Genomic DNA, 54,003 nt, shown 5'->3' on the forward strand with positions numbered 1-54,003 from the left:
TTGCATTGCAGGTTAATCTTTAATGGGAAGGTTCCTCCTTCTGTGTATAAGAGAACCCTGTCGCTACGCTCCGGAACCTCTTATACACAGAAGGAGGGGGACTCATATGCAGTCAAGAAATTGCACTTCTATCTTGAATGTATAGTAATAATCATGTCTTCTGTTGGCGTTTTTGCACAGCATGGGGTAGGTTCCATAACCATTCAGCCAAAGGTCGGCATTAATGTTGCCAACCTTACAAAAAGCGACGGGGATGGCATAGACAACAGGATAGGTTTTGTCATAGGTGCAGAGGCAGAATATCAGATAGAGGAGCAAATCAGCATTTCAGCAGGACTTATCTATTCTCAGCAAGGACAGAAGGAGAGCGGAATATTGGGAGACAAGTTTGTCGACGGCACATTGAAGCTTGACTACATCAACATCCCAATCCTTGCCAACATCTATGTTGTCAAGGGATTAGCCCTTAAATGCGGCATCCAGCCGGGATTCAAGGTTAACAGTAAGGCGAAGGCTAAGACTGTCGGAGCTTCTGCCGAGTTTGATTTACCTGGTGCAAAGTCTGTTGATTTCTCCATTCCTGTCGGTGTGTCCTACGAGTATGCCAATGTCCAGCTTGACGCACGCTACAACTGGGGGCTGACAAAGGTGTCAACAATTGTCGATTCAAAGAACAGTGTGTTCCAAATCACACTGGGCTACAAGTTCAAGATGTAAAATGTCTGTAAAACCAGTCTCACCAAATTCCTTGTTATGAAAAAGTTGGTGTCTTCTCTTGTGCTTGCAATGGCTTCTGTCGGTGCTTCCGCCCAGCATGAAGTCGGGTCTGTATCCCTTATGCCAAAGGGAGGACTTAATATTTCCACTCTTACAAATGGTGATGATACGGAAATGCGGTACGGAATTGTTGCTGGTGCAGAAGTCGAGTATATGTTGGACAAGCAGTTTGGTATCTCTGCCGGACTTCTTTACTCTCAGCAGGGAGTGAGAGTTAAGTATAAAGAACTGCCGAAGAGTGCTGCCACATTTTCTCTTAATTACATTAATATTCCTATCCTTGCCAACATCTATGTTGCCAAGGGACTTGCGCTGAAAGTTGGCGTACAGCCGGGATTTAATGTAGCAAGCAGTGCGAGAGCTTCGCTTTTCAGTTTGGACAAAGGTGATGATGTCCAGGGGACAAAGTCCTTGGACTTGTCAGTTCCTGTCGGCATTTCCTATGTGAGTGAATACGACATACTGCTTGACGTGCGCTATAATTGGGGACTGACAAAGGTTAACAGTTTTCTTGACAACAGCATGAACAGTGTGTTCCAATTCACTGTCGGCTATAAGCTGAAGCTGTAAACACGGTTGACATATCCATGAATAAGGCATGCTTCCTTGCAATCTGTTGCGAGGAAGCATGTTTTGTGTTTGCACCATTACTTGTGGCAGGGGATTTTTTCAGCAATGCTTGTTGGTGTGAACAAGGGCATAAAAAACATGTGTCCGCAACTTTTTGCCATTAAAGGGAAGGTTTTTCAAGAATATTTTGTAAATTTGCACTTTATAGCCGGCTGTGCACCATTAATCATGATGACCAAGCCATGCCGTGACATTACTATATAAGAAATACAGCCATGCCTATGAACATCAATGACTGCAAGATAATCTCTTTGCCAAAAGAAGAAGACCCAAGGGGAAGCCTTACGTACATTTATGAGAATGTGCAAGTGCCGTTCCCTATCAAGCGAGTGTTCTACATCTATGACGTCCCTGCCGGCAAAGACCGCGGAGCGCATGCCCACAAGGAGTGCTGGCAGTTCATCATTGCCGCCTCGGGTGCACTTGAGGTGTTCCTCTCTGACGGAAAGGAGGAGCAGGTCGTTACGCTTAACCGTCCGTACCAGGGGCTTCTCGTGCCGCCGGGGATATGGGCGCATGAGCGGGAGTTCACAACGGGTGCGCTGTGCCTTGTGCTTGCCAGCCACGATTATGACGAGGACGACTACATAAGGCAGTTTGATGCGTTTCTGAAATGGAGGGGACTGTGATGAAAGTGGTGCGCTACGCTGCATGCCATGCCAAGGAATGGGACGCTTTTGTGGAAACAGCGAAGAACGGGACGTTCCTTTTCCTGCGCGGATACATGGACTACCACAGCGACAGGTTCGTTGACCATTCGCTGATGCTCTATGACTCCAAGGAGCGACTTGCCGCTCTCCTTCCTGCCAACGAGGTGCGTGATGAGGGTGGGACAAAGGCTTTGCATTCCCATAAAGGTCTGACATACGGCGGTTTTGTCCTTGGCAGGAAATGCCATACGGCAGAGGTCGGCGATATGTTCCGTGCCGTTGCTGACTATCTTTGTGAGAATGGTTTCCGCCAATGGCATTACAAGCAGATGCCGGCTGTCTATCATCTCCTGCCTGCGGAGGAGGACAGCTATTGGCTTTGGCGCATGGGAGCAAGGACAGAGCACTGTGCAGTGATGACCGCTGTTGACCTCCACAGCAAGGAAAGGCATGTTTCCTCGCGCAAAAAGACTTATTGCAACAAGTTGAGGCGTGAGGGTTACAGTGTGGAAATAGGCGCACCGTTGGATGATTTCTGGCAGATTCTCACGGACAACCTGCGTGAAAGGTTTGACGCTGCCCCTGTACACACCTTTGAGGAGATGACTCTCTTGCAACAAAGACTCCCTGAAAACATAGTCTGCTGTACGGTAAAAGCCCCTGACGGTACGGTGGTGGGCGGCACGGTGCTGTTCATCACTTGTCAGACAGTCAAGACACAATACATCTCTGCCTCACCCGAAGGAAAGCGCACAAATGCGCTTGACTTCCTGATGCTCACACTCATGGAGCATTTCTCCAAGTTTCCGCAGTACAGATATTTCGAGTTCGGCACAAGCATGGCTGAAGACAACACTGCCATTAACGAAGGGCTTGTCATGCAGAAAGAAGGCTTTGGCGGCAGTTGTGTGGCATGCAGAAGCTATCTGCTGGAGATTCAATAACCAACAAACAATCAATGACATCAAACAGTTACAAGAGCATATTGAAGGCGATAAGCCTTTTCAGCGGTGTGCAGGGACTTAGCATCCTGCTTAACATCGGCAGGGCGAAGCTGGCTGCACTGCTTCTCGGTCCTGCAGGAATAGGACTTAACGCCATATACAACGAGACACGCGAGCTTATCCATTCCTCCACAAACCTTGGTATGGACACAAGCGGCACTCGAGAGATAGCCAAAGCCTTCGGCGAGAAAGACAAGGAGGGCGGTGAGGAACGGCTTCACGATGCGGTGATGCTTACGCGCTCATGGTCAATGATATTCGCCATTACCGGTTTTATGCTGACATTCCTTTTGGCAGAACCAATCTCTTGGCTGACATTCTCTGACGGCAGCCATGCCAACGGCTACCGCATAATCTCTTTTGCCGTAGCCTTTTCCACCCTCACCTGTGGCGAACTTGTGGTGCTGCGCGGGTTGCAGAAGCTCAAACTCATGGCAACGGTGGCAATAATGCATGTCGTTGTAGGAGTCCTGACGACAATCCCTGTCTATTATTTCTGGGGCATCGACGGTGTGGCGGCTGCCCTTGTGCTTATGACATTGTCCATGCTGATGGTGACAATGGTTTTCTCCTACCGCATAGAGAAACCGCGTTTCTGTTTCAAGAAGGCACATCTTGCCAAAGGAAAGACAATGCTCATCATCGGTCTGTCGTTCGTTCTTTCAGCCTTTATAGCATCAGGGTCGAAACTGACAGTGCAGTCGTACATCAACAGCCATGGCTCATTGGAGCTGGTTGGACTTTATAATTCCGGGGTAACCCTCACACTTACCTACGCCGGAGTAGTCTTTGCATCCCTCGATACAGACTTCTTTCCGCGCCTGTCAAGCATCTTCAATGACTTGGGGCAACGGCGTGTGACTGTCTGCAGGCAGATGGAAATGGGGCTGCTACTGATATTTCCCATTGTTGTATGCGCCATGTTCGCCATGCCGCTAATAGTCCCTCTGCTGTTCAGCAGCGAGTTCAATGCCATGATTCCCATGGCACAGATAGCGTCGATAGGACTTCTTTTCCGTGCGCTCTATATCCCGGCGGCACTGATACCGCTGGCTGCAGGAGAATCAAAGGTGTATCTGATTCTGCAAGGGCTTTCATATCTCTCGTTCATTCCGGCACTTATCATAGGCTATGAGTTAGGAGGAGTGACAGGGACAGGTGTGGGGCTGCTTGTCAGTCATAGTACAGACATCATTGTCAACCTCATCTTCGCAAAATGGAAATATAATGTGTCCATCGGCAAACGACTGGCTATGGTGCTCACTACGTTGACCACCTATACCGCTGTATGCTATGCTATTGCATACAGCCTGCATGGTATGGCATATATAACCATTGGCGCATTACTGTCTTTGGCAAGTGTGGCAATAAGCGGAATAATGGTTAAAAAGAAACTGAAGATAACAGAATAAAGCAGACAAACATGATTTCCTCCGAGAGAAAAAGGCAGTTAAAGAAGCGGATAAGGGATATCCTTCCATACGGAATTGTGGCAGAGAAGAAGCGCATACGCTTCATGGAGATGTACGACGAATGGAAAACGTCGGGCAAAGAGTTTTACTGGGACGAGGAGAGCCTCTTCCGTCAGATTGTTTCCGTGGAGGGCTTCGGTGCTACAGGGGCAAGTGCCGTTGTCGACCTCATAAGGGAATATGACGGACAGAGCGTGCTTGGAACAGTTGATCCTGAAGGAAGTCTTGCCGATCCGGAGGATGATGCCGGAGAGATTGATTTCCTGCGTCTTACCGGAGGACTGTTGCAATTGGAGCAGGCGTTTGATAATTCAAGGACACGCAGCTTCTATTGGAATGATGCAGCTGTCAAACAGTTTATAGGACTGATAAATTTCTCCACACTGTTCCAAAAGAATGAGACTCTGCGCCCATGCTTCTTCAAGTTCCTTGACGAGATACTGGCATTGCGAATCAAGGATGCCAAGGACTGTCCCATTAACCCTGTGATGGGGCGGTTCTATGACACGGCGGATATATATTTCCTTAAGAACATGTCTCTTGATGAGTACAGGCATCTGTGCCGCAGAATGCTTAACACCATATTCAACAGATTCCATAACGGCAAAGGTACATTTCTAATGCTCGACCAACTGTTTGCCGACTGCAACGGCAAGACAGAAGAGTTCAGACAGTATGTCCCTAACCTTAAGCAAGTCATAGTTTATCGTGACCCGCGCGATGTCTACAGCATTGCCCACCGTCTTGACCTGCAATGGATGCCTCATGGATGTGCCGAGGATTTCATAACATGGACAAAGATAATGTATGGCTCTTTCTCACCTGACTCGGAAGAATATCTCTCGCTGCGTTTCGAGAATCTTATCCTCGACTATGACCATGAGGTGGGGCGCATAGAACAGTATCTTGACCTTTCACCTGAATTGCATACGCGCAAACGGCAGTGCCTCAATCCAGATGTGTCTGTAAAGAGTGTGCGACAATGGACAAGAGAACCACAATTTGCTGACGATTTCCGCAAGATAAAGGAAGCCTTTCCGCACCTTTGCTACGAATGATGAATCCCGACAATTTGTCAATTTGACAACCTTTCAGCTTGTCAAAAAACAAGAAAATGAAACCAATCCTGCTCTCCATAATAATCCCTGTCTACAAGGTCGAGGACTATCTTGACCGCTGCGTGGAGTCTGTCATCGGGCAGTCGTTCAAGAACTGGGAGATGATCCTCGTCGATGACGGCTCTCCTGACAACTGTCCGGCAATGTGTGACAGATGGGTGGAGCGCGACAGCAGGATACGCGCCGTACACAAAACCAACGGCGGACTGTCCTCGGCGCGCAACCATGGCATAGGAATTGCGGAAGGTGACTATATGACATTCATTGACAGTGATGACGAACTGGCACCGGAAACGCTTGCACCTCTCGTAAAAATGCTTGCGGAACATCCTGAATATGACATCCTTGAATACTCCGTACACCAGGACTACATGCATCCTGACAGCGGTGGAAACCTTTATGTGTTAAAGGAAAAGACATACCTAACTTTCAAAGACTATTGGAGTTATGCCTATGGTTATGAGCACTGCTGGTCATGTAACAAGATTTTCAGGAAAGGTCTGCTTGACAGTGGCTCTTTTGCCGTAGGGCGTTACTACGAGGATGTGCTGCTTATGGGCAAACTTGCCGTCAGGAATCCTGTAATCCACACCACATCACAAGGACTTTATCTCTACCGTTACAACAGCAATGGCATATCAAAAGAATATAACGATCGTCTCCTGCAACTCCTTGAAGCACAACTTTCTGTCATCAACGCCCTTGCCATAGACCTCCGTGCACCCCGGTGGCACCGCCTTTACATGCGTCTCCTCAATGTGCAGATTGATGTATATAAAATCACAGGAGCCCTCCTTCTGCCCGACATGCATGTGGCTGTAAGGAACTATTTCGGCACGTCATCACTTGCCAAGTCCGTGCTGTTGCGCCTTTTCGGGCTACGTCTCACCTGCCTTCTCTTCGGTCTGAGGAAATGCAAATGACATCATTTCATAAGGCGGGTGTCCGGCTTGCGTTATTTTAGAGAGACAACCCATTGTCCGGTCTTGTCAGAACCAATACGGCTGACGATGCCTTCACTGCGCAGAGTGGCGATTTACTGGGACATTTACAAGGACATCGTCATCAATACTCTTTTGTCCGGCAGATTCTTTGCATTTGGCATTTTGCCTTGTGCAAAGCAACAATTCTTGGTAAAAGATTGGAAGATTGCATATTTTTTTGTACTTTTGCATAAAATAAGCTGCACCTCAGCAATTCAGAGCAAGCTCTATTGCATAAGTTAGGCTGCACCTCAACAATCCAGAGCAAGCTCTATTGCATTCGGTTGGCACTAACTTTGCATTCGGTTTGCATTATTTTTGCAACAGTTATAAAATAAACAAGGCGCCTTTCCGTTATTCTGTATAGGGAAAGTGCGCCCGCCTTTCCGTAAACTATTTTGCAGAAAAAAGAAAACACTATAATGAAACGAATCCTAATCATCGCTTTAATCAGCATCATTGCCATGACAAATGCCATGGCACAGTCGATGTCCGACTCGAAGATTATCGAGTTCGTACAGAAAGAACAGAAGAAGGGGACATCACAGGCACAGATTGTCACGAAACTGATGCAGAAGGGTGTCAGCGTGACCAAGCTGCAGCAGTTGCGCAAGAAATATTCCAAGATGCAAAACGGCAGTCTTGGTGCTGCCTCCACTCCCGGAGAGAACACGGACAACCGCAGCCGTACCGCCAACGGCATTTCACAGCGCGGCGGACAGAGCGCAGCGGGAAAGAGCACCCTTGGCAGTGATGAGTTCTATCCGGAGCTTAGCCGCCGCATGGATGGCGGGGATGATGATGAGTACAGCATGGATGACGGTGTGGATGCACTCAACGATTTCATGCCGGACTCTCTGACCATCCTCGAGAAAAAGCTGGAGAAGAAACTGAAAAGCAGGCGCAAGGTGTTCGGACGTGACATTTTCAACAACAAGGACTTGTCTTTCGAGCCGAACATGAACATCGCCACACCGCAGAACTATGTCCTCGGACCGGGCGATGCGGTGATTGTGGATGTCTACGGAGCGTCACAGAAATCAGAGACTTACACCGTCAGCCCTGACGGCGAGATAGTCATCGAGGGCTTCGGGCCTATACAGCTCAGCGGTCTTTCTGTGGCACAGGCCAATCGCAAGCTGCGCTCCACACTTGGTTCTCGTTATGCTTCGTCAAAGGTGAAGATGACCGTGGGACAGACAAAGACAATCATGGTCAACGTCATGGGTGAGGTGAAGACTCCTGGAACGTACACTCTCTCGGCCTTCGCAAGCGTCTTCCACGCCCTTTACATGGCTGGCGGAACCAATGAGCTTGGTACTCTGCGTGGGATAAAGGTGTACAGGAATGGCCGTTTGGTGTCGAATGTCGATATCTACGACTATATCCTCAACGGCAAACTGACTGGTAATGTGCGCCTTCACGACAATGATGTCATCGTTGTGGGTCCTTACGAATGCCTTGTGAACATCAGTGGCAAGGTCAAGCGCCCTATGTGGTACGAGATGAAATCTACCGAATCCATGAAGTCACTCTTGAAGTACGCCGGCGGATTCACCGGAGACGCCTACACAAAGAGTGTCCGCGACATCCGCAAGAATGGCAAGGAATATTCCGTATATAACGTGACGGAGTTCGATTTCGCATCCTTCAAGGTAGCCGATGAGGACTCTGTGACAGTCGATTCCATACTCCCAAGATACTCCAACATGGTCGAACTGAAAGGTGCGGCGTTCCGTCCGGGCAAGTATCAGCTGGGCGGCGAGATAACAAGTGTCCGCAGCCTTATCACCATTGCCGACGGACTGCGTGAGGATGCCTTCACACAGCATGCCGTGATGCACCGCATGAAAAAGGACCGTACTCTCGAAGTCATCCCTGTCGACATACAGGGCATCATGGACGGCACGGTGGCTGACATCCCGTTGTGCAACGAGGATGTGCTTTTTATCCCGTCACAGAAGGAACTGACAGGTGAGCGCAAGCTGAAGATCTATGGCGAGGTCTACTATCCGGGCACATACCAGTACGCTGACGGCATGACCGTCGAGGACTTCATCCTTCAGGCAGGAGGACTCAAGAACTCCGCATCCACCACCGTCAAGGTCAACCGCCGCATGGCAGACTCTTCCGCTTCTTCCACCGGAAACGTGCGTACGGAGTCCTACGAGATGCAGCTTGTCGACGGTTTTGTGCTCGACGGCAAGGAAGGTTTCAAGCTGCAGCCGTTTGATGAGGTCTATGTGACACGCAACGCGGCATACGTGGAGCAGATGAGCGTAAGCATCGAAGGCGAGGTTATGTCTGCCGGACACTACGGCATGACAAAGTCCAACACACGTGTCAGCGATGTCCTCAAACTCTGTGGCGGCACAACGGCACAGGCTGCGCCTAACGGTGCATACATCATGCGCAAGATGAACGAGGAGGAGAAGCGCATACGCCTCAAGAAACTTGATGAACAGCGTGCCTACCGCGCCTATGCCTCTGCCGGCGGACAGCAGCTTTCCGACGGTGGCAGCAAGTATCTTTTCGCCGACTCCCTCATTATTGAGCAGTATCTTCGTCAGGATGAGTACAAGGTGGCAGTGGATCTTCAGGCGTCTATCAACGAACCGGGAAGTGCCGGTGACATAATCCTCCGCGATGGTGACCGCATCATTGTGCAGGAGACAAACAATACGGTTCGCGTCACCGGTGCCGTGCCTTATGAGAACACCGTGCCTTTTGTCAAGGGCAAGAACATAAAGTACTACATGGCGCAGGGCGGTGCACGCGGTGCGAAGAACCGCCGCTGGGCGTACATCGTCTACCAGAACGGTTCCGCAAAGATGGTTCGCGACGGCGCAAAGGTGGAACCGGGCTGCGAGATAGTCCTCCCTGAGCGCAACACTCAGAGCAATGCGGCACAGAATGCCTCCATGTGGATAAGCATCGGCTCAACCATAGCCACCATGGGTGCTGTGATTGTCTCAGCATTTAAGTGATGACGGAACATGCCGGGGATGAGGCATGATGAATCCTCTGGCACATGAATGATCTTCTTAATCCGCATGAATCCGCATGAGAAAATGTCATGGCGATTTATGTAGATTAAGAAGATTTTCTTGTCAATGGTCAGGCATGCGGATTAAGAATGTTAATTCTCTTGTCTTTGTTTTTTATTGGTGTCGTACATCTGCATATTAACAATGTTTGATATAGATTTATCTTTGGAAATCAGGTTATACTAAGGCATGGATTAAGTCAGAGTCGGTGTTAGGATTAAAGTCTCTATCCTCGCATGCAGCACCAGAAATTCGCTGTAAAGTGTGGCGGAGCCACATTTTATGCGAAACATTTCATATGAACATTTGATTTCACAACAACTTATGGAGTTTTAGCGGATACCTATAATTTTCTCTTACACCATATACAACAAACCAGGCCACCGCTTGCATGGCAAACGGTGGCCTGGTTTTGTTGTTTGTCATTAGTGTCCAGATACTTACAATGGGTTCTTGCAAGAACGTTTCTGACCTTTTCTTATCACGATACCTTTGTAGGAGTTTGTGACGCGTCTGCCGTCGGTGGAGAAGGCTGCGGAGCTGTCAGTGCCGGAGATTCCGGCGGTTATGCCACCGATTGCGGTGCTGCCGGCAGGAATAAGTTCTATTTCCTGTCCCACGGTGGTAGGGATGTCGTAGAGCCATGTCTCAGGGAGGTTTGTCTGCGGAATCTTCGCTTCGTTGACAACGATAGGCTCAGGCATGTTGTACGGCTGCATCAGTGCGTTGCTGTTTCTGCCCTCGGCGATGGCGATGCCTGTGCCGTCAGCCATCTGTAGCGGTGTGTTGCTGCGCAGACGTAGGTTGCCGCCAATGGTGGACTTCACTTTCAGGCGTACGACCTTGCCGCCTTTCCACTGCATTTCGGTCACCTCGAATCCGCCGCGTGAGCGCAGACCCTTCACCTCGCCGTCAGCCCATGCCGTCGGGAGTGCCGGGAGGAGGTGCATGAATCCGGCATGAGACTGGAGGAGCATCTCAGCGATTCCTGCACAGCAGCCGAAGTTTCCGTCAATCTGGAACGGTGCATGTGCGTCAAACATGTTTGCGTAAGTTCCTCCGTCAGCATCGTTCATTGTGGCGTTAGGGTCCATGAGGCGCAGCTGGTTGCGGATGATTGAGAGGGCATGGTCGCCGTCAAGCATACGCGCCCACAGTCCCACTTTCCAGCCCATGGACCATCCGCGTGCCGCATCGCCGCGTCCGACGAGGGACTTGTGGACGCCCTGGAATATCTTGGTGTTTGTATATGGCGACACCTGATTGCCCGGATATGCGCCCCAGAGGTGGGAGAGGTGGCGGTGGCTGTTTGTCTCCCTGTCCCAATCCTCCTGCCATTCCTGCACCTGACCGTATTTTCCTATCTTGTAAGGCGTGAGCTTGGTCTTCAGTTCGTCGAGCTGTGCAGCGAAATCAGCGTCCGTGCCGAGTGTGCGTGCAGCCTCGGCAGTGTTCTTCAGGACATCATAGACCATCTGGTTATCCATCGCCACGCCACCGAAGAGAGCGCAGTTCTGCTCCTTGCCATTGTCGTCAGTGTACTTGGCGAGTCCCGGATGATTCTCAGGAGAGTTGGACGGGCATACGACCATGTAGCCTGTGTTCGGGTCTTTCACGAGGAAATCCTGGAAGAACTGTGCGCAGCCTTTCAGTACAGGATAGATTTCCGCAAGGTAAATCTTGTCTCCGGAGAACAGATATTTCTCCCAAAGGTGGGAAGCGAACCATGCGTTGCATGTCGGCCATACGCCCACGGAGTTGTTGTCCACTGCTCCTGTGGTGCGCCAAAGGTCAGTGTTGTGGTGCAGAGTCCATCCCCTTGCGCCATACATCTTGTCCGCAGTCTCCGCGCCTGTCACGGCAACATCCTTCACCATGTCGATGAACGGCTCGTGGCATTCCGCGAGATTTGCAACCTCGGCAGGCCAGTAGTTCATCTCCACATTGATGTTGGCAGTGTATTTGGAGTCCCATGCCGGGTACTGGCGTGCGTTAGGATTCCAGATTCCCTGAAGATTGGCTGGCTGCGTACCCGGCTGTGATGAGGAGATGAGCAGATAACGGCCGAACTGGAAATAGTTGCTGACAAGTCCCGGGTCGGATTCTGTGGAGCGGAATTCGCGGATGCGTGTCTCCGTGTCCTTTTTCTCCTGTGTGGCGTTGGAGCCAAGGTCAAGGCTCACACGGTTGAACATTGCTTGATATTTCGCAGTATGTCCTGCGAATGCAGCGTCGTAGGTCTTGTTTTTTGCAAGATAGTCCGTGATGTATGCGAGAGCCTTTGCCTCTGCGTCGGCACTGATGTCGTCGTAGTTCACAAAGTTTGTTGCGGAAGAGATGATTATGGTTGCCGCTGTCGCACCGCTGACCTCTATGGTCGGAGTGTTGTTCCTGCTTGCCACCAGTCCGCCCTGTATGACATTCTGAGTGCCGGAGGTGCTCAGTGTGCCGCCGTCGTTCAGAACCTTTATGAAGGTGAAGCAGTTAAGGCGGTTGTCAATGTTCTCTGTCTTCTCCCTGTCAGGCACGAGTGACGCCTCAATCATGCCGTCTGCGGTGATTCTGTTGATGCCTGTCTTCACCATGTTGGTCTTTATCGGTGCTGCAAAGCATACGTTGAAGTCCAGTTTTCCGGCTTCGGACGCTTCGAGACGCATCAGTGTCACGTTGTCCTCAAGTGAGGTGAATACGGTGCGTGTGTAGGTCACTCCGTCAATGACGTATGTCGTTGTCGCTGTGGCTGTTGAGAGGTCGAGTGAGCGGACGTAGCCCTGTACGTCGCGTGCGTTGTCAGTCTGTCCTGCCTCCTCATCGTCGTAGCGTTGCCCGGGGAAGCCGAGGAGCACGCATCCTGCCGCCTGATACTGTGCACCGTGTGAACCTTTGGACATCCAGTTAGGTATGGCGAGTTTCTGTGCCGAGGTGTAATCCTTGTTGAAGATGTACTGCTGCACCTGCTTCAGTACGGATTTCGCGTTCTCGTTGTGGTTGCGGTTAGGCGACTGTCCCCAGAATGTGTCCTCGTTAAGTTGCAGAGTGTCCTTTGCGACGCTGCCGCTCACCATCGCTCCAAGTCGTCCGTTGCCGAGTGGCAGAGCCTCCTCCCAATAGTTTGCAGGACGGTGGTACCAAAGGCGGTTCTTGCTTTCGAGTATTGGCGGTGGTACAGGGCGTGTGTCAGAGGTCACGAATGATGTCTTGATTTCAGCTTCGAGGACATTCCCGGCGAGGTCTTTTACGGATTTAGCCGGCAGGGTGAGAGTGTAGGAAGTGGTGAGGTCAAGTTCGGAATAAGGAAAAGAGACCTTGTTGGCGTTCACCGTAGGGGCTATTTCCTGTGAGGTCTTTGTCGCGTTGTTTGTGAGTATGGCAAGTGCACCGTCACTGACCTGCACCCCTTCGTTGAAGAGCATTATCACCTTTCCTGACGGCACGACCCCTGTTGCGCCGTCGGCAGGAGTGATGGATGTGAGTTTCGGAGCCTGAGTGTCATCGGCAAGGATGTTGACATATTTAAGATTGTAGTTGCTTGTCTTTGTCGCCGACTGTATGAGCAGGCGCACGATGAGGCTTTCCTTGTCGTCCGCTTGGAGTTCGTATGTGGCGTCATTGTATGTGTTCCAGTGTGCTCCCGATGTGTAGTCTTCGAGTACAGCCCATGACTTTCCACCGTCGACAGAGTAGACCACTCCGAATTTTGTAGCAGAGCTAGAGCCGTCGCCTATGGAGAAGTTCAGGCAGACATTGGTGAGTGCCGTTGTCGGCATGGAGATTTCAAAGTACTGGTCGTGCTTCGTGCCGTCGGTGTAGTCCGCCTTGGCGGTGAACTTGTTGGTGGAGGCAGTGTTCAGGCGCAGCAGATAGTTGGGGTTGTTGCCGCTGGAGGTCACTTCCCATTTGCCGTCAGAGGTGTGCAGAGTGACTTTGCAGTCCTCCGGCATCATGGCGCACTCGTTAGGCAGGAAATACGGCTGTGTCTGCGACCAGTACGTGTTGGGAAGTTTCGACCATCCGATGGTGTTCGGTGTGTAGGTTGCGGTTGAGCCTTTTTTCACGACATCATAGCCTGTGGAGAACATCCACTTTGCTACTGCCGTCCGGCTTGCTGCCGCGGTGGCTGCATGGAGTAGTGCAATCAGCAGCACTCCCATGTGCAGCATGGCTTTAGCTGTTTTGTTCATTGTTGTAGGTTTTTGGTTATTGAAAAAAATCTCTTCTGCAAAGTTCGCTATATTTGCCGTAAGAGATGTGCAGAATAAGTGCAAGTGTACAGCAAAAAATGCGCAAGAGGGTGAAAATCATCGCTATTTGTCGGTTATTTCACCGTTAACCATCTTTTATTTCAGGAAAATCAGTATCTTTGCATAAGAATAAGCAGAATTGATAAAAATGTTGATATGGCAGGAAAGAACATCTATAATAATGCCGTCGAGCAGATAAAGGCTGCTATACTTAAGAGCCAATATACAGCGGCTAAACAGGTTAATGCAATACAGTTGTCATTGTATTACGGTATTGGTCAATATGTGTCCTTGAATTCCCGCAAGGGATTTTGGGGGACGAACGCTATAGAATTTATAGCAGAACAACTTAAGAAAGAATTGCCGGGACTGAGAGGGTTCAGCGCAAGAAACATACGTAATATGCGTAAATTTTGGGAGGAATGGCATGATTTGCTATCCAATTCTGCAGATTCAATAATGAGAGTTCAAAGTGTTGGTAATGAAGCGGATATGAATTTGGCAGTTGCAACTGCCAAATTGAATGTTGGGAGTGACTGCAATTTGGCAGTTACGACTGCCAAATCCGAGGCGCTTGTTATCCCACAGTTTGATGACGTCCAGCAATCACGTTTTCTTGATGTTCCGTTCACTCATCATATTAAGATATTGGAAAAAGTGAAAGACAGAGAAGCACGGCTGTTCTATATCCGATGGACTGCGGATAATCTTGCTTCTGTAGATAAATTAGCAGAAGTCATTGCAAGTGATTTATATGGTAAAGGCAAAGGACAGCTGCCGAACAATTTTGACAACACTATAACGGATTCCCATTTAGCTCGTAAAGCTGTAATGATGTTCAAAGATGAGTATCTGCTGGATTTCATCAATGTTGAGGAAATCGGGGAGCGTGATAAAGAGGACATTGATGAACGTATTGTTGAAAAGGAAATTGTACATAATGTGAAGAATTTCATAATGACTTTTGGCAAGAATTTCACTTTTGTCGGTAATCAGTATCATCTTGAGAAATTTGGTGTTGACCAATATCCTGACCTTCTGTTCTTTAATCGTGAACTGAATTGCTTGGTATGTGTGGACCTGAAGAAAGGTAATTTCAAACCGGCTTATCTTGGGCAGCTGACAACCTACCTGCGCATGCTGGATGATACAGTGAGATTGCCACATGAGAATCCTGCCATAGGCATAATTCTTTGTAAGGGTTTCAATAAAGAATTTGTAGAATACATCATTCAAGACTACAATAAGCCGATGGGTGTCGCACGATATTCAACTACTGCTGATATGCCGGAAAAACTAAAGAATACATTGCCGGATATGGAGCAGTTGAGGAATCTGCTTATTCAAAGTAATGTTAAAGAGAATCATTCCGAATCCGATTAGTATGTTTTCTAAGAACAAAGCATAAAAACACTTATGTCACGACATCTGATACTCCATATCCTGTTCCTGCTCTGCTTTGTGCAGAGAAGCATTGCGCAGACATCCGAGACTGTTTATAACACAGATTCGGGTGTGTCCCATTGGATAGTTTCTGATATTCTTCAAGACAGCAAAGGATTCATCTGGTTCTCGACATGGAACGGGCTGAACCGTTTCGACGGTTATGAGTTCAGGCAGGTGAAATCCTATCCGGGGGACGGTGCTGACATACGTTCGGAAGTGATACGGCAAATGGCACTTGACGAGGCAGGAAACATCATTTGCATTACGGAGGACGGTGCGTTCAAGTTGGATGCCCGGACTTACAGACTGACATCTGATTTCGATTTGTCAAAGTGCGGAATCAAGCAGAACACGTGTACGGTTTCTTTTCGCGACAGGGAAGGGAATCTCTGGCATGTAGGACGCTATGGAGTGACGAAGACAAGCAGTGCGGAGCATCCGGCACAGCTTGTAGAGGGTACGGAGGGAGTGCAGGCAAGAGCGTTTCTTTTGGACAAAGGTTCCCGTCTGTGGCTTGCCACGAAGGAGGACGAGTGCATACGCCTTTATAACCGCGGTCGCAGGTTGGTGGGGTATCTTGGCAGAGACGGCAGATTTCACAGGGAGAGGACCTCATTCGGCTACCGTGCATACAGTATGATGCAGGCACGCAATGGGGACATCTGGATAGGATGCAAGCCGGGAGCATTGCTAAGGTTGAGGAGCAGACACGACGGCACGTATGAAATAAAGGAGTTTGGTAAGGAGGGGTTGCCATGCAATGTCATTTATCATATAGTAGACGACTCTGCCGGGCGTCTTTGGTTTGCTACATTCGGCGGCGGTGTGGCGTGTATTGAATATCCTGCCTTGGAAGAACCGTCATTTGTGACTTTCCCGATGAAGGGCATTGCGGACGGGAAGGTGAAGGTAAGGCGCATATACCCTACGCGTTCGGGGAACATTGTCTGTGCCACGACCAACGGATTGGTCTTGGGCATTGTTGATAGAAAAGACCTGCGGAAGACTGTTTTCCGCAGATTGGTGCGTAATGGGAAGGATGAGGGAAGTCTTGCGGGCAATGCTCTGATGGATGTTGTCGGGGATAAGGCAGGGCGTATATTCATTGCTACGGAAAACAATGGCATAGATGTGACGGACGAAAAGACATTGTTCTCTGAGAAACCTTCATTCCGGCATTACAACACAGCCAATTCCTCACTGACCTCCGATGCTTGCCATGCATTGGCATTGAAGGATGACGGCAGGCTTCTGATAGTATCCACAGACAGAGTGATGGACTTCTCGCCTGAAAAGGATGAGACAGTGACTTATTCAAGCACTTTCTGGAATGACGAGAGCCATTTCTCCGAGGAGCGTCCTCTGCAACTTTCTCCTGACTCATGGCTCTTCGGGCAGGAACAGGGGGCGTATATCGCTACACGGCGCAGCATGGATGTTCCGGGCTATGTCCCACCGCTGCTGTTTACGGAACTGGCGGTCAATGGGAAACGTTCGCGCCTTGATGTGTGCAACACCGATACTATAATAATAGATACGGATGAAAGAAATTTCTCCTTGTCATTCGCTACGCTGGATTACACTGACAATTCCGAGATACTTTACCGCACAAGGCTTGACAGCGCACCGTGGAGCCATGCCTCAAAGGACCGTTCACTGGCATTCTATGACCTGCAGCCGAGAGAGCACATCTTGGAAGTGCAGTCCACAGACCGTTACGGACGCTGGGTGAAGAACACACGCCGGCTTCTGATAGTGGTGAAACCTCACTGGTATGAAACTCTTTGGGCACGGTTTTTTGGATGGCTTACAGTCATGGCTATGATTACGGGAGCGGTGTATACAGTGTTCCATGTCCGTGAGCTCCACCGTCAGCGTCGTGAACTTTTGGAGAAGTATATGGCCCTCCTTGACAAGTCAGCCGGCAGTGACGGAAACACTTCAGTCAAGGAGATAGGGGAAGAACTTCCTTCCGGTATTCCTGCTGCGGACAGGAAATTCCTTGACCGTGTGAAGGAATATATAGAGGAGAACATCTCCAACAGTGATGCCAACATCGATGACATGGCATCCTTCGCCGCCACAAGCCGCAGCAATCTTAACCGCAAGCTACGCTCCCTTGTGGGCATTACTGCCGCGCAGCTCCTTATAGATGCAAGGATGCAGAGAGCCGCACAACTCCTTGGAGGGGTTGACGGAGGAGAGAAACTCAGTGTTTCCGAGGTGGCTTACCGCTGCGGATATTCCGATTCGCGGTATTTTGCTCGCTGTTTCAAGCAGAAATATGGTGTCACTCCTTCCGGCTTTTCTGCCGAGAGTGAAAAGGAATGAAAGAGTTCTTTCCTGCCAATGTTTACGGTCTATAACAACGATTACTATAACATCTGTTATTGAAATTACAGGAAACAGAAACAAAAATGCCATAACCATTTGGCAATATGAAGAAAAAAATGTATCTTTGCCATATTATTGTGGAATCATGAGCCTGATGTCATACAGATTAAAGCCATGTTTCCACAATATTAATGAGAACAAGGCGTTAATATAGCATAAAGGAGTGGAAGCGCGAGCTGCATATATCATGTATGGCAACAGGATATATTTAAGAACATAATAAAAGCGGAGGCAATATGGCAAAGCACAAATATCCTATAGGAATACAGGCATTTGATAAGATACGTTCTGACAATTTCTTGTATATAGACAAGACCGAGTTGATTTACAATTTGGCTCATGGCAATTCTCAGTACGTATTCCTCGGCCGTCCCCGGAGGTTCGGCAAGTCGCTCCTTGCCAGTACCATGCACTGCTACTTTGAGGGCAGGAAGGATTTGTTCAAGGGGCTTGCCATAGAGAATCTTGAAAAGGAGTGGAAGAATCACCCTGTCCTGCATTTCGATATGAGCAAAGCAAAGCACCTCAATGAGCAGGAACTGGAATATTACCTCTGTCTTCAGGTGGAAGAATATGAGAGGAAGTATTGCTGTGAGGACAATGTCATTGGAAGCGGCAACCGTTTTGCCAGACTGATGAAGCACACTTACGAGCAGACGGGCAGCCAGGTGGTAGTCATCATAGACGAGTATGACGCTCCGCTCCTTGATGTAGCCCATGAGGGCGACCGCCTGAAGAATCTGCGCCATATCATGCGTAATTTCTACAGCCCGTTGAAGGCCAGCGACCCATATCTGCGCTTTGTCTTCTTCACCGGCATCACGAAATTCTCTCAACTGAGCATATTCTCCGAACTGAACAACATCACCAATGTCTCAATGTGGGACAAGTATGCAGGGATATGCGGAATAACAAAGGAAGAATTGCTTACTGCAATGAGTGAAGACATAGACATGTTTGCAGAGCATAACAGTCTCACCTGCGAAGAGGCTGTCAAAGAACTGACGGAGAATTATGACGGCTATCATTTCTCTCCGAAATCCCCGGACATCTTCAACCCATACAGTCTGCTCAACTGCTTCGAGCGTACGGAGACAGGCAGCTATTGGTTTGCGTCAGGCACACCAACATATCTCATTGAGATGATGCGCAAATACAAAACACTGCCATCAGAAATTGGCGGAATATGCAAGGCCACCGCCGACAATTTCGATGTACCGGTGGAAACTATGCGCTCAATCATGCCACTGCTTTACCAAAGTGGATACATGACGATAAAGGGCTATTCGCCATTATCTAAGATATATACGCTGAGTATACCAAACAAGGAGGTTCGCACTGGGCTTATGAAAGCCTTGATACCCAATTATATAAATGCCGAACTGCCGACAACCGTAATCGGAGAATTGGCGGAAATGTTCTTGGAAGGGAATATAGAGGGTGCTCTTTGCCTATTGCAGAAATTCTTCAAGACCGTTCCTTACTGCAACGACATCGACCATGAGGGACAATTATCGTGCGAACCGAGCGCAGAGCCAAGCCTGCTTGAGCTATGCCGAGGTGAAGCCGATAATGGGCGAAGCCAATGGCAGCAGATGCTTTATGTCGTGTTCTCCCTCTTCGGAGCCTACGGCGATGTTGAGGTTCATACCAGTGACGGACGTGTGGATCTTGTCATGGTGCTGTGGGGCAAGCTGTACCTTATCGAGACAAAACTTGACAAATCTGCTGACGAAGCCATGCATCAGATAGACCTGAAGGACTATGCAGAACGCTTCTCCCTCCTCAACCTGCCGACAGTGAAGATAGGGATAAACTTCAGCACCAAGGAACGTGGCATAACAGACTGGAAGGTGGAGGACAATTGAATACAAATAATAGATTAATAGAACCAGCAATATGATACAAAAATATACTGACACAGATATGATGCAAGATACGGCATTGAACCGGCTCGCAGATAATATTGCTGCACTTGTGTCTATAGAGAAAGCACATCTGGCAAAAAACATAAACACCTCATTGGTAAAAACATATTGGAATGTTGGCAAATATATAGTTGAATTTGAACAACAAGGTAATGCCAAGGCACAATATGGGACAGCCCTGTTGACAACGTTGGCAAAACTTCTCACCATGAAATTAGGAAAAGGGTACAGCAGGCCGAATCTTAATAATATGAGAAAATTTTACCTTGTTTATCCAATTTGTCAGACACTGTCTGACAAATTAAGTTGGTCACATATCTGTGAATTGATAACAATTGATGACAAGTTGGAACGTGAGTTTTATGAAAAAGAATGTATAGTGTCCAATTGGAATGTGCGTTCATTGCGAAGGCAAATGGATAGTGCCTTGTATTTGAGATTGGCATCAAGTAAAGACAAAAAAGGAATCTTGAAGCTGTCACAAAGTGGGAATATTATCCAACAACCAAACGATATAATAAAAGACACGTATACATTGGAGTTCTTAGGTCTGCCACAAAAACAGAGGTACAGCGAACATGACTTGGAACAAAGACTGATAGAAAATTTGCAGACATTCCTTTTGGAACTTGGAAAGGGGTTTGCTTTCGTTGGACGACAATATCCACTTACAATAAGTAACAGACATTACCATATAGACCTGGTGTTCTATCACAGGATATTAAAATGCTTTGTGCTTATTGATCTTAAGAAAAATGCGGTAAAGCATCAGGATATAGGGCAGATGAACATGTATATGGGATATTTCTCAAATGAAGAGAATATGCCTGATGACAACCCTCCAATAGGAATAATACTCGGTCATAAAAAAGATGAATTGTTAGTTGAGTATGCAACTTATGGAATGGATCCAAATCTATTTGTGTCGAAATACGAATTGTATTTGCCTAATAAAGACGAACTCAGAAGATTAGTCTCGGAAATTCTTAACCCAAACTCTGAATAAACTTCAGTACCAAAGGACGCGGCATTACAGACTGGAAGGTGGAGGAAGCGTGAACGGTGGAAAGATATATAAGAAAGTGGAAGAAATGAACGACATACTTGCAGAAAACATCAGATGGAAGTAAAGATTCTGGAACTTTGAGAAAGCATTCTCACGCCTGAAAGAAGGAGTGGCGATGCTTGCCCGGGAACCAGATAATTTCCTTATGCAGGCAGGACTCATACAGACATTCGAATTCACTTTTGAGTTGGCATGGAAAACCTTGAAAGATTTCCTTGAGTCAGAAGGATTCTCTGTACAGTCGCCAAAAGCAACCATACGCCAGGCATTTCAAAGCGGCTACATAGAAGACGCTGACAAATGGCTTGATGCTCTGATGTCAAGGAACATTACCGTCCACACTTATGATGATGCAACTGCAGAGGAAATAGTCAGGAAAATCCAATCTGTTTATCTGCCAATGCTTGAGAAAATGTATAACGATTTCACCAAAATACGATGAATACAGGACTATCAGAGCAACACATCAATATCTTGAAAACAGTGTGCAGACATTATCCTGAGATAGAAAACATTGTGCTTTTCGGATCAAGGGCAAAGGGTTGTGCCAAGCAAGGCTCGGACATAGACATCGCAATAAAGGGTGCAAATGTTTCATTGGACACAATCATGCATCTACGTTCAGAATTAGAGGAAAGCATGCTTCCGTTTTTCGTGGATGTACTCCACTATGAGACAATAAAGAACCCTGCAATACGAGAACACATCGACAGTGTCGGAATAACTCTGTGATGAATGGAAATAGAATGAAAAATAGTAATTTTTGCAAATAAATTTTGATTAAACAAATCTTACATAGATTCTCCGATGGGGACAATAGAACTCGCCAAGTCAAGATTAACATTCTTGGCTCGGCTGTGCTGAAAGGCATAGGAATGATTGCGTCATTCCTTATTGTCCCAATCACATTGGGATATCTCACCAGTGAAGTTTATGGAATATGGCTGACAATATCATCTGTTCTGTATTGGATATCTTTCTCTGACATCGGACTGGGTAATGGAATGCGGAATTATCTGACAGGAGCTATATCACGTGGCGACTGGGAAGAGGCAAGGATGTGTGTGAGTACGACTGTAGTGATTTTAAGTGCCATAGCGTTGGTATTCGGATTAATATCATATACGGCGATAGCACTTTTGGACTTGAACAGTTTCTTCAATGTAAGTTCTGTATCTGGACATGAACTGGAAATAGCATTTACTGTTGCGGTAATGTTTACGTTTGTCAACTTTGTTGTAAAAAACATAGGTATGATATTCGTGGCGTTACAGCATTACGCAGTGAATGACCTGCTGGTCGTATTAGGAAATGTCATAGCACTCACCATTATATATGTCCTCACACAGACAGTTCCCGGAAGCCTGGTGAATGTAGTATTAGTGTTCACAGCCACACCGGTGTTCGTATTCATGCTCAGTGCCGTGCCTGTGTTCCGTAAGTATCCGCAATTACGTCCTTCAATAAGAAAAGTTGATATGGACATTGCAAAAAAGATAATGACAAAAGGGTTGGGATTCTTTGCCATACAGATAACAAGTTGCCTTGTAATCTTCGGCAGCAGCAATATATTCATAACACAATACTGTGGTCCGGTAGCAGTCACTACATACAATATAGCTTACAAGTGGTTCAATATTCTGATTATTGCATATACCATCGTTATCTCACCTATGTGGAACGCATATACTGATGCCTATGTGAAGAATGACATGGCATGGATAAAGACAACATTTGGAAAATCCATGAAAGTTTGGGGAGTACTGGCTGCTGTGGGGCTGGTGATGTTGGGTTGCAGTGGGATATTCTATAAGATGTGGGTTGGAGACAGTGTGCCTGTACCATTTGCGGTATCCGTGAGTGTGTTGGTATATGTTTTGATGTTTAACCTTAACTGTGGCATAACGTGCTTACTGAACGGAATAAATAAAATAAGGATACAAATCTATACATCAGTTGTCTTTACTGCAATATACCTTTTGCTTGTCTACACCAAAGGGGAGAGACTTGGGATAGAAGGTATTGCAACTTGTATGGCATTGTGCTACGCATTAATGGCAGCGATACATATGTATCAGTGTCGTCTGCTGATAAAAAGTGAGGCAAAAGGGATATGGAACAAATAAAACAACGAAATAAGATAAGTGTCATAACCGTTGTGTATAATGATGCTGCCAATATCCGCCAGACAATGGAGAGCTTCTTCTCACAGACATGGACTGAGAAGGAGTATATTGTCATTGATGGAGGTTCTACTGATGGAACGGCAGATATCATTCGTGAATATGCCGACAGGCTTGCGTTCTGGCACTCTGAGCCTGACGGCGGTATCTATGAGGCAATGAACAAAGGCATTGGACACTGTACTGGTGATTGGATAAATATTCTGAACAGTGGTGATGTGTATGTAGGGAATGACTCTTTGGAACAGACTATTATGCTGGCAGATACAGAGAATACAGATGTCATCTATGCCAACAGTATAGAGGTTCATCCAGAATTCCGAAGACATATGGAAGCAAACGGAAATACTGAATTTCTTGATATGATACCAACATTCCGGCATGGCTCGTCATTGATAAGGGCGGAAGTCCATAAGAAGCATCTTTTTGACCTTACGAAGAAGAAAACATTGGGATACGCCCTTGATTGGGAAATGCTGCACAGACTTTATAGGGAAGGTTATAGGTTTGAGAAAGTGGATGCCATGCTTGAAGCCTACTGTATAGAAGGCGTGTCCAACCATCCTTACCGAAACCTGTGGCTCAATTATAAAATAACATCACAAGGCAGGATGAGTTTAAGGAAATTGGCCTTCTGCATGAAGCTCATCATAGGCACATTCCTGCGCCAATCATCCGTTTTCAGGTGGATAAAAGCCATACTGCTTGAATACAATGTGAATGATGTCCTGCCACACATCCCTTTTTGGAGCATCCGCCGATGGTATCTCCGCCGTATGGGAACATCTATAGGAAAAGGAGCATTCATCATGAAAAAGAATTACATCATGAATGCCAATCTTCTAACAATAGGGAAGAACAGTCACATAAACCGTGGCTGTACAATAGATGCAAGGGCAGGTATAACGATAGGAGACAGTGTATCCATATCGCATAATGCCTGCATAATGACAGGCAGTCATGATGTGAACTCGTCAACTTTCCAAGGTAAGTTCGCACCAATTGTCATCAATGATTATGCTTGGATTGGTGTCAATGCGACAGTGCTACAAGGTGTGACAATCGGTAAAGGTGCTGTTGTATGTGCCGGTGCAGTTGTGACAAAAGATGTTGCTGATTACAATGTTGTTGCAGGTGTGCCTGCAAAGGAAATTGGCAAAAGAACAACCAATCTGCAATATAAATGCAAATGGAACATACCATTAACATAATTTGTAAATTAAATAGAGTAATAAGTTTAAGTTTAAAAATATAAAAATATGGAAGAGGTAAAAAATACCAAGGAAATAGATATCATCGGTATTGTTAAGCAGATATTGGAGAACAAAAAAAAGCTAGGTATTGTTTTTGTAGTATCTGCAGTGTTAGGAGTTGTTGTTGCATTAAGTATTCCCAAACAATTCACAACAAATGTCGTACTTGCTCCAGAAATGTCAGGTTCCAGCAAATTACCTGGAAGCATTTCAAGTATGGCATCTATGGTAGGTATAGATTTAGGAGGTAAAGGTGCGTCATTAGATGCAATTTATCCTGAAATTTATCCCGATGTATTAGCTTCTTCTGACTTCATAATCAACTTGTTTGATGTAAAAGTAAATAAAAAGACAGACGACAAAACACAAACCTACTATAATTATCTTTCCAACGACCAAAAACATCCGTTCTGGAAGTACCCAATGATATGGGCTTCTATGCTTTTGGAAAAGACAGATAGTACAGCGAGTCCGACAGAGGTGGACAGTTTCAAACTAACAAAGCCTCAGACAAATATTGTTGGACTCATTCGCTCAAACATTTCATGCTCTATAGACAAAAAGACCAATATAATAACCATATTTGTCAAAGACCAAGACCCTATGGTTTCAGCAATCATTGCAGACACAATTCAAAACAGATTGCAGGAATACATAACAGACTACCGCACCAAAAAGGCAAGAAAAGATCTTGAATATTCCCAAAAGTTGTTCTGTGAATCTAAGGAACAATATGACAAGGCTCGTCAAGAATATGCTGACTATGCTGATGCCAATAATGAGTTGCAGTTGCAATTATTCAAGACAAAACTGGAAGATCTTGAAAACGAAATGCAACTCAAATTCAATGTATACAGCCAAATGTCGCAGCAATTGCAGATAGCAAAAGCAAAAGTGCAAGAATATACTCCCGCATTTACCATCATTCAGCGGGCAACAGTGCCGTTAAAGGCATCAAGTACTCCACGTTCAGTTATCGTTATTCTTTTTGTGTTCGGAGGAATTGTCTGCTATGGATTTTGGATTATCTTTGGCAAAAATTTAAAAACAATTATTCATAAATGATATTTGCACTGCCATATATAACTTTAATGCTTTTATACGGGTTTCTATCAATAGCGCACTATGCTTATAAGGACGAGGGAATTCGTATGAAAATAAATGCTATATGCATTATTATTTTCATACTGTTCTTTGGTTTTCGCGGCTATATCTTTGATGATTGGCTTAGTTATTATCCCGCATTTGAGGCTTGTACAGTAAAAAATATTATGTTAATTCCGACTTATGGGAATTTTGAATGCGGGTTCACATTGCTTATCCTTATATGTAAGGCGATAATTGATGATTTCCAGTTCTTTGTTTTTGTATGTACCATAATCAATATAGCATTGCTCTATGCATTTCTAAAAAAAAGAATATCCAACATTCCATTTGCCATGGTGCTGTTTCTTGCCATGGGTGGTCTTGTCATGAGTGTCAACCTGATGCGAAACACAATAGCTATTCTGATATTCTTAAATGCTCTTGATTATTTGGAGAAACGCAAGCCATTGCCTTATTTCTCCCTTTGCCTCCTTGCATTGTCATTCCATATGTCATCATTAGTGTTTTTCCCTTTATATTTCTTTCTGCATAAGAACTGTAACAAATGGGTCTACCTCGGAGCATTTATATTAGGAAACATAGTGCTTCTAATGAACATTCCTGTTATAATGTCTATCGCTTCTGTATTCGTTGAAGACTCAACCTTGCTCGCAGTAAGCAAGGTTGAAATATATAATAATATGCAACAGACAGGTGGCTTTACCATTTCTATTGGTTATCTGGAACGTCTTTTTACAGGGCTTCTTATTTTTTGCTACATGAACAAATTGAAAGAGATAAGGAAAGAAAATGTTGTTTTTCTCAACTGTATACTTCTTTATTTTCTTATGTTCTTCATTTTTAGTGAAATAGATGAAATTAGCCGCCGTCTGTCAAATTTGTTTGTATTTGCTTATTGGATATTGTGGTATGACTTATTTAAATGTTTCTATTATTCAAATAATAGAAAATTGTTTGCTTCTTTCATTACCATATATTGTCTTTTTAAGATAATAGGAACTACAAACATACCAACTGCAAAATACGAAAACATTTTGCTGGGAGCACAATCATATCAAGAACGACATTATTACTATAATCGAAACCGTGGAGATCTCCCTTGAAAAAACGTTAAGACTATGAACATTACAATCATAACAATCCTTTTGCCATTTCCGCTGGATTCTGGTGGAGCACAAGCTCAATACAATGTCATCGACATCTTACGAACCAAACACAATATATCCATAATATATCCCGAAAATGCACATAACAGCAGTAGTGCGTTAAAAAAACTCAAACAGTTATGGCCGGAAGTAGAGTTCTTCCCATTCAGTTTTGCCAAACAACTATGCCATCCTCATTTCTTGTTTTCAAAGATTGAGAGAGCAGTTAAAATAAAGATGTGTGGTAACAATAGAAATTTCAAGGTTGAACGCATTATTCGTCCATATGGATACGATTTGTCACAGGCATTTATATCTTTTGTAAATAATATTGTTGAAAAACAAAAAAGTGATGTTATTCAGGTGGAGTTTTATCCTTATCTCGGTCTGATAGAATTTCTCCCAAGAGATATTAAGAGAGTGTTCATACATCATGAGATTAGATATATACGAGATAAGAGAATGATGAACAATCTATCTCCGACTCAATCCGAACTAAAAATATTGGCAAGATTGAAACAAGAAGAAATCAATTTGCTGAACAAATATGATATTATTGTAACCCTCACAGATATAGATAAAGCAATATTATCAAACGATGGTGTGACAACAAGAATTGTATCTTCGCCTGCAGCGGTCAATACAGAAGTCAGGCAATATAACGGTTGGAATAAGAATGTTGTGTTTATCGGAGGTGCCGGTCACGCTCCAAATGTCGAAGGTGTCAAATGGTTATGTGATAACGTGTTCCCAAACATTGATTGGGAACGATTCAAAGATATTTCAATAGCTATTATTGGAGGGGGATGGAACGAGGATATGTTTTACAATATACCAAAACACAACCTTAAAGTAATGGGGTTTGTCCCAGACCTTGCCGCTGCAGTTTATGGTGGTATTCTCATGGTTCCAATTATTTCTGGTAGTGGAATGAGAATGAAGATACTTGACGGAGCGGCTTTGAGCATGCCGATTATAACAACATCAACCGGTGTTGAGGGACTTGATTTTATGGATGGAGAATCATGCCTTATTGCAAACAGTGGCAAAGAGTTTGCCAAAGGCTTGATGAAGCTAATCAGAGACGAAAATCTCAGACAACAACTAGCAAATAATGCAAATACAGTTTTTGTTGAGAAATACTCGAAAGAAACATTGGCCAACATACGTAATAATATATATAAAATATGATTTCTGTTTGTATTGCAACATATAATGGAGAAAAATATATCCATCGGCAGCTTGAGTCGATATTGAAACAGTTGACAGATAATGACGAGATCATAATATCTGATGACATGTCTACCGATTCAACCTTGGATGTCATAAGAAGTATTGGTTCTCCTTTAATACATGTATATATTAACGAAAAGGAACATGGGTACACTCCAAATTTTGAAAATGCGATAGCACACGCCAAAGGTGAATACATATTTCTGTCAGACCAAGATGATATATGGGTAGAAGACAAAGTACAGACATGTATGCAGTATCTTAAAAAACATAGTCTTATAGTACATGATGCAGACATCGTTGACAAATCGGAGAATAAGATAGCAGAGTCGTTTTACGAATCAAGAAAATCAAAACCAGGAATCATTAACAATCTTATAAAGTTCAGTTATTTAGGATGTTGTATAGCTTTCAGACGCAAAATATTGGAAAAGGCTTTGCCATTTCCACCAAATCACAAAATGTGTACACATGATAACTGGCTGTTTATTTCTGCTGCATTCTTTTTTGATGCAGTCGTGATATCTGACAAACTCATCCACTACCGCCGACATGCCAATAATGTGTCATCAGGTGGTTTTAAAGAGACAACATCTTTGATTTTTAAAATAAAATATAGAATATATCTCGTAATATGGCTTTTTTTAAGAACAGTTCGTTAATCATTATAAGATGAAAATATCAATCATCACAACTACCTTCAACAGCGCAAGGACAATAACCGATACCATGGAGTCCGTTCTCAGGCAAAGTCATAAAGATGTCGAATACATCATAGTGGACGGAAACTCCAATGACAACACATTGGAGATTGTCCGCCATTATGAACCGCTGTTCAATGGCAGGATGCGCGTCATAAGCGAACCGGACAAAGGCATATATGACGCCATGAACAAGGGCGTAGCAATGGCAACGGGAGACATCGTGGGCATACTCAACTCGGATGACTTCTACACCTCTGACGATGTGCTTGAAACGATAGCTGCCGCCTTTGATAAAGATATTGGCATAGAAGCAGTATATGCCGACATACATTTCGTAAACAACGATAACCTCGGCAAGTGCGTACGCTACTACTCCAGCGCACCGTTCCGTCCATGGATGATGAGATTCGGATTCATGCCTGCCCACCCGTCGTTCTATGTCCGACGTGATATCTACAAGAAATACGGCACGTTCTCATTGGACTATCGCATTGCCTCCGACTACGACCTTTTAGTACGCCTGTTCTACAAACACCGCATAAAGACAAGATATATAAAGAAGGATTTTGTCACCATGCGCACCGGTGGCATAAGCACAAAGAACTTGCGCAACAGATGGCTGATAAGCAAAGAGAATGTCACGGCATGCCGCAGAAACGGACTGTACACAAACATCTGCCTCATATCACTGAAGTATCTGTACAAGATTTTTGAGTTCAGGAGATAAGGCATTCAGCACATATCATTCAAAAATAGTATATTCCGGAACAGAAAACAAGTTTTTTCTCAATTATCTGTTCCGGAATATACTATTTTTTTACAAGTAAGCAAACTCCATTGGCGAATCTTTCTCTGGTAATATATGTTTGCATAGGGGTAAATTCTTTTGGAAAGCAGGGGAAAAACATTCATATATAGTAATAATTATGCGCCTGAATTTGCCTGTTTCATGCAAAAGGCATAACTTTGCAGTATCTTTTTATAAGAAACTCACGCTCGGAAGATTCCAAACAAGTTTGGTCTTCGCTCGCTTACCCGTTTCTTTGCACTATATTCCATAAAATCCATAAACGGTAAAATAACAAAACTAAAACATAAAACAAACATCATGAGAAAACTTTTTCCAACACTTCTTCTCGCACTCATGGCTGCAACGCCGTCCATGGCACAGCAGCCGGCATTCCCGGGGGCGGAAGGCTTCGGCATGTACACCACCGGCGGCAGGGGAGGCACGGTCTACCATGTCACCAATCTTGGAGACGACAACAAAGAGGGTTCGCTGCGCTGGGCTGTACTCAGGAGTGGAAAGAAGACCATCGTCTTCGATGTGTCAGGAACAATCTATCTGAAAAGCCCACTTAATGTGAATTCAAACACAACCATCGCCGGGCAGACTGCACCGGGTGACGGCATCTGCATCGCGGGATGGCCTGTGACCATCAAGGGCGACAATGTCATCATGCGCTATCTCCGCTTCCGTCTCGGCAATGAGAATGTCGCAAAGCATGAGGGCGACGGCCTTGGCGGCATGGACCGCAAGGATCTTATCATCGACCACTGTTCTGTCTCATGGTCTATCGACGAGTGCCTGTCTGTCTATGGCAGCAAGAACATCACCGTGCAGTGGTGCATCGCTGACCAGAGCCTTGTAAACTCCGGTCACTCGAAAGGCTCGCACGGCTACGGCGGCAACTGGGGAGGCTCGGGAGCGTCCTATCATCACAACCTTATGGCTCACCACACTTCCCGTGTGCCACGCCTCGGTCCGCGTCCCGGAACTCAGATGGATGAGCGTATGGACTTGCGCAACAATGTTTTCTACAACTGGGCAGGAGAAGGATGCTACGGTGGCGAGGGCATGAACGTGAACATCGTCAACAACTACTACAAGCCGGGTCCTGCCACAAAGTCTGTGGCAGAGGCACGACGCTACCGCATTGCCAACATCGGCATACGCACTGTAGATTACTGCCTTGACAAAGCGAAAGTGGCATCAAGCTACACGTCTGCCACCGGCATTACTGTGACGGACAAGAATGTCAGCGGTTCTGCATCAGGTGGCAAGAACTATGTCACCATAAGCGGCAAGAAGTTCGAGATTGACATGGCGACAAACAAGATCGATGTCGACGGCAAGCAAGTGACCGTAACATGGAATGACTGGAAGAAGATGCTGCACAAGTGGGGCACGTTCTACGTCGACGGCAATGTGAACCCTGACTATGCAAGCAGAATCACTCCTCAGGACCAATGGACTTACGGCATGTATGCACAGGTTAACAACGGAAAGGTGGACGGCACATTCACCGAGGATGTGAAGCAGGCAATGCGCCTCTCAGAGCCTATCGACTATATGCCTGTCACCACACATTCTGCGGAGCAGGCTTATGCAAACGTGCTCGAATATGCAGGAGCATCGCTGTGGCGTGACTCCCACGACACATACATCGTGGGTGATGTGCGTGACAAGAAGGCTTCATACACGGGAGCCGGACTTTCTCCGGGCTTTGTCAACAATCAGGATGAGGCAGGCGGATTCCCTGTGCTGAAGGAGGAGAAGCGTGCTGACGATTTCGACACGGACAAGGACGGCATGCCGGACGCATGGGAGCTTGCCAACGGCCTGAACCCTAATGACGCTGCTGACGGTGCGCTGGTGCAGGGCGACGGCTACACAAACCTTGAGCATTACCTCAACTCTCTCGTGGCGCATATCACCGAGGCGCAGAACGCGAATGCCATGACGGGCATTGACTGCATCACGGACAACACGGTGGATGCCGTGCCGGCAAACACGAATGTCTACACCATCGACGGTCGTTGTGTGCGCAGGAATGCGGACAGCCTTGACGGACTTGCCAAGGGCATGTACATCTACAAGGGCAAGGTTGTGGTGGTTGACTAATCGTAACCTTACGGACGGAAAATCAAGAGGTGACCTTTCACGCAATGAAAGGTCACCTCTTTTCATATAAAGTGTCATAGTTTACCGGGTGAAAGGTCACCTATATGTTTCTTTAAAACGTGGGTTCAACGAAATTGTATTAGTGTCCACCAAACACATAAACACATTATCATTAATCTGTTTCAGTTGTGCCAAGCCCCTATCCTCGCATACAACAACAGGATTTTGTTGTAAAGTGTGGCGGAGCCACAATCCTTACGGTAACCCCCTGCTTCAGCAGTGGGGCAACAAGAATGCTCTCTGCATTGTGTGGTGGAACCACACTCCTTTATTGTGGGTGCAAGGAATTGAAACAGAAAAGAGTGTGGCGCTGCCACACAACTAATGGAGATTATCTCTAATCCGCACGGCTGAAGCCGACGGTTACCGTAAGGACTGTGGCTCCGCCACATCTTATGCGAAACATCTCTTAATGAAAATGTGATTTCACAACAACTTGTGGAGTTTTACCGGGTACAACATCTGAAAATAATCTTTTTTTTCTGAAAGAGAAAGAAAATTGCGTTTTTTTTTCTGAGACAGAAAGAAAAAGTGATTTTCCCTGAAATTGACATGTCAAAGAGCGAGTGTTAGCACGAGCAAAGATGTAGCCTAATGTGGGAGATTCTCCCTTTCTTGTGTATGTCTCATGCGGACAAAAAAATGCGCACCCTTATCGGCCGTCACGGCTTTGGGATGCGCTTTCTCTCTCTTTCTCACACTATAAACCATTTTATAAATTATTGTAGGATGCGGACGAATACCGTGAACCAAGCCTTGAAAGGCGAAGCCCACGGGATATATGTTTCTCATGATATAAGATAATGTACTGCTTCATTGCAGTCCTGCGGATGTCCGCAGAACGGTGCTTCTTGATGTTTGTTCTTCCACTTATCTGGCGTGATACACGCATTCCGGCGGTTTGTGTCGCAGAGAGATGCTTCCCGGCTTATGCTGTCATGCATAGGCACGGGCGTTTCGGGATGTATGTGTGCAGGAATGTCTTCCGCTCTGTCATAAGATGAAAGGATTGTCTGCTTATAGGTCTTTCGGATGGTAGGCGACATCCCTGCTCCCACATACATTTGTGTTATTTACGCCTCACAAATCCAGCTCCCAAGGACCTGAGAACGGGTTCTCCTTTGCTCCGCCGGGTTTCTCTCCCGGGTTGCCCTCGATGACACTGCCACCATCGCCGGTAGGGTTGCCATTCTCATCATAGACATTCCATGATGTAGGATTCCCCATAAGGTTTTCTATGTCCATGGGGATTATTTTTATTTCTGGAGCTATATAAGGTTTTTTCTTTTTCATTGTCTTTTCTTCTTTTGTTGTTTTGTGTTCCATAGTTTTCTGATAAGGGTTTGTCATGAGGATGCGCCATGAGGGCATATCCTCATATTAGGTGATTATCTTACAGAAATCTTCTTTCCGTTGACGACATAGATTCCGCTTGGGAGCCCGCTGAGGTCTGTGGTGCCGCGACGGACAGCCTGTCCCCAGAGGTTGTAGACAGCCGCATTGCCACATCCTGTGGTGTCGGCAGTTATTCCCTCGATTACTGTTGTGCTGTCGCTGATGCCATCCATGCCGAACGACAGAGAGTGGCGCTTTGCAGGGGTAGTGCCCTGGTCTGTCTGGTCAAGGTCTGTTATCCACCAGCTATAGCCCGGAACGGGGAACTCTGAGGTGAGGTGGTAGATGTCTCCTCCGTGGAAGATGTAGGAGTTCGCAGGTGCTGTTTGTCCGCCCTCGAAAGTGGCGTATATGTCAAGCCGGCAGTCCTTGAATTCTTCGCCTTTGAGTCCGTAAGACTTGTTGTTGATGTACGTTCCGTTCTCGTACTCATACGCGTGGAATCCCTTGAGGTTATCCGGGGAGAGTCCCAGAACATCCTCCACCATCTCTTGCTTTTTTAGCGACACCTGAGGGATGATGTAGTATGGTGGTTCGATGTTCGACAGATTGACATCACCGACATCCATGGAATTATCGGTTATGACGCTTCCCTCGCCCGGATTGATGATGTAGCACTCGCCGCTATTCATGACGACATCATTGTCTGCTGCTCCGTTGAGGTTGACGAGTGAGAACTCAATGCGTCCGGCATGCCCCTGTTCATGCGTGCACTCCACCAGCTTTGCCAGTTTTACATTCACGGAGAATGCTTTCTGCAGCTGCCATTTTTTAAGGTCGACAGGCAGGCAGATGCTGTTCCACTTGCCGGTGGTGAGGTTGCGCTTGAAAATCAGTGCTTTGTTGCTGTATGACGCTGTGTAGTCTTCCTCCATTGCACTGTTTCCCGGTTTCCTGAAGTTGCTCCAGTCTTCGCTGAGTGCGAAGCTCTCTCCGAGGTATTTCAGGCGGAAGTCATCGACATAGATAAAGTCGTTCTCCGCTGCGTCAGCATTAGTGGTGTCAGGGCTCTTCATTGCTTTTGTCATCTCAATGCCGATTTCCATGGTTTTGCTTCCACCGGCAGGTATGTTTGCATAAATCATGACAGAGTTAGGGTAGAGCTTAGCATAGAACAGCACTCCCGCCTCTACCTTGTTGGACACCTTTCCGTCGTCTATGTCAGCAGCAAGAAAATGATTACCATTGTAATTGACATTCTTGAATGTCTGTGATTGGAAGTTGACAGAGCTCAGTCGTGACTCTCCATAGGATTTACCGAGCAGTGGCGTTGTTGCCCATGCTGCCGAGCCTTTCACCGGGTCTTTTCCGTCGTCAGTAAGGAACTTCGCATACAGGTTGGCATAAGGAGCCTGTCCGTTCTCGTCATTGAAGAATCCCTGGCATTCGAGCATGTACCATCCCGGTTTGCTCACTGTGACAGTCTGATAGAGCTTGTCGCCTTCAGAGGCATTTCGGAGTCCGGCACACTGGAACATGCCGAAGTTAGGTGCCAAAGCATTATGCAGGCCGCCTGCGTCGCTTCCGCATATATGTTCAAATGCCTTGGTGTAGTCCGTGACACAGTCCACAGTTCCTTCTGTCCTCCATCCTCTTCCAGATTTCTCATCGTACGTGTTGTAAATGTTCCAGATGTTGAAACCCTGTGCACGCATGAGGAAAGAAGCATCGGCAAGGACATTCATCGTTCCTTTGTACTCCTCGGTGAAGAGTGCTTCCATGTTCTTGTCAGAGACAAGTTTCCAGTATGTGTTCTCTATATTGAGGCTGAGCCCTATGCGTTCTGTGTCTGTCAATGCACGGACAAGATTGTTGTTGCCTTTGTCGAAGACATTGACGACCATAGGGCAACCTGCACAGAGGTAATAATTCCGGTTATTCATCACGATGTAGATTCTGTAGACATTTTTTTGTCCGCTTACCTCTTCGAAATAGAAGCCGGAATTGTTAGTTGTATGGTTTACGTTTCTGTCATAGTAGACTCCGCGTCGAGTAAGGTCATTATCATTCACAAAAGCCATGCATGAACCTGTTGCGCCATCTTGCGTATTAGCGAATGGGCCACGAATATAATATGCATTGCTATATGTGTTTACTTTAGAGATAATCAATGGCATGCCCACTGTGAATGTCGCAGTACGTGTGCCCCAGTAGCCTCCGGCATTCAGGAACATGTCCTTGCCTACGTTGTAGAGCAGTACTCGTGTGGCATTGGCATCGTTTATGTTCGGTATGCCATCTTGCTTAGCCGCTAATTTTACTTCACTTAGTGCCATGCCTTCTCCTCTATAGTCTGCCGCTTCGGCATCCATCTGTGCGGCCGACTGTTGCGGCATGGCAATGAAAAAGAGACACATTAGGCTGAGCCTGATGAGTTTCTTGCAGAGTACATTTCTTTTCATGATAATCCGATTATTTTGTTATGTTTAAGTGTGCAGTCATTCTCTTTTTGCTGTAAAGATAAGTAAACATAACGCAGTTGGAATTGGTGAAAAATTGCTGCGGTGCATCTTATCTTATGCAAAAGTAATAATTCTTTTAATCATTGTTATATTTTTAGGGGGGGTAACAAAGATTAACAGATAAAGTTTGTATTTTGTATCATTTAACGAAACTGCGTGCGTTTTTGGTGTTCTTTCATGGTTTCTGCCATGGTGTGGCGATTATGACTGTGGCACAGCATTTTGCTTCGGATTTTGTGCGCAGTGTGAAAAATATGCCGGAGATGTGTGGATTATCGGGAAAAATGATTACTTTTGCAGATGTTTCCAAAACTTATAGAACAAAGTATGAAGAAATTGTTTATTGAGACCTACGGCTGCCAGATGAATGTGGCGGACTCGGAGGTTGTTGCCAGCGTCATGGGAATGGCGGGCTACGAATTGTGTGAGTCGGTGGAAGACGCCGACGCAGTGTTCCTTAACACGTGCTCTGTGCGTGAGAATGCGGAGAACAAGGTGCTGCATCGTCTGGAGACGTTGCACAACATCTACCGCAACAAAGGGCGCAAGGTGATTCTCGGTGTGCTTGGCTGCATGGCGGAGCGCATGAAGGAGGAACTTTTGGAGAAGCACCATGCCAGTCTTGTGGCAGGACCGGACTCCTATCTTGCCCTTCCTGACCTCATCGCACAGTGTGAGTTGGGGCAGAAAGCCATTGACACAGAACTCTCGCTGACAGAGACTTACAAGGACATCCTTCCACAGCGCACCCGCGGACAGCGGTTGTCAGGATTCGTGAGCATCATGCGCGGATGCAACAACTTCTGCCATTACTGCATCGTCCCTTACACCCGAGGCCGTGAGCGCAGCCGTGAGGTGGAGTCCATCCTCAACGAATGCCGTGACCTTCAGGAGCGCGGGTTTAAGGAAGTGACGCTCCTCGGGCAGAATGTGAATTCCTATTGTGCGGAGAACAATGGCGAGAAAGTGGCGTTCCCGCAGCTTCTTGCCATGGTTGCCGAGACTGTTCCGGGGATGCGTGTGCGCTTCACGACGTCGCATCCGAAGGACATGAGTGACGAGACATTGGAGGTTATCGCAAAATATGCTAATGTATGCAAGCATATCCACCTGCCTGTGCAGTCGGGTTCCGACAAGATTCTGAAACTCATGAACCGCAAATACACTCGCGAATGGTATCTTGACCGTGTGGCAGCCATAAGGCGCATAGTGCCGGAATGCTCCATAACGACGGACATTTTCGTGGGTTATCATGATGAGACGGAGGACGACCACCTGCTGAGTCTCTCGCTGATGAGGGAGGTGGGCTACGATTCCGCCTTCATGTTCAAGTACTCCGAGCGTCCGGGGACGTATGCCAGCAAGCATCTGCCTGACAACATCAGTGAGGAGGAGAAGATACGCCGCCTTAACGAGATGATACGTCTGCAGACGGAGATTTCTGCCGAGCAGTACCGCAAGGACATCGGCAAGACTTTCGAGGTGCTTGTCGAAGGCTACAGCAAACGCTCACGTGAGCAGCTTTGCGGCCGCACTTCGCAGAACAAGATGGTTGTCTTCGATCGTGTGGCGACGGATGCGGAGGGTAGGGAAGTGGCGTTCCATGCCGGCGAGTATGTCAATGTGCGCATCACGGAGTCGTCAAGCGCCACGCTGAAAGGCACGGTTGTGCTGGATTAATGTCACGCAGATTCCGCAGATAGCCGCAGATGGTTTGGTATAAACAGTACTTTTTAAATCTGCGTGTATCAGCGAAATCTGCGTGGAAAATAAAGACAAAGCATGAGAAACAAATAAAACCGTAACTATGATACCACCTATTTACAAGGCATCCGACAGCCGTTATGAGGCAGGGATGCAGTATGTGCGCTGCGGAAAGAGCGGTGTGAAACTGCCAGCCATATCCCTTGGACTATGGCATAACTTCGGCGGCGTGAACAACTTTGAGAACTCACTGGCAATGGCGCATTACGCCTTTGACCACGGAGTGGTGCATTTCGACCTTGCCAACAACTACGGCCCTCCTTACGGCTCGGCGGAAGAGACCTTCGGACTGATGATGAAGAAATCGTTCATGCCTTATCGCGACGAGATGTTCATATCCTCAAAGGCGGGTTATGACATGTGGGAAGGCCCTTATGGTAACTGGGGCTCAAGGAAATACCTCATGGCAAGTCTTGACCAAAGCCTGAAAAGGATGAATCTTGACTATGTCGACCTGTTCTATTCCCACCGCTATGACCCTGAGACACCGTTGGACGAGACCCTGCAGGCGTTGGTGGACATCGTGCGCCAAGGCAAGGCGCTGTATGTCGGCATATCGCGGTGGCCTCTGGAGGCTACGGACTACGCTTTCAAGTATCTGAAGGAGCGTGATGTGCCGTGCCTTATCTATCAGGGCAGGTACAGCATCCTTGACCGGGAGGTTGCGGACTCCGGCATTCTTGACAAGGCTTGCGATGCCGGAGTAGGCTTCATCGGTTTCTCACCGTTGGCGCAAGGGCTTCTCACCGACCGCTATCTCAACGGCATACCCTCCGACTCGCGCATGGCTGTCGGCAATCATCTGAAGCAGGATGTCCTTTCCGAGAAGATGCTTGCGACAATAAAGACGCTCAACACTATTGCCGGACAGCGTGGCGAAGCTCTTTCCGACATGGCTCTCGCATGGATTCTTGCCGACAAGCGCGTGACGAGTGTCATCATCGGTGCAAGCTCCGTCCCACAGCTGGCGACAAACCTTAAAGCCCTCTCTTCCGCTCCTTTCACGCAAGAGGAACTGGAAATGATTGACGCAGCATGCAGGTGAAGATAAATGTAATATTTTGCAAATAAATTAAATATGAGCCACTGTATTACGATAATTGTAATACGGTGGCTCATACTTTTATTTTCTCTATGGCAAAGCATTCTGTTGCTTCACCTGTCTGCGGTATGTGTCTTTTGGCATGTCCGTCTGCTTTTTCAACCAATCACAATAAGCATAGGTTTAATGAAAAAGCTCTTAAAGCATCATGTTTCTTCTTTTGATGGCAGTGGCTATACATACACGTGCAGTGTCATTCACAGAACGGAATGTGGTGCGTGACTTCAACTCATTCAGCGACATGTGCAGGAGCAATTTGCCAATGCATTCGTCCGCAAACGAGTTTGCAACGATGTTAACACCCTCAAAATCAAGGATAGTCATATCATTGCTGTTTATCGTCTGCAGTAGTTCGTTTCTAACTTGCTCCCCAAGTTGGCGTGTGCCAAGATTCTTTCCGAACCTATTGAAATTGAATGTAGTCATATATCTTAAAAGTTTTTACCATAGTTGATTGTCATCATTGATGAAAGCGTCATTGAATTCACCTGCGGCATCTGTGCGATTCTCCACAACATTGTTGGCATCAATGTCTACATCTGAATGCAATTCAAGCCATACGATTGTGCCTTCCCAATTGTCAGTTTCTTCAACAACAAACTCATTGCTCTTGTATCTTAACATCGAACTTCCGGAATGAATGCTCATGTTTAGTCCTGCTGACTTTATTAATCTGCTCATTGAGTAAAGTCCGAATCCCATACCATGACCATCAGTTACACTGTTGTTGATGCAGATACTTAATGCATCCTTTTCTGAAACATCTATATATTCAGGATTTCTTGTCAATGACTTCCAAATTCCGATGCCGTCATCTGCCACTAAAATCTTTATAGTACTCTTTTCACTGTCGAAAGAATGGATAAGGATTCCGCATTTCTTTTCCGAATGTGTGATTACGTTGTCAAGAATCTCATACAAGCAATATCCAAGTCCCTGCAAAACACTTAGGTTTATCTCTGCAAACTTCATCAGATGGTCTATGGAACTTTGGAATACGGCATAAATATTATCCTTATCAAACATCTCTATGCGATGATGTTCAATGTCCTCTGTGAAATATTTTTTTAGTAGAGAGTTCAGATTCATGACAATTGTTGTTGAATGTTTCTGCAAAAATACAATTTTTTTGTTTAATATGCAAGTATCTCTTTCAATTATTTAGGCTGTAAATTCCATCTCATAGCCTTGGCTGTAAAAATTCTGCATCAAAATTCTTGCAGATTATGAAAAAATAAAATAACTTTGCATAAGTCAGGCTGCACCTCAGCAGACATGAACAATCAACAAAACCGCAACTATATGTCACACAGAAACATACTGCATACACTGCTATTTATCATGCTCTTTCCCACCGCGATGTCGGGGCAAAAAGAGAAAATGTCGTCACTCGTGAGGAAGGCATGGCTTGAACATTCCGCCACAACGCGCTCCAAAGGAGAGAGGGGAGAGGCTGAGAAACAACGGATTATGGCATTCGTGAAGACATCATCGGGACATGTTCCGGAAGGGTGCAGAGTGCTTGCAGAGTTCCCGAACAACCTCTTTGTCGCATCCATACCGCTTGCAAAACTCGGCGATATGGCACGCAGCAGCGATGTCGTGCGCATAGAAGCCGGCATGCCGTGCACCGCTACCAACGACACGGCGGCAGTGGTGACGCGACAAGGGCTTGTCTGGGAGATGCCAAGGGAGGAGCAGCCGATGATCCATGGCTACACAGGCAGGGGTGTCGTCGTGGGACTTATGGACATCGGGTTTGACCTTACTCATCCAACATTCCTCTGCAGTGACGGCAAATCGCTGCGCATCAGGGCGTTGTGGGACCAGCTCGACAGGACGGAAAGCGGACAGCCCGTCATCGATGCGGACACAGTGACCGTAGGGAGGCAGTATGTCGGCGATGAGGCTCTTATGGCAAAAAGCCACAGCACAGACGCCACATTCATCTCCCACGGCACACATACGGCAGGTTCGGCAGCAGGTTCTGGACGTGACGGCACCGGAATAACGCCTTACAAGGGCATGGCTCCCGATGCGGACATCTGTCTTGTGGCAAACTACACCACTGACAATCACGCCATTGTCCCTGAGGAAGAGCGGTACAGATACACTTCCGCCACGGATGTGCTCGGCTTCAAATATATCTTTGACTATGCCGCCTCCGTGGGCAAACCGTGTGTGGCGTCGTTCAGCGAGGGCAGCAGAATGGGATTCTACGGTGACGACATACTCATGCAGGAGGCTCTCGCGGCACTGCAAGGGGAGGGAAGAATCATTGTCGCTTCGGCAGGAAACGAGGCGATACGCAACACTCACATCCTCAAAACGGCTGAAAAACCGTCGGCAGGGGCGTTCATACAGACCGCACAGCGGCCATGCTACACGTTCCGCTCCACAGGCAGCATGACCCTACGCCTTACGTTCTACCCTGACGGCATGCCACCTGTTGCCAAGGACATCACGACGGAAGAGATACTTGCATGTGAGGAGGGCTTTCTCACCGACACAGTCCGCCTTGGTGGGATAACGTTCCCTATTGCCGCCGCAGCTTACTCCTCGGCATACAACAATGAGGAGACAGCCACCGAATTCCTTATCTCACGCACCGACAACGGCTTTGTCGGACGTGACATCAGTGTGTCGCTCGAACTCGTCGGTGAGGGGAAAGAGATAGAGGCGTATTCCCTTGGAGGATATTTCACGGCAAACACGCTCAATCCTGCGCTTGCCGATTGCGACAACACGCATAACATCCTGTCGCCCGGAGGGTTGGAGGGCATCCTCTGCGTCGGTGCGACAAATGCACGCAACGGCTATCACAACCATGCCGGAATATGGCAGACCTACAACTACGGCGCGGCGGAGCATCGTGCCGACTACAGCAGTATCGGTCCCACGGTGGCAGGACTCGTGAAACCTGACGTATGCGCTCCCGGAACCTACATCAAGTCTGCGCTTAGCGGTACATACATCGCCAATGGCGGAGACCTCCGCACATGCACCGAGCAGTTCACATTTGACGGCAGAACCTACGGCTGGGCGGCGTTCACAGGGACATCGATGTCCACGCCCATAGTCAGCGGTATCGTTGCGACCTGGCTTGAAGCGTGCCCCACGCTGACGCCGCGGCAGGTGACGGACATCATCGCGCACACCGCCAACCCTGTCCCCTCGGGCATGCCGTCGTCACGGAATCCGCCCACTTACGGTGAGTTGCGCGAGAAGAATGTCATGGACGGCTACGGCGTGATAGACGCTTATGCCGGTCTGCGGTACATCCTTGACGGCAATGCCACCGGCATCCGTGACCTCGATGCACAGGGAAACGGCAACGGTGAGTGCAATGGTAGTGGTGTGGTTTATGACCTTCACGGCCGGCGTGTCGTCACTCCTGTCCCTGGACGGATATATGTCAGGAATGGCAGGAAAAAGATTTTTAAGTGATTTTATATATAACTGAATACCAATAAGTTATATATCATGTAACAAAAGGTTACCTTTTACATTGTGAAAGGTAACCTTTTGTCGTGTCAATCGTAACCTTTTGCATGGTAAAAGGTTATCTTTCGTTTTCCCCTTCGTAGTGGGTGCTGCAACGAGGTGTGGCATAGACCAAGAAGATATGGCACTTTCTATCACGAAAAACGTGCCGATTCAATGGAATAGTGTTAACTTTTATGAATTTGTCGGGTTAGAAAACTTATTTTTCACAAATAGTTTTCTAATTCGTTTTTATTGGCTTACCTTTGCACAACGTAATGCAACGTTACTATTCAAAAAAAGGAAAGACATGAAAAAGACTATTCTTCTTTCAGCAACACTTGCTGCTGCCTTGCTTTTCCATGCAGCAAATGCGGTGGCACAGCATACTGAGAAGATGCTGCGCTATGGTGACATGAACCAATGGGTGGTGCGCAATATCCACGAATCGGCTGTCATCGGAGGAAATACGAAGACGCTTTATGAGGTGGGCCCTAATCGGACAATCGACGGCAACAAGGTCTACACCAACCTCGGAGGTTCGCCTTGGGGCACGTCGAACGTCATGGCGAAGGTCATGGGAGTGGTGAAGACCAACTGTTCCGTGACGCGCGACAGGCGTGACTCCGGCTACTGCGCGAAGCTGACGACGCACATCGAGAGCGTGAAGGTGCTCGGCATGATGAACATAAAGGTGCTTGCCGCCGGTTCGCTGTTCCTCGGCGATGTAGCGGAGCCTATCACCGGAACGAAGGACGGTCCTAAGAGCATCAATTGGGGCATACCGTTCACACAGCGCCCGAAGGCTCTGAAATATGACTATAAGGTGCATGTGACAGGCGAAAAGAACCGCATCAGGCAGACCGGATTCAGCAGCAAGAGCACTGTCCCCGGGCAGGACTATTGCATCACAGTGCTTTTCCTGCAGAAGCGTACGGAGGATGCTAATGGCAACATCACCGCCAAGCGCGTGGGAACAATGGTCGTGAAGTATGGCAAGAGCACCAACGGCTGGGTGAACGGTGCGACATACGAGATTCTCTATGGGGACATCCGCAACAATCCTAAGTATGATGCCGCGCTGATGGGTCTCCGCAGCATAGACTATGCGCGCAACAGCCACGGCAAGAGTGTGCTTGTCAAGGAGACAGGATGGGCTGCTGCCAACGAGAAACCGACGCACCTCTCCCTGCAGTTCGCATCAAGCCATGGCGGCGCTTTCATCGGCACGCCGGGCAACACGCTGTGGATTGACAATGTGAAACTTGTTTATTGAACCGGAAAAAAACTCACTGACAATATGACAAGACTACTCCCGGCACTGCTTTTTGCCCTGTTGCCTGCCATGGAAACGGTGGCAATGGAACGTCATGAGAGCACTGATACTGTGGCTCTCGGTGACAGTGTGCCCAAGAAACGCGGGCTCGTGAAGCGGTTTCTTGACTACTTCAATGATGCCAACAAGCCGAAGGAATACAAGAAATTCGACTTCAGCATCATCGGCGGGCCGCATTACAGCACCGACACAAAGTTCGGTCTGGGACTTGTGGCGGCGGGGCTTTACCGCACGGAACGCAATGACACGCTGCTGCCACCGTCGAATGTGAGTCTCTTCGGCGATGTCTCCACCGTGGGATTCTATATGCTCGGAGTGCGCGGAACGCATATTTTCCCGAAGGACAAGTACCGTCTTGACTATACGACTTATTTCTTTTCCTTCCCAAGCAACTACTGGGGCATAGGTTACGAGAACGGCAACAACGATGCCAACAAGAGCGAAATGAAGAGGTGGCAGGCACAGATTCAGGCGAATTTCATGATTCGCATAGCCAATAACACTTATGTCGGACCGCTTGTAACGTTCGATTATGTGCGTGGAAAGGACATCGAACGCCCGGAACTTCTTGAGGGTATGGACCGCCATGTGTGGAATCTTGGTGCGGGATTTGCCTTCAGCTATGACTCGCGTGATGTGCTCACAAACCCTAAAAAGGGAATGTACCTCAACATATCGCAGATATTCCGCCCTAAGTTTCTTGGCAATGACTATGCTTTCAGCACGACAAACGTGCGCTTTGATGTCTACAGCCGTTTGTGGAAAGGTGGCATCTTTGCAGCTGATTTCCGCAGCGAGATGAACTTCGGCAACCCTTCATGGGGCATGATGGCAAGGCTCGGCAACTCTTATTCCATGCGCGGATACTACGAGGGGCGTTACCGCGACAAGCACAAGATAGAGGTGCAGGCGGAACTGAGGCAGCATGTCTGGAAGCGAAACGGCATAGCTTTATGGGCAGGAGCGGGCACGGTGTTTGACAAATTCAGTGCGCTGAGGGCCGAAAGGATACTGCCTAACTTCGGCATAGGCTACCGCTGGGAGTTTAAGAAGGATGTCAATGTGCGCCTGGACTACGGCATAGGAAAGGGTGGACAGACAGGCTTCATCTTCAATATCAACGAGGCTTTCTGAGGAAAGCCGGTAGCAATGCTGTCAGTACTGTCAATAATGTCATTACTGTCAGTACTGACAGCCGGGTCAATACTGACATAATTGTCAATACTGACAATATTGATAAAAAAAGAAAGAAACAATGAAAAAACTCTCTCCACGCCACCTTTTCGCCATCATGGTGACAGTGCTGGCAATACCCAACATAGCCCTTTGTTTCACTGAAAACATGTCCTTGCCCGGCAAACTGGCGAATGTCCTTGTGCCGGTCTCTGCCGTGTGGCTTGCGATGACTCTCTCACGCCGCCCGGGAAAGATGGTGTGGGCTCTTTTCCCGCTTATCTTCTTCGCTGCATTCCAGATAGTTCTGCTCTATCTCTTCGGACGCTCGGTGATAGCCGTGGACATGTTCCTCAACCTTGTCACCACCAATCCGGGCGAGGCTCTTGAGCTTCTTGACAATCTTGTGCCTGCCATAGTCACGGTGGTTGTCGTCTATATTCCCGTGCTTGTGCTCGGAACATGCTCTCTAAGGCGGAAGGAGACCCTCGAAAAGTCGTTCTTGCGCAGGCAGCGTAGAATCGCTGCCTATGTCTTTGCAGCAGGATTATTGTCACTTGTCGGTGCATATTTTGCCGATGAGGACTATAGGATAGAGAACGATATGTACCCTGTGAATGTCTGCTATAACCTTGTCCTTGCCGTGGAAAGGTCGGATGCCACGGCACGTTATGCAGAGACTTCGGCTGGATTCACCTTCAACGCCAAGTCTACCCATGCCAAAGACAGCACGGAAGTCTATGTCTTTGTCATAGGAGAAACGGCACGTGCCATGAATTTCGGTGTCTACGGATATGGTCGCAACACAACTCCACGGCTCTCAAAGATGCAGGGCGTCAATGTGTTCACTGACGTTCTTACACAGTCGAACACAACCCACAAGAGTGTGCCTATGCTCCTCTCCGCCGCCTCTGCAGAGGATTATGACCGCATTTATCGTGAGAAGAGTATCATTACAGCATTCCGTGAGGCAGGTTTCCATACCGCCTTCTTCTCCAACCAACGTCCTAACCGTTCGTTCATCGACATTTTTGGTATGGAGGCGGACGAGTGGAAGTTCATCAAGGACGGAGCAAAGGATGCGGAGAACATCTCCGATGACCGTCTGGCGGACATGGTTGAAAAGACCATGGCAAAGGGGTACAGGAAACTGTTCATTGTCCTTCACACCTACGGCTCACACTTCAACTACCGCGAACGCTATCCGCGCAATGCGGCGGTGTTCCGCCCTGACGATGCCACGGAAGCCATAGCGTCCAACAGAAGTGAACTGGTGAATGCATACGACAACACTATCCGGCAGACGGACAAGTTCCTTGCGGACATAATGTCACTGCTCGAAAAGAGCAGAGCCGTGTCTGCCCTGCTCTATACCTCTGACCATGGGGAGAACATTTTCGACGACAATCGCGGACTGTTCCTCCATGCTTCGCCAGTACCGTCCTATTACGACATGCACGTGCCGTTCATCGTTTGGACATCACCAACCTATCGTCATGCTTTCCCAAGCGTGCCGACTGCACTCGCTGCCAATGCGCATAAGAGTGTGGCAAGCAACGCTGTAGTGTTCCATACCCTGCTTTCCATGGCAGGCATCGCCACCCCTTACCGTAATGACAGCCTCTCCGTGGCAGGCGGAACGTACACCGAGACACCGCGCCATTACCTCAATGACCACAACAAGCCTGTCACTCTTGACAAGATAGGGTTTGATTCCGAAGACATTGACATGCTGCGCAAGAGTGGGATGCGCTATCCGTGAGTCACAATCTGTTATTAATAAAATGGCGAGGAACTAAAATTTTAAAAGGTGACTTTCATAATTCTCACAATCGGGTCAAAGATTGGTGAGACAAATAAGTAGGTGATATGGTATTTTCAGAAGCCTGTCGATGCTCTTGGCGAAGCTGAATCCATTGTCTATGTGCCATGTTCAAAGGTAAGAAGGAAGTTCGTGAACGCATTCTTGTTCTTGATGCAGAATGCTTCCGGAAAAGGAATTTGCCACTTTCAAATCTATTTGGCATTCTCATCTTCTTTTGTTTCACCAACAGAAGTATCATAAAGATTGGCTGCCTCTCTGAGTTTGTCCTTCATGTAGCGGGCTGCCTGACGGGGATGGATTATCTTAATGCCCGGGCCATAGCTCATGAATATGGAATACATTTCGAAGTTGATGACGACCTCTATCTTGAAAATGCAACTGCCATCTTCAGGATTTTCACTTAGCACTTTCTGTGAAGGGTGAATGGGCTTGGTCTTGATATACTGTGATTGTTCATGACTTGCCCAGAACTTTATACGTCGTGGCGTGTTTTTTACATTCTTACTTACGCCAATGACATCATCAAAGAAGTGTTCGGAATCAAAGTCAGGATTCTCACGGAAAGGAATGTCGACAGGTTCGATGCTGATAATCCTGTCTAAAGCCAGATTGTAAAGCAGAAGATCTGTCTGTTTGCTGCCAAAAAGGAACCATCGGTTGCGGAACTCCTTCAGAATATAGGGACAGAGGATAAGCTCCTGTGGCTGGCGTGCAGAGAATGATTGGTACATGATCCTTAGCGTCTGCCTGTGTGAGATGTAGTTGTACAAAGGGTTGAGCAGCTTTAATCCTTTCAAATCAGGAACGTTGTCGAAGTGAATTATCGGCTTGCGATTATTCTTTGTTACCGACAGTTTATCCTGTAAACGACTTACCATATCACTCATTTCGGAGAACTGGTCGAAGTCCTGAAGTTGGCGAAGCATTTCAACGGCCTCTTGCATTACCTCATAATCATTTTGGGACATGGGCATGTCCGTAATCGAGAAGTCCGGGTCTGAATATCGGTAGTACTTATGTTCATAGACTTCAATAGGAGCGTTATAGCCTAACTTGTCCGATCGCATCATCTGAATATCGCCTTGTACAGTACGTACGCTGATGCCTTTGCGAATGCCCTCCATGTCATAGAGAGCATCCGAGCAGGCATCAACGAGGTCTTCGAGTGTCCAACGTCGATAGCGGTTGCGAAGGCAGTTGTCTATGGTCTTATAACGGATAAGCGCGTTCTTGTTTGCTGGCATGGCAATCTTGTTTTACAATCTGAGTTTTTCTTTTATATGGTGCAAAGTTACCAAACTTTTACGCAATCTGCTCGCGCAGTTAAAGAAAAATGCATTTTTTTCATGAATTTATCGCAGATTTTTACAGCTACGCAGAAAGATTGCGTAGCGGATGTCTACCTTTGCATCACGATTTCGAAAGAAAGGCGCATAGAAACATAAACTAATGCACCACACATTATTCTATTATTAAAGAACAAAACAATGGAAGTCAAGATTATCAATAATTGTCCTGTCAAGATATGGACAAAGTAGTCCTTACTCCAATGTATAAAGAGCATAATTCTCGAAGCATACGTTTTGAGAACTCTCGTACAATCAGGTGTAGCAAATGGGATTACAATTACCATCTTCTACAAGCGGCGGTTAGCTTCACTATTGCCATAACATCGGTTCAAGTGTGTGCTTACTTCTAATGGTTACTGCTGGTTCGAATCCGGCCCGCTGCTCAAATATGAGGTCAAAGTACGACTTACTTCTAAAATCTATCAGCAAAGAGGTGACAATAGTCGGACAATTACCTCAAATAAAACCGCGATAGCTTAGTTGGTAGAGCAATAGAGTGTGATGGAATTTCCGATAGGACTAACTCTCACATACTTCACAATAGGGCTATGGGTCGCAGGTTCGAATCCTGCTCGCGGTTCAATCTTATAGGTCTAAGACTGACATACTCCATCGCAACAACGCTCCATGAGGCAGGCTTTTCGCGCCCCTGCCGCCGTCAGTCAATTACCTTGCAAAAACAAAATGTAGGCCCAAACGAGACATACTTCATAAACGATTGTAGTTCTCTTGTTTCGTAATTGCCTATTATCAATATTAACAGGTCAAAGAGTGGCATACTTCTTAGCTCGTTGAGCAACAGTTTGCTAAATTGCCTTGCCGCTCAATTACCTTTAAAATTAAAAACAATGAATAAACAAACTTTGAATGCAGTAGCTTTAAGATATAGAGCTCTGTACCTTGGTATCAATCGCGAGGGCATCGACATGATCTCGGAGGTTTCTGCACCTGTCATTGCATTTGTTGCAAGATTGAAAGAAAATGGTTTTTCTGTAAGCGAGGAATTGTTACATGCTCTTTGCACAGTTTCGGCAAACGACTTGTCTGACATCACAGACACCATCAACGATGCCATGGGCGTGAACCTTAATTGGGCGCCTATAGTGAAGGGATGGGATTTACCTACCGGAGAATCACATATTGACCATATCGTTACTTTGTTCGCTAACGTTATTGGTGGCGAAAAGGCCGGCATTAAGGGCGAGACGCTTGCATGTGGCTGTTTCATTCCTGAAGGAACATTCCCATTGGAGCGTTATAATGGTTGCCCTTTCTGCGGAACACCATTCAAAACCGCCGGCTACGTATTCAAGGGACAAGGCAGCAAACTGAAAGAACTCCGTCTTTTCACCGACAAGGATACGAAGAAGGTTTTTGAGTCACTCCTTACATCGACGACACCTCTCGATGGCACACAGAAGGACTCATTGCAGAAACTTCTAACTATTTATTCCATTCCAGAGGCTGTGCAGATTGGCATGAAAGAAACAGCCATGTTTTTGGTTAAATCTCTTATTGATGGAGGCAAGGCTATAGAGGCAGGTGCCTTGATGAAGACTCCTACAGATGTTCTTCGCTATCTATGGTTTGAAAAAACCGGCAAAACCCAGATTATTGAACCGAAGACGCTTGTTGCACATGCCCGCGAACTCTACTCCCACATGTGGGGACCTCTCGACCGTGGTGTAGAAGCTTCAGAGGAGATGAAGAAGAAACTGCAGCTGAAGTACGACCGCAGGATGTGCCGTATTGTGGCTGAATGGCTGAATGGATTGAAGATGTCAGCAGAAAGTGCTGCAGAGAACATGAACCCCAAACGCGGTATGTGGGTACGCATGATTCGGGCGCTTCGTCTTGGCGAATACTCTCGTAAACCGGGTTTCGAGCATCTTGCAGAGATACTGGATGTATTCTATAAGCAGAAGTACACCACCTGGCAAGGTCAGGTGGACAAGGCGCGTATCAATAATGAGGCAGTTGCCGTGCTTGGTATGCTCAAACAGCGTCCCGGGATGTTTACTCGTTGTCTGTTTGCTACCATGCTTCGTTTTGGTAAGGAAAAGACATTGGTTGCTTTCGAGGAGGTAGCAGACAAGTTGCCGGCACGCCTGTTACTCTCTTTAGGCAATGCCGCAGATCTGTATTTCGACACAAAGCAGACTCGTATCGCTCGTCCTATTACCGGTGGCACGAAAGAGATTCCTGCCAACAAACTGCTCAACCTCTATAGCAAGGACGACCGCAAGAAGATGGCTGATGCAGTAAACGAGTTGTATAAAGCTTCAATGAAGAGGCGTTTTGCTGCTGCGAAGACAGAGAATAAGACCATATACATTGACCCGATGCTCTTCAATGTACCCGTAAGTGTAGGCGATAGAGCAACCACCATTCAGGACACCTCTTGTGCGTTGATGGGAACACGTTTCCCTGTTAAAGGTGATGCCATACGTCTGTTCCTCCAATGGGGAAAAGGCTTGCACGCCCAACACCTCGATATGGATTTGAGTTGTCGTATTGCCCTTGGTGATGGTAAGGTGGATGAATGTGCCTTCTACAACTTACAAACTGTTGGGGCAAAGCACTCCGGTGACATCCGTTCCATTCCTGAGATGGTTGGTACAGCCGAGTACATCGAGTTGTCCATGCCGGAGCTTATCAAAGCAGGAGCCAGATATGTGACCTTCACTTGTAACGCTTACTCATGTGGCGCATTGTCACCAAATCTTGTTGTTGGTTGGATGGATTCAGCCAATCCAATGAAGATCTCAGAGAAGGATGGTGTTGCATACGATCCGTCATGCGTTCAGCACATGGTTCGCATCAGCGAGAGCAATCTTGCCAAAGGACTTGTCTTCGGCATTTTAGATGTAGAGAAGCGAGATATTGTGTGGCTTGAAATGCCATACACAAGTCAGACCCTGAAGGGGTGTGACAGCACTACAGTAGAGGCTTTGCTTACACGGCTTGAGAACAAACTTTCTATTGGCGAGCTTCTCTCGCTTAAAGCATCGGCTCAAGGCCTCGCCTCTGTTGAATCAACTGATAAAGCAGATGAGAGTTACACTTACGAATGGGCACTCAATCCAGCAGAAGTAGCAAACTTGTTGCTTGGCTGATAAGAACATTACTTCTCGGGTTATATACAAACAAAGGATGACAGAAGCGTTTCTTGCTTGGTCATCCTTTGTTGGTTTTTCAAGGTTAACCAATCTTGACCGTGTGAGCCACAAGTCCTTCATTTGTTGGTTGCTGATTACGAATGCTGCTACTCATTCAAAGACTATGCTCTGCTCGTCGAACAAGGGAGCATCCTGACCAATCTCCACAAACAAGGCTTTGTCCGGCCGGCTGTCATGGATTTCAAAATAGCGCATGCCACTGTTGCCGATGCCCCATCCGTTGCAGGTGGAGGGGATTGGTTCGGTCTTGCCCAATGAGTCAATCTCTGCGGCGTATTTGCCTGTCGGAACGAGGACATAGCGGCTGACACCTTGCCGGTTGGAGTCGGTCTTGCGGAATCCACAGGTCAGTGAGTCTGTCCATGTGTGTAGTTTCTTCAGTTGCGGAAGCACATCATTGATGTTCATGTCCTTGATATTGAACACTCTGATTACAGGGCGATATGTCTTCACACTGTCATTCCATTCTATTTTTGCCACGCCCTGTGAGTCGTCGATCACGATGTGGATGCGTCCGTTTGTCTCCGCCCAGAATTTCATTCCTGCACCTTTGACTATCTCCCATTTGAAGCCTTCCTCCGCCTGGCGTGACGGTGTTTCTGGGAATATGGGGTAATTGCTTTCAGCGGTCTTGCAGCCGATAAGGGCAAGCGTGGTGATGGTGGTGAGCAAGATGTTTCTCATATGTTTCGTTTTCAAATGAAGAAAAAAAACTCCGACAGTTGCTTATAAGGGAAACATGCTATAAGCAGCTGTCGGAGATTTGTTGTTTCTATTGGTTGCCGGTTGTGTTGTTCTGGTTGTGGAGCAGATGGTTCATGCGTGTCGACTCAAGGATGGGGAGGTTCGTCTCGGTAGGCACATAGATGACGGTCTTGTTGCTCAGGTCCGACTGCTGGCGCACCCAGAGGTACTGGATGTAGGTCGGAGTGATGCTGCCGTTCTCTATCCTTATCGCCTCGGCTGCACCTTTCGCTCGTTCAACCTCCGCCTGGGCATTGAGCTTCTCGGCCTCAAGGTTGGCGCGCGCCTCCTCTATCTTTATCTTGCGGTTCTGCTCAGCCTTTGCGAACTCCGCCTTGCCTTCCATCTCCTGTGACCATACGTTGTACCACGGGCGGATGAATGCCATACTGATGATGAAGACTATCACGACTCCTATTCCCCATAGGATGTTCCTGATGACGGCAGGAGTGATGTTGAATTCGTTGTTGTAGTTGCTCATGATTGTGAGGTTTTTGGGTTTATGGTTTAGGATTTAATGCTGCTGCTTGTTCCTTAGTCCGCGGAGGATGAAGAACGCTCCCGCAAGAATGAACGGAACGGAGAGCAGTTGTCCCATGTTGAAGAGCATGCCGTTCTCGAAATCCACCTGCTCTTCCTTGGTGTACTCGATGAAGAAGCGGAAGGTGAAGATGGCGAACAAGAGTATGCCGAAATAAAGTCCAGAGCCTATGAAATGCTTTCTTCCCTCTTTCTTTGCCGTTATTGCGAGTCTGTCGTTACGGCTGTAGATAGTCCACAGGATGAGGAAGGTGAAGGCGTAGAAGACAGCCTCATAGAGTTGTCCCGGGTGGCGTGGCTGCATGTCCACGCGCTCAAAGACGAATGCCCATGGCAGGTCTGTCGGCTTGCCTATGATTTCGGAGTTCATGAGATTCCCGAGGCGTATGAATGTTGCTGTTATAGGTGTGGCTATTGCGACCATGTCGAACACAGACAACAGTTTCATGCCCATGTGGCGGCAGTACATCCATATAGCGAGGAGCACTCCGATGGAGCCGCCGTGGGATGCGAGTCCTTCGTATCCGGTGAATTTCCATTGCCCTGTGGAGAAGGAATCTATGATGCCGTCCCCGAGGAGTCGCACAGGGATGAACATTTCGAACACGCCTTTTGCCGAGGCAAGGAAATAGTCAGGCTGATAGAAGATGCAGTGGCCGAGGCGTGCTCCGATGATTATTCCGCAGAAGCAGTACAGGAACAGTGGCTCGAACTTCTCTTCGCCGTATTTCTGCTGTATGTAGAGCCGTCGGACGCACATGTATGCGCCCAGCAGTCCTATAAGCCAGCAAATGGAGTACCATCTGAAGGACACCGGGCCGAGTTGGAGTGCTACGAGGTCAGGATTCCAGTTGATGAATAGATTCATGGTTTTGTTTTTTATGGATGTGATGCGGCATGATGAATCATGATTGAACTTGTTGTATCATGATTCAACAAGTTGCGTCATGACTCACCATGGCATGTTGTATCATGTTTCCTCTGCAACTAAACATTGAATCGGAAGTGCATGATGTCACCGTCCTGCACGACATATTCCTTACCCTCTATGCCGAGTTTTCCGGCTTCCTTTATGGCAGCCTCCGACTTGTAGTTGATGTAATCCTCGTACTTGATGACCTCGGCGCGTATGAAGCCTTTCTCAAAGTCAGTGTGGATTACTCCGGCACATTGTGGAGCCTTCCAACCCTTCTTGTATGTCCATGCCTTCACCTCCATCTCGCCTGCTGTGATGAACGTCTGGAGGTTAAGCAGCGCGTAAGCCTTCTTGATAAGGCGGTTCACTCCTGACTCCTCCAAGCCCAGCTCTTCAAGGAACATCTGCTTGTCCTCGTAGCTCTCGAAGCCCGCGATGTCCTCCTCGGTCTTTGCTGCGACAATCATGGATTCCGCTCCCTCCTCTTTTGCGAGAGCGTCAACCTTGCGTGTCCATTCGTTGCCGTCCTTCGCTGCTGTCTCGTCAACGTTGCAGACATAGAGCACAGGCTTTGAAGTCAGCAGGAAAAGGTTCTTCGCAGCGTCCTGCTCCTCCTTGCTCTCGAAAGTCACGGTGCGCGCGTTGCGCCCAGCCTCAAGGCATTCCTTGTAGGCACTCATCACGGTGAACTCCACCTTTGCGTCCTTGTTGCCTGTGGAAGCCATCTTCTGTGTCTTGGCATATTTTGCTTCGATGGTCTCAAGGTCCTTCAGTTGCAGCTCGGTGTCAATGATTTCCTTGTCGCGTATAGGGTCGATGTTTCCGTCCACGTGCGTGATATTTTCATCCTCGAAACAGCGGAGCACGTGTATTATGGCGTCCGTCTCACGGATGTTGCCGAGGAATTTGTTTCCGAGACCTTCACCCTTGCTTGCCCCTTTGACAAGTCCTGCGATGTCTACTATCTCGCATGTTGCCGGCACGATGCGTCCCGGGTGGACAATCTCCGCGAGTTTTGTCAGTCGCTCGTCCGGTACGGTAATCACGCCGACATTAGGTTCTATTGTGCAGAAAGGGAAGTTTGCCGCCTGCGCCTTTGCGCTCGACAGACAGTTGAAAAGTGTTGACTTGCCTACGTTTGGCAGTCCTACGATACCACATTTTAGTGCCATTGATTCTTATGCTTTATTGATTTTTTATTTCATTTTAATCTGCAAATATAGGCAAAAATAGTCAGACAGGCAAATTATTTGCAATTATTTAAGCTAAAAAGCTGTATGCTGCTGCAAATAAAGAGTCAACCCGCAAGTGCAATTGTTTTTGCAAAGTTACATAAAGAATTTGAAAAACTCCCTTACCGGCGTAGAGAATTTCAGTTTTTCCCTTGGT

Annotated in this window: 39 protein-coding genes, 1 tRNA gene and 1 pseudogene; 30 read left to right on the plus strand and 11 right to left on the minus strand. The window is 47.1% G+C overall.

Annotated elements, in window-relative coordinates:
- Window positions 1-153: 153 nt before the first annotated feature.
- From HPS57_RS14000 to HPS57_RS14035, 8 genes are all read left to right on the plus strand, one after another.
- Window positions 154-717 (plus strand): porin family protein, encoded by a 564-nt coding sequence (locus tag HPS57_RS14000; protein WP_172184210.1) that lies wholly within the window; start codon window positions 154-156, stop codon window positions 715-717.
- Between the two features lie 36 nt (window positions 718-753).
- Window positions 754-1,347, plus strand: a complete 594-nt coding sequence (locus tag HPS57_RS14005; RefSeq protein WP_172184215.1) for a porin family protein — start codon at window positions 754-756, stop codon at window positions 1,345-1,347.
- A gap of 275 nt (window positions 1,348-1,622) precedes the next feature.
- Window positions 1,623-2,036, plus strand: coding sequence for a sugar 3,4-ketoisomerase (locus HPS57_RS14010; protein ID WP_369811556.1), 414 nt, complete (start codon window positions 1,623-1,625; stop codon window positions 2,034-2,036).
- Window positions 2,036-3,001 carry a GNAT family N-acetyltransferase gene (locus HPS57_RS14015; protein ID WP_253946592.1) on the plus strand — a complete coding sequence of 322 codons (966 nt, stop codon included), beginning with the start codon at window positions 2,036-2,038 and terminating at the stop codon, window positions 2,999-3,001. The genes HPS57_RS14010 and HPS57_RS14015 overlap by 1 nt, the downstream gene beginning before the upstream one ends.
- A gap of 14 nt (window positions 3,002-3,015) precedes the next feature.
- Window positions 3,016-4,473: an oligosaccharide flippase family protein gene (locus tag HPS57_RS14020; RefSeq protein ID WP_172184221.1), complete on the plus strand. Its 1,458-nt coding sequence runs from the start codon at window positions 3,016-3,018 to the stop codon at window positions 4,471-4,473.
- Between the two features lie 11 nt (window positions 4,474-4,484).
- Entirely contained in the window at window positions 4,485-5,591 is a 1,107-nt protein-coding gene (locus HPS57_RS14025; RefSeq protein WP_172184225.1) for a hypothetical protein, read from the plus strand.
- Window positions 5,592-5,647: 56 nt separating this feature from the next.
- Window positions 5,648-6,574 (plus strand): glycosyltransferase family 2 protein, encoded by a 927-nt coding sequence (locus HPS57_RS14030; RefSeq protein ID WP_172184230.1) that lies wholly within the window; start codon window positions 5,648-5,650, stop codon window positions 6,572-6,574.
- 482 nt (window positions 6,575-7,056) lie between these two features.
- Window positions 7,057-9,621: an SLBB domain-containing protein gene (locus HPS57_RS14035; protein ID WP_172184233.1), complete on the plus strand. Its 2,565-nt coding sequence runs from the start codon at window positions 7,057-7,059 to the stop codon at window positions 9,619-9,621.
- 500 nt (window positions 9,622-10,121) lie between these two features.
- Here the strand turns inward: HPS57_RS14035 and HPS57_RS14040 are convergent, their stop codons facing one another.
- Window positions 10,122-13,862: a glycosyl hydrolase family 95 catalytic domain-containing protein gene (locus HPS57_RS14040; protein WP_172184236.1), complete on the minus strand. Its 3,741-nt coding sequence runs from the start codon at window positions 13,860-13,862 to the stop codon at window positions 10,122-10,124.
- A 216-nt stretch (window positions 13,863-14,078) separates the two neighbouring features.
- On the opposite strand from HPS57_RS14040, the gene HPS57_RS14045 reads away from it, so the two are divergent.
- The 14 genes and pseudogenes from HPS57_RS14045 (at window position 14,079) to HPS57_RS14420 (ending at window position 31,286) form a co-directional block, all read left to right on the plus strand.
- A complete protein-coding gene (locus HPS57_RS14045; RefSeq protein WP_172184239.1) occupies window positions 14,079-15,305 on the plus strand; it encodes a PDDEXK nuclease domain-containing protein in 1,227 nt (408 codons plus the stop codon).
- Between the two features lie 33 nt (window positions 15,306-15,338).
- Complete coding sequence (locus tag HPS57_RS14050) at window positions 15,339-17,699, plus strand: AraC family transcriptional regulator (RefSeq protein ID WP_172184242.1); 2,361 nt, start codon at window positions 15,339-15,341, stop codon at window positions 17,697-17,699.
- Between the two features lie 299 nt (window positions 17,700-17,998).
- Window positions 17,999-19,630 carry an ATP-binding protein gene (locus tag HPS57_RS14055; protein WP_172184246.1) on the plus strand — a complete coding sequence of 544 codons (1,632 nt, stop codon included), beginning with the start codon at window positions 17,999-18,001 and terminating at the stop codon, window positions 19,628-19,630.
- 31 nt (window positions 19,631-19,661) lie between these two features.
- Window positions 19,662-20,696: a PDDEXK nuclease domain-containing protein gene (locus HPS57_RS14060; protein ID WP_216653417.1), complete on the plus strand. Its 1,035-nt coding sequence runs from the start codon at window positions 19,662-19,664 to the stop codon at window positions 20,694-20,696.
- 136 nt (window positions 20,697-20,832) lie between these two features.
- A pseudogene (locus tag HPS57_RS14065) lies at window positions 20,833-21,198 on the plus strand (nucleotidyltransferase substrate binding protein); the annotation flags it as partial.
- On the plus strand, window positions 21,195-21,488 hold the full coding sequence (locus HPS57_RS14070; RefSeq protein WP_172184249.1) for a nucleotidyltransferase family protein: 294 nt from the start codon (window positions 21,195-21,197) through the stop codon (window positions 21,486-21,488). The pseudogene HPS57_RS14065 and the gene HPS57_RS14070, both read left to right, overlap by 4 nt.
- Window positions 21,489-21,532: 44 nt before the next feature.
- Window positions 21,533-22,882 (plus strand): lipopolysaccharide biosynthesis protein, encoded by a 1,350-nt coding sequence (locus HPS57_RS14075; RefSeq protein ID WP_216653419.1) that lies wholly within the window; start codon window positions 21,533-21,535, stop codon window positions 22,880-22,882.
- Window positions 22,870-24,150: a glycosyltransferase gene (locus HPS57_RS14080; protein ID WP_172184252.1), complete on the plus strand. Its 1,281-nt coding sequence runs from the start codon at window positions 22,870-22,872 to the stop codon at window positions 24,148-24,150. Before HPS57_RS14075 ends, HPS57_RS14080 begins: the two co-directional genes overlap by 13 nt.
- 48 nt (window positions 24,151-24,198) lie before the next feature.
- Entirely contained in the window at window positions 24,199-25,257 is a 1,059-nt protein-coding gene (locus HPS57_RS14085; RefSeq protein WP_172184255.1) for a Wzz/FepE/Etk N-terminal domain-containing protein, read from the plus strand.
- The gene (locus HPS57_RS14090) at window positions 25,254-26,402 is read left to right on the plus strand and encodes an EpsG family protein (RefSeq protein WP_172184258.1); all 1,149 of its coding nucleotides are present in this window, start codon (window positions 25,254-25,256) and stop codon (window positions 26,400-26,402) included. Before HPS57_RS14085 ends, HPS57_RS14090 begins: the two co-directional genes overlap by 4 nt.
- Window positions 26,403-26,417: 15 nt before the next feature.
- A complete protein-coding gene (locus HPS57_RS14095; protein ID WP_172184261.1) occupies window positions 26,418-27,635 on the plus strand; it encodes a glycosyltransferase in 1,218 nt (405 codons plus the stop codon).
- Window positions 27,632-28,339, plus strand: a complete 708-nt coding sequence (locus tag HPS57_RS14100) for a glycosyltransferase family 2 protein (RefSeq protein ID WP_172184265.1) — start codon at window positions 27,632-27,634, stop codon at window positions 28,337-28,339. The genes HPS57_RS14095 and HPS57_RS14100 overlap by 4 nt, the downstream gene beginning before the upstream one ends.
- Before the next feature lie 10 nt (window positions 28,340-28,349).
- Window positions 28,350-29,108 carry a glycosyltransferase family 2 protein gene (locus HPS57_RS14105; RefSeq protein WP_172184269.1) on the plus strand — a complete coding sequence of 253 codons (759 nt, stop codon included), beginning with the start codon at window positions 28,350-28,352 and terminating at the stop codon, window positions 29,106-29,108.
- Between the two features lie 417 nt (window positions 29,109-29,525).
- Complete coding sequence (locus HPS57_RS14420) at window positions 29,526-31,286, plus strand: pectate lyase (RefSeq protein WP_253946593.1); 1,761 nt, start codon at window positions 29,526-29,528, stop codon at window positions 31,284-31,286.
- Window positions 31,287-32,134: 848 nt separating this feature from the next.
- Here HPS57_RS14420 and HPS57_RS14115 read toward each other — a convergent pair.
- From HPS57_RS14115 to HPS57_RS14125, 3 genes are all read right to left on the minus strand, one after another.
- Window positions 32,135-32,410 (minus strand): hypothetical protein, encoded by a 276-nt coding sequence (locus tag HPS57_RS14115; protein ID WP_172184272.1) that lies wholly within the window; start codon window positions 32,408-32,410, stop codon window positions 32,135-32,137.
- A gap of 16 nt (window positions 32,411-32,426) precedes the next feature.
- On the minus strand, window positions 32,427-32,639 hold the full coding sequence (locus HPS57_RS14120) for a hypothetical protein (RefSeq protein ID WP_172184275.1): 213 nt from the start codon (window positions 32,637-32,639) through the stop codon (window positions 32,427-32,429).
- 95 nt (window positions 32,640-32,734) lie between these two features.
- Window positions 32,735-35,143, minus strand: coding sequence for a hypothetical protein (locus tag HPS57_RS14125; protein ID WP_172184278.1), 2,409 nt, complete (start codon window positions 35,141-35,143; stop codon window positions 32,735-32,737).
- 387 nt (window positions 35,144-35,530) lie between these two features.
- Between HPS57_RS14125 and miaB the strand changes: the two genes are divergently transcribed.
- Together miaB and HPS57_RS14135 are read left to right on the plus strand one after the other, a co-directional pair.
- Window positions 35,531-36,883: a tRNA (N6-isopentenyl adenosine(37)-C2)-methylthiotransferase MiaB gene (gene miaB, locus HPS57_RS14130; RefSeq protein ID WP_172184281.1), complete on the plus strand. Its 1,353-nt coding sequence runs from the start codon at window positions 35,531-35,533 to the stop codon at window positions 36,881-36,883.
- Window positions 36,884-37,010: 127 nt separating this feature from the next.
- Complete coding sequence (locus HPS57_RS14135; RefSeq protein WP_172184285.1) at window positions 37,011-38,012, plus strand: aldo/keto reductase; 1,002 nt, start codon at window positions 37,011-37,013, stop codon at window positions 38,010-38,012.
- A 195-nt stretch (window positions 38,013-38,207) separates the two neighbouring features.
- Here the strand turns inward: HPS57_RS14135 and HPS57_RS14140 are convergent, their stop codons facing one another.
- Window positions 38,208-38,495 (minus strand): STAS-like domain-containing protein, encoded by a 288-nt coding sequence (locus tag HPS57_RS14140; protein WP_172184290.1) that lies wholly within the window; start codon window positions 38,493-38,495, stop codon window positions 38,208-38,210.
- 15 nt (window positions 38,496-38,510) lie between these two features.
- Complete coding sequence (locus HPS57_RS14145) at window positions 38,511-39,158, minus strand: ATP-binding protein (protein ID WP_172184293.1); 648 nt, start codon at window positions 39,156-39,158, stop codon at window positions 38,511-38,513.
- A gap of 213 nt (window positions 39,159-39,371) precedes the next feature.
- On the opposite strand from HPS57_RS14145, the gene HPS57_RS14150 reads away from it, so the two are divergent.
- The 4 genes from HPS57_RS14150 (at window position 39,372) to HPS57_RS14165 (ending at window position 45,823) form a co-directional block, all read left to right on the plus strand.
- Window positions 39,372-41,516, plus strand: a complete 2,145-nt coding sequence (locus HPS57_RS14150) for a S8 family serine peptidase (RefSeq protein ID WP_172184296.1) — start codon at window positions 39,372-39,374, stop codon at window positions 41,514-41,516.
- Between the two features lie 346 nt (window positions 41,517-41,862).
- Window positions 41,863-42,828, plus strand: a complete 966-nt coding sequence (locus HPS57_RS14155; RefSeq protein WP_172184299.1) for a PCMD domain-containing protein — start codon at window positions 41,863-41,865, stop codon at window positions 42,826-42,828.
- 69 nt (window positions 42,829-42,897) lie between these two features.
- Window positions 42,898-44,022 (plus strand): BamA/TamA family outer membrane protein, encoded by a 1,125-nt coding sequence (locus HPS57_RS14160; protein WP_253946595.1) that lies wholly within the window; start codon window positions 42,898-42,900, stop codon window positions 44,020-44,022.
- Window positions 44,023-44,143: 121 nt separating this feature from the next.
- Window positions 44,144-45,823 carry a phosphoethanolamine transferase family protein gene (locus HPS57_RS14165; protein WP_172184306.1) on the plus strand — a complete coding sequence of 560 codons (1,680 nt, stop codon included), beginning with the start codon at window positions 44,144-44,146 and terminating at the stop codon, window positions 45,821-45,823.
- 254 nt (window positions 45,824-46,077) lie between these two features.
- Here the strand turns inward: HPS57_RS14165 and HPS57_RS14170 are convergent, their stop codons facing one another.
- Window positions 46,078-47,130 carry a helix-turn-helix transcriptional regulator gene (locus HPS57_RS14170; protein WP_172184309.1) on the minus strand — a complete coding sequence of 351 codons (1,053 nt, stop codon included), beginning with the start codon at window positions 47,128-47,130 and terminating at the stop codon, window positions 46,078-46,080.
- 570 nt (window positions 47,131-47,700) lie between these two features.
- On the opposite strand from HPS57_RS14170, the gene HPS57_RS14175 reads away from it, so the two are divergent.
- Window positions 47,701-47,815 (plus strand) — tRNA-OTHER (locus HPS57_RS14175).
- Window positions 47,816-48,083: 268 nt separating this feature from the next.
- Window positions 48,084-50,351 (plus strand): TerD family protein, encoded by a 2,268-nt coding sequence (locus HPS57_RS14180; protein WP_172184312.1) that lies wholly within the window; start codon window positions 48,084-48,086, stop codon window positions 50,349-50,351.
- A 153-nt stretch (window positions 50,352-50,504) separates the two neighbouring features.
- On the opposite strand, the gene HPS57_RS14185 is transcribed toward HPS57_RS14180, so the two are convergent.
- The 4 genes from HPS57_RS14185 to ychF form a co-directional block, all read right to left on the minus strand.
- Window positions 50,505-51,098: a hypothetical protein gene (locus tag HPS57_RS14185; RefSeq protein ID WP_172184315.1), complete on the minus strand. Its 594-nt coding sequence runs from the start codon at window positions 51,096-51,098 to the stop codon at window positions 50,505-50,507.
- 88 nt (window positions 51,099-51,186) lie between these two features.
- On the minus strand, window positions 51,187-51,546 hold the full coding sequence (locus HPS57_RS14190; protein ID WP_369811557.1) for a hypothetical protein: 360 nt from the start codon (window positions 51,544-51,546) through the stop codon (window positions 51,187-51,189).
- Between the two features lie 126 nt (window positions 51,547-51,672).
- Window positions 51,673-52,566, minus strand: a complete 894-nt coding sequence (gene lgt / locus HPS57_RS14195) for a prolipoprotein diacylglyceryl transferase (protein WP_172184322.1) — start codon at window positions 52,564-52,566, stop codon at window positions 51,673-51,675.
- 119 nt (window positions 52,567-52,685) lie between these two features.
- Window positions 52,686-53,786: a redox-regulated ATPase YchF gene (ychF, locus tag HPS57_RS14200; RefSeq protein ID WP_172184326.1), complete on the minus strand. Its 1,101-nt coding sequence runs from the start codon at window positions 53,784-53,786 to the stop codon at window positions 52,686-52,688.
- Between the last annotated feature and the right edge of the window lie 217 nt (window positions 53,787-54,003).

The organism is Palleniella intestinalis (assembly GCF_013166595.1).
GTDB classification, from domain to species: Bacteria; Bacteroidota; Bacteroidia; order Bacteroidales; family Bacteroidaceae; genus Prevotella; species Prevotella intestinalis.

Excerpts from the sequence above, each read along its gene's own strand:
- HPS57_RS14000 (WP_172184210.1), top strand. The coding sequence starts at position 154 with ATGTCTTCTGTTGGCGTTTTTGCACAGCATGGGGTAGGTTCCATAACC.
- HPS57_RS14005 (WP_172184215.1), top strand. The coding sequence starts at position 754 with ATGAAAAAGTTGGTGTCTTCTCTTGTGCTTGCAATGGCTTCTGTCGGT.
- HPS57_RS14010 (WP_369811556.1), top strand. The coding sequence starts at position 1,623 with ATGCCTATGAACATCAATGACTGCAAGATAATCTCTTTGCCAAAAGAA.
- HPS57_RS14015 (WP_253946592.1), top strand. The coding sequence starts at position 2,036 with ATGAAAGTGGTGCGCTACGCTGCATGCCATGCCAAGGAATGGGACGCT.
- HPS57_RS14020 (WP_172184221.1), top strand. The coding sequence starts at position 3,016 with ATGACATCAAACAGTTACAAGAGCATATTGAAGGCGATAAGCCTTTTC.
- HPS57_RS14025 (WP_172184225.1), top strand. The coding sequence starts at position 4,485 with ATGATTTCCTCCGAGAGAAAAAGGCAGTTAAAGAAGCGGATAAGGGAT.
- HPS57_RS14030 (WP_172184230.1), top strand. The coding sequence starts at position 5,648 with ATGAAACCAATCCTGCTCTCCATAATAATCCCTGTCTACAAGGTCGAG.
- HPS57_RS14035 (WP_172184233.1), top strand. The coding sequence starts at position 7,057 with ATGAAACGAATCCTAATCATCGCTTTAATCAGCATCATTGCCATGACA.
- HPS57_RS14040 (WP_172184236.1), bottom strand. The coding sequence starts at position 13,862 with ATGAACAAAACAGCTAAAGCCATGCTGCACATGGGAGTGCTGCTGATT.
- HPS57_RS14045 (WP_172184239.1), top strand. The coding sequence starts at position 14,079 with ATGGCAGGAAAGAACATCTATAATAATGCCGTCGAGCAGATAAAGGCT.
- HPS57_RS14050 (WP_172184242.1), top strand. The coding sequence starts at position 15,339 with ATGTCACGACATCTGATACTCCATATCCTGTTCCTGCTCTGCTTTGTG.
- HPS57_RS14055 (WP_172184246.1), top strand. The coding sequence starts at position 17,999 with ATGGCAAAGCACAAATATCCTATAGGAATACAGGCATTTGATAAGATA.
- HPS57_RS14060 (WP_216653417.1), top strand. The coding sequence starts at position 19,662 with ATGATACAAAAATATACTGACACAGATATGATGCAAGATACGGCATTG.
- HPS57_RS14070 (WP_172184249.1), top strand. The coding sequence starts at position 21,195 with ATGAATACAGGACTATCAGAGCAACACATCAATATCTTGAAAACAGTG.
- HPS57_RS14080 (WP_172184252.1), top strand. The coding sequence starts at position 22,870 with ATGGAACAAATAAAACAACGAAATAAGATAAGTGTCATAACCGTTGTG.
- HPS57_RS14085 (WP_172184255.1), top strand. The coding sequence starts at position 24,199 with ATGGAAGAGGTAAAAAATACCAAGGAAATAGATATCATCGGTATTGTT.
- HPS57_RS14090 (WP_172184258.1), top strand. The coding sequence starts at position 25,254 with ATGATATTTGCACTGCCATATATAACTTTAATGCTTTTATACGGGTTT.
- HPS57_RS14095 (WP_172184261.1), top strand. The coding sequence starts at position 26,418 with ATGAACATTACAATCATAACAATCCTTTTGCCATTTCCGCTGGATTCT.
- HPS57_RS14100 (WP_172184265.1), top strand. The coding sequence starts at position 27,632 with ATGATTTCTGTTTGTATTGCAACATATAATGGAGAAAAATATATCCAT.
- HPS57_RS14105 (WP_172184269.1), top strand. The coding sequence starts at position 28,350 with ATGAAAATATCAATCATCACAACTACCTTCAACAGCGCAAGGACAATA.
- HPS57_RS14420 (WP_253946593.1), top strand. The coding sequence starts at position 29,526 with ATGGCTGCAACGCCGTCCATGGCACAGCAGCCGGCATTCCCGGGGGCG.
- HPS57_RS14115 (WP_172184272.1), bottom strand. The coding sequence starts at position 32,410 with ATGTATGTGGGAGCAGGGATGTCGCCTACCATCCGAAAGACCTATAAG.
- HPS57_RS14120 (WP_172184275.1), bottom strand. The coding sequence starts at position 32,639 with ATGAAAAAGAAAAAACCTTATATAGCTCCAGAAATAAAAATAATCCCC.
- HPS57_RS14125 (WP_172184278.1), bottom strand. The coding sequence starts at position 35,143 with ATGAAAAGAAATGTACTCTGCAAGAAACTCATCAGGCTCAGCCTAATG.
- miaB (WP_172184281.1), top strand. The coding sequence starts at position 35,531 with ATGAAGAAATTGTTTATTGAGACCTACGGCTGCCAGATGAATGTGGCG.
- HPS57_RS14135 (WP_172184285.1), top strand. The coding sequence starts at position 37,011 with ATGATACCACCTATTTACAAGGCATCCGACAGCCGTTATGAGGCAGGG.
- HPS57_RS14140 (WP_172184290.1), bottom strand. The coding sequence starts at position 38,495 with ATGACTACATTCAATTTCAATAGGTTCGGAAAGAATCTTGGCACACGC.
- HPS57_RS14145 (WP_172184293.1), bottom strand. The coding sequence starts at position 39,158 with ATGAATCTGAACTCTCTACTAAAAAAATATTTCACAGAGGACATTGAA.
- HPS57_RS14150 (WP_172184296.1), top strand. The coding sequence starts at position 39,372 with ATGTCACACAGAAACATACTGCATACACTGCTATTTATCATGCTCTTT.
- HPS57_RS14155 (WP_172184299.1), top strand. The coding sequence starts at position 41,863 with ATGAAAAAGACTATTCTTCTTTCAGCAACACTTGCTGCTGCCTTGCTT.
- HPS57_RS14160 (WP_253946595.1), top strand. The coding sequence starts at position 42,898 with ATGGAAACGGTGGCAATGGAACGTCATGAGAGCACTGATACTGTGGCT.
- HPS57_RS14165 (WP_172184306.1), top strand. The coding sequence starts at position 44,144 with ATGAAAAAACTCTCTCCACGCCACCTTTTCGCCATCATGGTGACAGTG.
- HPS57_RS14170 (WP_172184309.1), bottom strand. The coding sequence starts at position 47,130 with ATGCCAGCAAACAAGAACGCGCTTATCCGTTATAAGACCATAGACAAC.
- HPS57_RS14180 (WP_172184312.1), top strand. The coding sequence starts at position 48,084 with ATGAATAAACAAACTTTGAATGCAGTAGCTTTAAGATATAGAGCTCTG.
- HPS57_RS14185 (WP_172184315.1), bottom strand. The coding sequence starts at position 51,098 with ATGAGAAACATCTTGCTCACCACCATCACCACGCTTGCCCTTATCGGC.
- HPS57_RS14190 (WP_369811557.1), bottom strand. The coding sequence starts at position 51,546 with ATGGCATTCATCCGCCCGTGGTACAACGTATGGTCACAGGAGATGGAA.
- lgt (WP_172184322.1), bottom strand. The coding sequence starts at position 52,566 with ATGAATCTATTCATCAACTGGAATCCTGACCTCGTAGCACTCCAACTC.
- ychF (WP_172184326.1), bottom strand. The coding sequence starts at position 53,786 with ATGGCACTAAAATGTGGTATCGTAGGACTGCCAAACGTAGGCAAGTCA.